Annotated in this window: 55 protein-coding genes and 2 tRNA genes (2 of these 57 cut by a window edge); 27 read left to right on the plus strand and 30 right to left on the minus strand. The window is 71.4% G+C overall.

All coding sequences use genetic code 11. The features are described from left to right. The 6 genes in view from GVL03_RS00250 to idi are tightly spaced (at most 20 nt apart) and all read right to left on the minus strand, a layout consistent with a single transcriptional unit that may run on beyond the window. Positions 1–20, minus strand: the 5' end (the start) of a protein-coding gene (locus GVL03_RS00250; RefSeq protein WP_159498321.1) for a lycopene cyclase domain-containing protein. Its footprint begins 286 nt before the window's first position; only the first 20 of its 306 coding nucleotides appear in the window; its start codon is at positions 18–20; its stop codon lies off the left edge, out of view. Next, positions 17–358 (minus strand): lycopene cyclase domain-containing protein, encoded by a 342-nt coding sequence (locus tag GVL03_RS00255; RefSeq protein WP_159498323.1) that lies wholly within the window; start codon positions 356–358, stop codon positions 17–19. The genes GVL03_RS00250 and GVL03_RS00255 overlap by 4 nt, the downstream gene beginning before the upstream one ends. Further along, positions 358–1929, minus strand: a complete 1572-nt coding sequence (gene crtI, locus GVL03_RS00260) for a phytoene desaturase family protein (RefSeq protein ID WP_159498325.1) — start codon at positions 1927–1929, stop codon at positions 358–360. Before crtI ends, GVL03_RS00255 begins: the two co-directional genes overlap by 1 nt. Beyond that, a complete protein-coding gene (locus GVL03_RS00265; protein WP_159498327.1) occupies positions 1926–2783 on the minus strand; it encodes a squalene/phytoene synthase family protein in 858 nt (285 codons plus the stop codon). The genes crtI and GVL03_RS00265 overlap by 4 nt, the downstream gene beginning before the upstream one ends. Positions 2784–2803: 20 nt before the next feature. Then, positions 2804–3862, minus strand: a complete 1059-nt coding sequence (locus GVL03_RS00270) for a polyprenyl synthetase family protein (protein WP_159498329.1) — start codon at positions 3860–3862, stop codon at positions 2804–2806. Next, positions 3859–4416 carry an isopentenyl-diphosphate Delta-isomerase gene (idi, locus tag GVL03_RS00275; protein WP_159498331.1) on the minus strand — a complete coding sequence of 186 codons (558 nt, stop codon included), beginning with the start codon at positions 4414–4416 and terminating at the stop codon, positions 3859–3861. Before idi ends, GVL03_RS00270 begins: the two co-directional genes overlap by 4 nt. 76 nt (positions 4417–4492) lie before the next feature. On the opposite strand from idi, the gene GVL03_RS00280 reads away from it, so the two are divergent. Further along, positions 4493–4966, plus strand: a complete 474-nt coding sequence (locus GVL03_RS00280; protein ID WP_159498333.1) for a MarR family winged helix-turn-helix transcriptional regulator — start codon at positions 4493–4495, stop codon at positions 4964–4966. A 47-nt stretch (positions 4967–5013) separates the two neighbouring features. Here GVL03_RS00280 and GVL03_RS00285 read toward each other — a convergent pair whose 3' ends face one another. From GVL03_RS00285 to GVL03_RS00320, 8 genes are all read right to left on the minus strand, one after another. After that, positions 5014–5439: a hypothetical protein gene (locus GVL03_RS00285; RefSeq protein ID WP_159498335.1), complete on the minus strand. Its 426-nt coding sequence runs from the start codon at positions 5437–5439 to the stop codon at positions 5014–5016. Next, positions 5436–6467 carry a hypothetical protein gene (locus GVL03_RS00290; protein WP_159498336.1) on the minus strand — a complete coding sequence of 344 codons (1032 nt, stop codon included), beginning with the start codon at positions 6465–6467 and terminating at the stop codon, positions 5436–5438. The genes GVL03_RS00285 and GVL03_RS00290 overlap by 4 nt, the downstream gene beginning before the upstream one ends. Positions 6468–6565: 98 nt before the next feature. After that, the gene (locus GVL03_RS00295) at positions 6566–8443 is read right to left on the minus strand and encodes an alkaline phosphatase (protein ID WP_200847008.1); all 1878 of its coding nucleotides are present in this window, start codon (positions 8441–8443) and stop codon (positions 6566–6568) included. 224 nt (positions 8444–8667) lie between these two features. Continuing rightward, complete coding sequence (locus GVL03_RS00300) at positions 8668–9285, minus strand: TetR/AcrR family transcriptional regulator (protein WP_159498337.1); 618 nt, start codon at positions 9283–9285, stop codon at positions 8668–8670. A 4-nt stretch (positions 9286–9289) separates the two neighbouring features. Then, positions 9290–10867: a PH domain-containing protein gene (locus tag GVL03_RS00305; protein ID WP_159498338.1), complete on the minus strand. Its 1578-nt coding sequence runs from the start codon at positions 10865–10867 to the stop codon at positions 9290–9292. Continuing rightward, entirely contained in the window at positions 10864–11370 is a 507-nt protein-coding gene (locus tag GVL03_RS00310; RefSeq protein WP_235037956.1) for a PH domain-containing protein, read from the minus strand. The genes GVL03_RS00305 and GVL03_RS00310 overlap by 4 nt, the downstream gene beginning before the upstream one ends. Positions 11371–11672: 302 nt before the next feature. After that, positions 11673–12710 carry a methionine synthase gene (locus GVL03_RS00315; protein WP_159498339.1) on the minus strand — a complete coding sequence of 346 codons (1038 nt, stop codon included), beginning with the start codon at positions 12708–12710 and terminating at the stop codon, positions 11673–11675. Between the two features lie 20 nt (positions 12711–12730). Continuing rightward, entirely contained in the window at positions 12731–13723 is a 993-nt protein-coding gene (locus GVL03_RS00320) for a putative oxygenase MesX (protein ID WP_159498340.1), read from the minus strand. 123 nt (positions 13724–13846) lie between these two features. Here GVL03_RS00320 and GVL03_RS00325 point away from each other — a divergent pair, with 123 nt between their 5' ends. Beyond that, positions 13847–14788: a LysR family transcriptional regulator gene (locus GVL03_RS00325; RefSeq protein ID WP_159498341.1), complete on the plus strand. Its 942-nt coding sequence runs from the start codon at positions 13847–13849 to the stop codon at positions 14786–14788. A 150-nt stretch (positions 14789–14938) separates the two neighbouring features. Here the strand turns inward: GVL03_RS00325 and GVL03_RS00330 are convergent, their stop codons facing one another. Beyond that, complete coding sequence (locus GVL03_RS00330) at positions 14939–16333, minus strand: NAD(P)/FAD-dependent oxidoreductase (protein WP_159498342.1); 1395 nt, start codon at positions 16331–16333, stop codon at positions 14939–14941. 34 nt (positions 16334–16367) lie between these two features. After that, positions 16368–17390, minus strand: coding sequence for a zinc-binding dehydrogenase (locus tag GVL03_RS00335; protein ID WP_159498343.1), 1023 nt, complete (start codon positions 17388–17390; stop codon positions 16368–16370). A gap of 287 nt (positions 17391–17677) precedes the next feature. Between GVL03_RS00335 and GVL03_RS00340 the strand changes: the two genes are divergently transcribed. After that, the gene (locus tag GVL03_RS00340; RefSeq protein ID WP_159498344.1) at positions 17678–17992 is read left to right on the plus strand and encodes a DUF4342 domain-containing protein; all 315 of its coding nucleotides are present in this window, start codon (positions 17678–17680) and stop codon (positions 17990–17992) included. 234 nt (positions 17993–18226) lie between these two features. Here the strand turns inward: GVL03_RS00340 and GVL03_RS00345 are convergent. Beyond that, positions 18227–18300 (minus strand) — tRNA-Met (locus GVL03_RS00345). Between the two features lie 106 nt (positions 18301–18406). Here GVL03_RS00345 and GVL03_RS00350 point away from each other — a divergent pair. Continuing rightward, positions 18407–19213 carry a carbon-nitrogen hydrolase family protein gene (locus GVL03_RS00350; RefSeq protein WP_159498345.1) on the plus strand — a complete coding sequence of 269 codons (807 nt, stop codon included), beginning with the start codon at positions 18407–18409 and terminating at the stop codon, positions 19211–19213. 3 nt (positions 19214–19216) lie between these two features. Here GVL03_RS00350 and GVL03_RS00355 read toward each other — a convergent pair whose 3' ends face one another. After that, positions 19217–20419 (minus strand): aminotransferase class I/II-fold pyridoxal phosphate-dependent enzyme, encoded by a 1203-nt coding sequence (locus GVL03_RS00355; RefSeq protein WP_159498346.1) that lies wholly within the window; start codon positions 20417–20419, stop codon positions 19217–19219. Between the two features lie 98 nt (positions 20420–20517). On the opposite strand from GVL03_RS00355, the gene GVL03_RS00360 reads away from it, so the two are divergent. The 3 genes from GVL03_RS00360 to GVL03_RS00370 are packed head-to-tail and all read left to right on the plus strand — an operon-like array spanning position 20518 to position 24874. After that, positions 20518–22110 carry a S1C family serine protease gene (locus GVL03_RS00360; protein WP_159498347.1) on the plus strand — a complete coding sequence of 531 codons (1593 nt, stop codon included), beginning with the start codon at positions 20518–20520 and terminating at the stop codon, positions 22108–22110. Positions 22111–22154: 44 nt separating this feature from the next. Continuing rightward, positions 22155–23426, plus strand: coding sequence for a CDP-glycerol glycerophosphotransferase family protein (locus tag GVL03_RS00365; RefSeq protein ID WP_159498348.1), 1272 nt, complete (start codon positions 22155–22157; stop codon positions 23424–23426). After that, the gene (locus GVL03_RS00370) at positions 23423–24874 is read left to right on the plus strand and encodes a CDP-glycerol glycerophosphotransferase family protein (protein WP_159498349.1); all 1452 of its coding nucleotides are present in this window, start codon (positions 23423–23425) and stop codon (positions 24872–24874) included. Before GVL03_RS00365 ends, GVL03_RS00370 begins: the two co-directional genes overlap by 4 nt. A gap of 65 nt (positions 24875–24939) precedes the next feature. On the opposite strand, the gene GVL03_RS00375 is transcribed toward GVL03_RS00370, so the two are convergent. Next, positions 24940–26034: a glycosyltransferase family 2 protein gene (locus tag GVL03_RS00375; RefSeq protein ID WP_159498350.1), complete on the minus strand. Its 1095-nt coding sequence runs from the start codon at positions 26032–26034 to the stop codon at positions 24940–24942. A gap of 41 nt (positions 26035–26075) precedes the next feature. Here GVL03_RS00375 and GVL03_RS00380 point away from each other — a divergent pair, with 41 nt between their 5' ends. Beyond that, complete coding sequence (locus tag GVL03_RS00380; RefSeq protein ID WP_159498351.1) at positions 26076–27347, plus strand: CDP-glycerol glycerophosphotransferase family protein; 1272 nt, start codon at positions 26076–26078, stop codon at positions 27345–27347. 4 nt (positions 27348–27351) lie between these two features. On the opposite strand, the gene GVL03_RS00385 is transcribed toward GVL03_RS00380, so the two are convergent. Together GVL03_RS00385 and GVL03_RS00390 are read right to left on the minus strand one after the other, a co-directional pair. After that, on the minus strand, positions 27352–28371 hold the full coding sequence (locus tag GVL03_RS00385; RefSeq protein ID WP_159498352.1) for a hypothetical protein: 1020 nt from the start codon (positions 28369–28371) through the stop codon (positions 27352–27354). Between the two features lie 74 nt (positions 28372–28445). Further along, positions 28446–29138, minus strand: a complete 693-nt coding sequence (locus GVL03_RS00390; protein ID WP_159498353.1) for an NTP transferase domain-containing protein — start codon at positions 29136–29138, stop codon at positions 28446–28448. Between the two features lie 211 nt (positions 29139–29349). On the opposite strand from GVL03_RS00390, the gene GVL03_RS22540 reads away from it, so the two are divergent. The 3 genes from GVL03_RS22540 to GVL03_RS00405 all read left to right on the plus strand — a co-directional run bounded on the left by GVL03_RS22540 (position 29350) and on the right by GVL03_RS00405 (position 33252). Further along, positions 29350–31317, plus strand: a complete 1968-nt coding sequence (locus tag GVL03_RS22540) for an ABC transporter ATP-binding protein (RefSeq protein WP_306770298.1) — start codon at positions 29350–29352, stop codon at positions 31315–31317. Continuing rightward, a complete protein-coding gene (locus GVL03_RS00400) occupies positions 31293–32864 on the plus strand; it encodes a hypothetical protein (protein WP_159498354.1) in 1572 nt (523 codons plus the stop codon). Before GVL03_RS22540 ends, GVL03_RS00400 begins: the two co-directional genes overlap by 25 nt. Before the next feature lie 121 nt (positions 32865–32985). Further along, complete coding sequence (locus tag GVL03_RS00405; RefSeq protein WP_159498356.1) at positions 32986–33252, plus strand: DUF3039 domain-containing protein; 267 nt, start codon at positions 32986–32988, stop codon at positions 33250–33252. A 28-nt stretch (positions 33253–33280) separates the two neighbouring features. Here GVL03_RS00405 and GVL03_RS00410 read toward each other — a convergent pair whose 3' ends face one another. After that, positions 33281–34597 carry a nicotinate phosphoribosyltransferase gene (locus GVL03_RS00410; RefSeq protein ID WP_159498358.1) on the minus strand — a complete coding sequence of 439 codons (1317 nt, stop codon included), beginning with the start codon at positions 34595–34597 and terminating at the stop codon, positions 33281–33283. A gap of 38 nt (positions 34598–34635) precedes the next feature. Here GVL03_RS00410 and murI point away from each other — a divergent pair, with 38 nt between their 5' ends. The 4 genes from murI (at position 34636) to GVL03_RS00430 (ending at position 37912) form a co-directional block, all read left to right on the plus strand. Continuing rightward, on the plus strand, positions 34636–35454 hold the full coding sequence (murI, locus tag GVL03_RS00415; protein WP_159498360.1) for a glutamate racemase: 819 nt from the start codon (positions 34636–34638) through the stop codon (positions 35452–35454). 28 nt (positions 35455–35482) lie between these two features. Continuing rightward, positions 35483–36226 carry a ribonuclease PH gene (gene rph / locus GVL03_RS00420; protein WP_159498362.1) on the plus strand — a complete coding sequence of 248 codons (744 nt, stop codon included), beginning with the start codon at positions 35483–35485 and terminating at the stop codon, positions 36224–36226. After that, positions 36223–36822 carry an RdgB/HAM1 family non-canonical purine NTP pyrophosphatase gene (rdgB, locus tag GVL03_RS00425; protein WP_159498364.1) on the plus strand — a complete coding sequence of 200 codons (600 nt, stop codon included), beginning with the start codon at positions 36223–36225 and terminating at the stop codon, positions 36820–36822. The genes rph and rdgB overlap by 4 nt, the downstream gene beginning before the upstream one ends. A gap of 175 nt (positions 36823–36997) precedes the next feature. Next, positions 36998–37912: a cation diffusion facilitator family transporter gene (locus tag GVL03_RS00430; RefSeq protein WP_159498366.1), complete on the plus strand. Its 915-nt coding sequence runs from the start codon at positions 36998–37000 to the stop codon at positions 37910–37912. Between the two features lie 18 nt (positions 37913–37930). Here GVL03_RS00430 and GVL03_RS00435 read toward each other — a convergent pair whose 3' ends face one another. Next, complete coding sequence (locus tag GVL03_RS00435; protein WP_159498368.1) at positions 37931–40402, minus strand: ATP-dependent DNA ligase; 2472 nt, start codon at positions 40400–40402, stop codon at positions 37931–37933. Between the two features lie 68 nt (positions 40403–40470). On the opposite strand from GVL03_RS00435, the gene GVL03_RS00440 reads away from it, so the two are divergent. Continuing rightward, positions 40471–41328 carry a Ku protein gene (locus GVL03_RS00440; protein ID WP_159498370.1) on the plus strand — a complete coding sequence of 286 codons (858 nt, stop codon included), beginning with the start codon at positions 40471–40473 and terminating at the stop codon, positions 41326–41328. A gap of 7 nt (positions 41329–41335) precedes the next feature. Here the strand turns inward: GVL03_RS00440 and GVL03_RS00445 are convergent, their stop codons facing one another. From GVL03_RS00445 to GVL03_RS00465, 5 genes are all read right to left on the minus strand, one after another. Continuing rightward, positions 41336–42031 (minus strand): DedA family protein, encoded by a 696-nt coding sequence (locus GVL03_RS00445; RefSeq protein ID WP_159498372.1) that lies wholly within the window; start codon positions 42029–42031, stop codon positions 41336–41338. Positions 42032–42198: 167 nt separating this feature from the next. Further along, positions 42199–42975: a trehalose-phosphatase gene (otsB, locus tag GVL03_RS00450; RefSeq protein WP_159498374.1), complete on the minus strand. Its 777-nt coding sequence runs from the start codon at positions 42973–42975 to the stop codon at positions 42199–42201. Between the two features lie 9 nt (positions 42976–42984). Next, positions 42985–43209 (minus strand): response regulator, encoded by a 225-nt coding sequence (locus GVL03_RS00455; RefSeq protein ID WP_235037957.1) that lies wholly within the window; start codon positions 43207–43209, stop codon positions 42985–42987. A gap of 128 nt (positions 43210–43337) precedes the next feature. After that, the gene (locus tag GVL03_RS00460; protein WP_159498376.1) at positions 43338–44210 is read right to left on the minus strand and encodes a serine hydrolase; all 873 of its coding nucleotides are present in this window, start codon (positions 44208–44210) and stop codon (positions 43338–43340) included. A 63-nt stretch (positions 44211–44273) separates the two neighbouring features. Next, positions 44274–44355: transfer RNA gene (locus tag GVL03_RS00465), tRNA-Leu, on the minus strand. Between the two features lie 133 nt (positions 44356–44488). Between GVL03_RS00465 and GVL03_RS00470 the strand changes: the two genes are divergently transcribed. The 7 genes from GVL03_RS00470 (at position 44489) to GVL03_RS00500 (ending at position 48995) form a co-directional block, all read left to right on the plus strand. Next, the gene (locus tag GVL03_RS00470) at positions 44489–45655 is read left to right on the plus strand and encodes a CpaF family protein (RefSeq protein WP_159498378.1); all 1167 of its coding nucleotides are present in this window, start codon (positions 44489–44491) and stop codon (positions 45653–45655) included. Further along, positions 45652–46509 (plus strand): type II secretion system F family protein, encoded by an 858-nt coding sequence (locus tag GVL03_RS00475; RefSeq protein ID WP_159498626.1) that lies wholly within the window; start codon positions 45652–45654, stop codon positions 46507–46509. The genes GVL03_RS00470 and GVL03_RS00475 overlap by 4 nt, the downstream gene beginning before the upstream one ends. After that, entirely contained in the window at positions 46506–47426 is a 921-nt protein-coding gene (locus GVL03_RS00480; RefSeq protein ID WP_159498380.1) for a type II secretion system F family protein, read from the plus strand. Before GVL03_RS00475 ends, GVL03_RS00480 begins: the two co-directional genes overlap by 4 nt. A 101-nt stretch (positions 47427–47527) precedes the next feature. Then, complete coding sequence (locus GVL03_RS00485) at positions 47528–47707, plus strand: hypothetical protein (RefSeq protein ID WP_159498382.1); 180 nt, start codon at positions 47528–47530, stop codon at positions 47705–47707. Positions 47708–47714: 7 nt separating this feature from the next. After that, complete coding sequence (locus tag GVL03_RS00490; protein ID WP_200847009.1) at positions 47715–48116, plus strand: TadE/TadG family type IV pilus assembly protein; 402 nt, start codon at positions 47715–47717, stop codon at positions 48114–48116. A 22-nt stretch (positions 48117–48138) separates the two neighbouring features. Beyond that, entirely contained in the window at positions 48139–48573 is a 435-nt protein-coding gene (locus tag GVL03_RS00495; protein WP_306770299.1) for a TadE family protein, read from the plus strand. Continuing rightward, positions 48570–48995, plus strand: a complete 426-nt coding sequence (locus GVL03_RS00500) for a hypothetical protein (protein WP_159498386.1) — start codon at positions 48570–48572, stop codon at positions 48993–48995. Before GVL03_RS00495 ends, GVL03_RS00500 begins: the two co-directional genes overlap by 4 nt. A gap of 382 nt (positions 48996–49377) precedes the next feature. Here GVL03_RS00500 and GVL03_RS00505 read toward each other — a convergent pair whose 3' ends face one another. Then, positions 49378–50622: a D-arabinono-1,4-lactone oxidase gene (locus tag GVL03_RS00505; RefSeq protein WP_159498388.1), complete on the minus strand. Its 1245-nt coding sequence runs from the start codon at positions 50620–50622 to the stop codon at positions 49378–49380. Further along, complete coding sequence (locus GVL03_RS00510) at positions 50619–51917, minus strand: MFS transporter (protein WP_373683821.1); 1299 nt, start codon at positions 51915–51917, stop codon at positions 50619–50621. Before GVL03_RS00510 ends, GVL03_RS00505 begins: the two co-directional genes overlap by 4 nt. Before the next feature lie 21 nt (positions 51918–51938). Here GVL03_RS00510 and prfB point away from each other — a divergent pair, with 21 nt between their 5' ends. The 4 genes from prfB to smpB all read left to right on the plus strand — a co-directional run. Beyond that, complete coding sequence (gene prfB / locus GVL03_RS00515; RefSeq protein WP_159498390.1) at positions 51939–53048, plus strand: peptide chain release factor 2; 1110 nt, start codon at positions 51939–51941, stop codon at positions 53046–53048. Between the two features lie 76 nt (positions 53049–53124). Beyond that, a complete protein-coding gene (gene ftsE / locus GVL03_RS00520; protein WP_159498392.1) occupies positions 53125–54177 on the plus strand; it encodes a cell division ATP-binding protein FtsE in 1053 nt (350 codons plus the stop codon). Then, a complete protein-coding gene (ftsX, locus tag GVL03_RS00525) occupies positions 54174–55088 on the plus strand; it encodes a permease-like cell division protein FtsX (protein ID WP_159498394.1) in 915 nt (304 codons plus the stop codon). The genes ftsE and ftsX overlap by 4 nt, the downstream gene beginning before the upstream one ends. Positions 55089–55186: 98 nt before the next feature. After that, positions 55187–55469 carry the 5' portion of an SsrA-binding protein SmpB gene (gene smpB, locus GVL03_RS00530; protein ID WP_159498396.1) on the plus strand. Its footprint extends 194 nt past the window's final position, so 283 of the gene's 477 nt are visible here — the first part of the coding sequence; its start codon is at positions 55187–55189; the stop codon falls past the right edge of the window.

The following is a 55469-nucleotide window of genomic DNA, read 5'->3' on the forward strand; positions in this document are numbered from 1 at the left end:
ACGATGAGGGGGTAGGTCATCGGCCGGACCCCTGGGCACGCGCGCCGCGGCGCTCTGGCCATCGCTGTGCGGCGGCGTGCACGACGACCGCGAGATAGCAGAGGAACGCGAGGAAGAAGGGCTCCTCGAGCGGGAGCTCGGGAGCGAGATCGACGCCGATCAGCAGCGCGCTGCCGCCCTTCACGAACACCCCGGTCGCGATGCCGACAGCGTCCCAGACCAGGAAGAACGCCGTGCCGACGGCGACCGCGGCGGCCGTGCGCGCGGGATGCGGACCGATCGCGAGCCGGAAGCGCAGGTCGAGCGCCGCGACGCCGGCGACGCTCGCGAGGATGGCGGCGAGGTAGAGCCCGGGCATCAGGCCGTCCTCGCCGCGGGTTCAGGCAGCGGCCCCGCCGACCGGTCGCCGCGCAGCCGTTTGATGACGAGCTCGGCCGAGATGAGACACATCGGCAGCCCGATCCCGGGGAGCACAGAGGATCCCGCGTAGAACAGTCCTCGTACCCGCTTCGAGGCGTTGCGGGGCCGGAAAAGGGCGCTCTGGCGAAGCGGATGCGCAAGGCCGAGCGCATTGCCCCGCCACGCGTGCAGGTCGTGCTCGAAGTCGCCGGGACCGATCGTCCGCCGCACGACGATCCGGTCGCGGAGGTCCCCGATCCCGCACCAGGTCGAGATCTGTCGGATCGCCGCGTCCGCGGCCCGCTCGATGCCCTCGTCTCCCGTCGCGTCGCCGCCGCCGCGGCCGAGCGCCGGGTCCGCGGGGATCGGGACGAGCACGAAGAGGTTCTCGTGTCCCGCGGGAGCGACGGTGTCGTCGGTGGCGCTCGGGCGGCAGACATACAGCGACGCGGGGTCGGGGATGCGGCTGTCCGGGCCGAAGATCTCGGCGAAGTTCGCGCGCCAGTCCTCGGTGAACAGGAGGGTGTGGTGGGCGAGCTGCGGCAGCTCGCCCCGGACGCCCAGCAGAACCAGGAGCACCCCGTAGCTCGGGGCCTTGCGACGCCACCGTCGCTCGGGATACGTGCGGGCCGCGGGCGGCAGCAGCACGGTCTCGGTGTGGTGGAGGTCTGCGGTCGACACGACCACGTCGGCGGCGAACCGGCGCCCGTCGGCGGTCTGCGCCCCGAGGACGCGTCCGCTCTCGACCTCGATGCGCACGACGTCCGCACCGGTCTCGACGTGCACGCCGCGGTCGCGCGCGAGCCGCTCGATCGCGGCGATCAGCCTGGTGAAGCCGCCGCGGGGGTAGCGCACGTGGTCGTCGAGGTCGAGGTGGCTCATGAGGTGGTAGAGGCTCGGCAGATCGTAGGGTGACCCGCCGAGAAAGACGCCGGCGTAGCCGAGGATCTGCCGCAGCCTCGTGTCGGTGAAGCGCTTCTCGATGTGCGTGGCGAGCGGGACCGTGAGCAGCGACGTCAGGTGCCCGAGGCGTCGGAGGACGGTGGGATCGGTCAGGTTCGCCAGCGACTCGTACGTGTCGTAGAGGAACCGGGAGACGGCGAGGTCGTACGCCTCGCCGGCCGAGTCGAGGTAGGCGTCGAGCCGGTCGCCGGCGCCCGGCTCGATGGAGTCGAATAACTCCCGTGCCGCGGCGCGGCCGGAGACCACGTCGAGAGGCGACGAGTCGGAGTCGAGGTGGGATTGCGCGTACACACGGTAAGCGGGCGTCAGCGGGACGAGATCGAGCTCGGTCTCGGAGCTGGTTCCCAGCAGGCGGAAGAAGTGATCGAACACCTCGGGCATGAGATACCAGCTCGGACCGGTGTCGAACCGGAACCCGTCGCGTTCCCAGCTGCCCACGCGTCCGCCGAGCTCCTCGCGGGCCTCGAGCAGGGTCACGCGGTAGCCCTCCTCGGCGAGCAGCGCGGCGGTGGCGAGCCCGGAGACGCCGCCGCCGATGACCAGTGCGTCATTGCCGTGCGCCGTCATGCCCGTGCACCGCGCGGCGGTGCGCCCAACCACGCTCGGGCGGCGACGGCGGCCTTCTGCACGGTGGGCACGCGCACGCGGCGTCGAGCCGGCGCCGCGTCCCGGAGCCGGGCGGAGAGCGCCGCGAACAGGCCGTGGGCGGCCGTCACGGCCCGTCTGCAGTCCGCGGGGAGGGCAGGGATGACGGAGGCCGCCCGCGCGAGGTCGGCATCGACCCGGTCGAGCACGCCCGCGCGGGTGCGCGAGCGGTCGTCGACGGCCAGATAGTCGCGGCCGAGCGCGTGCGCGTCGTGATCGAGGTCACGGAGGAAGTTGACGTCCTGGAACGCCCGCCCCAGCGCACGGGCGCCGGTGACGAGGCGTTCCGGCGGCGGCGTCGGCCGGCCCGCGCCGGCGTTCTGGAAGACCGCGAGGCACATGAGCCCGACGACCTCGGCCGAGCCGTACACGTACGCGTCGTGCGAGGCGTCGTCGTGTATGCGGGTCGAGATGTCGGTGCGCATCGAGGCGAAGAACGGGGCGGTGAGGTCCGCGCCGATGCCGCACTCGCGGGCGGTCCGGGCGAACGCATGCACGACGAGGTTCGCGCTGAATCCGCGGCGCACCGCATCCGTCGTCTCGGTCTCGAGGGCGTCGAGCACCAGGCCCTGCTCGGCGGCATCGAGTCCCGCCTCGCCCGCCGGGCCGTCGACGATCTCGTCCGCGATCCGCACGAGGGCGTAGACGTTCCGGATGTGGGGCCGCGGGCGGGGTCCGAGCAGGAGCGTGGCGAGGGAGAACGACGTCGAATAGGACCGGATGACGGCGGACGCGGCGGACGTCGCGGTGTGGTCGTAGAGCGACAACCCGGTCATGGCGGCAGGAGGTCGCGGGGTCACGGGATCCGTTCTCCGATCCGTTCCGCGATCTCGTCGACGAGCCCGCGCGCCGCGTCGGGGAGGGCTCCCGCGGCGGCGCGCGCGCCGGTCAGGGTGTCGCCGACGAGCCGGCACAGGCGCTCCCGGGCGCCGCTCTCGTCGAGGACGCGCTGAGCCTCGAGCACGGCCACGGGACCGGTGCGTGCGCGTGCCAGGGCGTCGCTGACGGTCGGCCACGACGCGGTCTGCCGGGCGAGGGCGATCAGCGGCGTGCGCTTGGCCTCGCGCAGGTCGCCGCCTGCGTCGCGGCCGGCCTGATCGGGCGTGCCGAACGCGCCGATGAGGTCGTCGACGAGCTGGTAGGCGAGCCCGAGACGGCCGCCGCAGACACGCAGGACGTCGAGGTCGTGGGCCTCGGCCCCGGCGAGGAGCGCGCCCGCGCGCAGGGGAGCGGCGAAGGAGTACACGGCGGTCTTGTCGTGCGCCGCGGCGATCAGCGAGTCGGTCGCGGGGTCGGTGCCGCCGAGTGCGTTCTCCACGTCGGCGAGCTCGCCGGCCGCGGAGACGACGACGGCGTCGTCGAAGAGCGCGAGGAGCTCGCTGCGGTGGTCCGCCGGCACCTCCGCGCGGGCGATGAGCCGGGTCGCCTCGTAGAGCAGCAGATCGCCGCCGAGGATCGCTGCCGCGTCGCCGAGGTCGGCGGCCGCGCTCGCGTCCGCCCCGCGGGCGGCGCCGCGGGCGCGGAACTCCCCGGCGATGTTGAGCGTGCCCCGGCGTTGGAGGTCGTGATCGATGACGTCGTCGTGCACGACGAAGGCGGTGTGCAGCAGCTCGAACGAGGCGGCGACGGCGTAGATGCCCGACAGGTCGGCGGGGCGACCGCCGAAGGCCTCGAAGCTCGCCACCACGAGGGACGGACGGAACCGTTTGCCGCCGCCGGCGGCGCGCGTGACCGCGTCGGCGAGGGCGGCGAACGTCTCGCCGAGCTCGGGGGAGCGTCGGCGGATGCGGGCGACGGCGTCGTCGATCGCGGAGTCGATGCCCGCGCGGGCGGCTGCGTCGAGCCGGTGGATCACGACGCCACCCGGTGCTCGATCCACTGTCGCTCGGCGAACAGGTCGAGCTGCGCCGCCTGCAGCACGAGCCACGGGCTGAAGGCCCATGGAGCGGTGCGCAGCGATGCGGCGAGCTCGACGGGACCCACCCAGCGTGCGTCGACGACCTCGAGGGGGTTCGGCGTCGGGTCGTCGACGGTGCGCGCGATGTAGACGGGGCAGACCTCGTGCTCGACGACGCCGCTCGCGTCGGTCGCGCGGTAGCGGAAGAGGGGCAGGGCGAGCTCGATCCGGGTGAGGGCGAGCCCCAGCTCGAACTCGGCACGGCGGTTCACCGCCTGCAGCAGCGGCTCCGCCGGGTGCGGGTGCCCGCAGAAGCTGTTCGTCCAGACGCCGGGCCACGTCTTCTTGTGCAGCGCACGGCGGGTGACGAGGATCTCGCCCTCGTCGTTGAGCACGTGGCAGGAGAAGGCGAGGTGAAGGGCGGTGTCGGTGCCGTGCACGCTGCTCTTGGGGGCCGTGCCGATCTCGTTCCCGTCGTCGTCCAGCAGAACGACGTACTCGATCTCGTCCATTCGCCCTCCTTGTTTGCTAGCTTAGCTAGCTATCTGAGTCCGATCGATATTACCGACGGTGCGAGGGAGTGTCCACATGCCCCGAGGGCAGGGCGTCGGCACGTCGCACGAGGCCGCGGTGGGGCAGGTGCTGACGGCGGTCCGCGCCTTCAGCGACGCCATGGATCGCCTGCACAGCGGCATGAAGGCGGACATGGCGATGAACGCGACCGATCTCGCCGCGCTCCGGATGCTGGTCATCCGCGAGCAGCGCGGTGACACGGTCAGCCCGCACGACATCTCCCGGCACCTCCGCATCAGCACGGCCGCCACGACGAAGCTGCTCGATCGCCTCGTGGACGCAGGTCTCGTCGTGAGACGGCCGCATCCGCACGATGGACGGGCGCGCGTGATCGGTCTGACCGACAGGTCCCGGGCCGAGTTCCGCGCGCACTTCGGCGCCAGCGTCGCGGCGATGCGCGAGGTCGCGGTCGGATTCTCCGCCGCCGACCTCGCGGTGATCACCGACTTCCTCCTGCGGACCGCCACCGCGATGGATCCCGAACCCTGACGCGCCCCTCCCGCGACCCGTGGTGCGTCGCGCCGCGGGCAGGGGGCCTACGGGTGGCGCCTGCGGAGGAGGACCGTGCCGAGCAGGACGAGTGCGATCGCCGCGAGGGACCACACGGCCACGGTGCCCCCGGTGTCGGCGAGCGACGCGTCTGTGGGCGCCCGGCCGGACGAGGGAGCGGGCGGCGCGGGTGAGTCCGTCGGAGCCGCCGTGGCCGGGGTGGTGGACGTCGGCGCGCTCGGCGTGGCGGTCGGACCGGCGCGCTCGGGCACCACCGCCTCGAGCGGGATGCTCGGGGCGGTCTCGCTCCCGTTCCGATCGGGCTCGCCCCCGGACGCGGCCCACACGGCCGGTGCGCCGAGGCCGCCCGGCGGCGAGTCGGCGGCTCCCACGCCCGCTCCGGCGACGATCGCTGCGACGACCAGCACCACGCGCCTGCGGGTCGCCCGGGCGCGGCGACCTCCGGGCCTCATCCTCGCACCCCCGCCGGCTCCGGGGACCTGCGACGTCGGCGTGCGACGACGACGGCCACGACCCCGCCCGCGACGAGCGCCAGCACGACCAGTCCTGTCCACGAGATCGCGATCTGGCTGAAGGAGGACTCAACCGCGGCGGCGGGGCGCACCGTGTCCTGGCCGACCAGGACGCCCTCGACGACGGCGTCGCCGAAGAGCGCCGCCATCGGCCACGCCGTCATCGACGTCACCACCTCTGCGGTGTCGCCCGGGAGCAGTTCCCCGGCCGTCGTCGTCGCGCTCGACGCGCCGATGCCGAGTGCACCGGCGGCCGTCGTGGTGAGGGCGGCGCCCATCCTGACGTTGCCCTCGTTGGCGACCGTCGCCGACACGTGGAGCGTGCCCGGCGCGAACGGGATCCAGGACGGCACGAACTCCGAGCGCACCTCGCCCAGGGCGAGCCGCGACACGACGTCTCCGGACACCTGGAGGTGCAGCCGCACACCGACGCGATGCGTCACGGTGACCGCCTCGCCCGCGCGGGAGACGGCGACGACGATACCCGCCGGGTGGTCTCCGGGGGTCGCGTCCGCCGGGACGGCGATCCGAACCGGCAGCACCGCCGTCTCGCCGGCGCCGATCGTCACGGCGCTGCCGGTGAGACCCGACACCGCGATCCACGATCCCGAGTCGACCGGCTCGCTTTGACGGATGTCGAACGCACCGCTCGGGCCGACGGCGCCGTCGCCCGCCGTCACCTCGTAGGTGGCGGCCTCCGGCCCGAGGTTGCTCACGGCGATGAAGTCGTCGACGGCTCCTCCCGGCTCGATGACGTGCCGCAGTGACACACGCCCGTCGGGGCCGTCGGCGCCGGCCGGCACCACCGACCACTGCGATCCGGCGGACGGCGCGGCGGTGCTCGTGCGCGCGGGCGCGGATGCCGCGGACGCCGCGGACGGCATCGAGATCGCCGCCGCCGTGAGCAGCACGGCGGCGATCGCCGCGCCGGTCAGGAGGGGTGTCATCCGGTACCTGGCTGTGAACATGGAGAGGTTCCTCTCACCACCGATGACACGGTGGACGTGGGTGCGGGCCCGGGTGCTGTGCCCGGGCCCGCACCCTGGCGCAGTGCGCCATGGATCGATCAGTCCTTCGCGAACAGGGTCAGCGTGATCTCGCTGCCGTACCGGCCGCTCTCGGCGTCCGCCGGGATGGTCAGGCCGAGGTCCGCGCCGACGACCGTTGTCCCGACGCGCGAGGTCCGATCGGAGTCCGCGAGGGTCGCCGGCTCGTCGAGGGTGCCGGCCGAGCCGGCCGCGGCTCCCGAGTCGGAGACGACGATCTTCGGCGTCCACGCGAGGTTCTCCGCGCCGAAGCTGCGGTTGCCGGCGACGAATGCCGAGGCGGCGCCGGACAGCGTCCAGCCCTTGCCCTGGGCCTGGGCCTCGTTGCGGGTGTCGCTGACCGCGATCTCCGGGAGCGCGGCCCGCTGGGCCGTCGCGTCGCCCTCGAAGCGCACCGGCGCCTCGAGCTCCGGCAGGGCGAGGCTCAGCACGCCCGACGACGCGGCGAGCGGCACGGACGCCTCGACCGCGAGGGCGTCGCCCGTCGCCTCGGCGTGGCCGAGGAAGTCGAACACGGCCTCGCCGATGTCGGTGTTGTCGAGGTAGGCGCCGCGCACGACGTCCCACTGGGAGGCACGAGCCGCGAGCACCTCGGAGCCGGCGCCCTTGGCGTACACGGGGACCAGGGCGTTGGTGTGCCCGCCCGAGTGCCAGCTGACGTCGGGGATCTGCCCGGCCTCGCCGGTCGTCTCGGTCCAGCCCGTCTCCGTGCCGGCGCCGGCACCGGCGAGGTAGCCGGTCTCGTGGTCGGCGGTCACGATGACGAGCGTCTCGTCCCAGCTGCTGTTCTCCTCGACCCAGGCGGTCACGGCCTCGACGGAGTCGTTGAACTGGACCTGCTCCTCGACGAGGCGCGTGGTCTGGTTGGCGTGTCCGGCCCAGTCGACCGCGCCGCCCTCGACCATCAGGAAGAAGCCCTCGTCGCTCTTCTCGAGCACGTTCAGCGCTGCCTCCGTCGAGGTCTCGAGGGAGGGGACGTCGGTGTTCAGCGGGTCGGTGAACGGAACGACCTGATTGTTCGTCAGACCCGGACGGTTGTACTGGAACGTCTCTGCAACGCGGGCGAGGCCGAAGAGCTTGTCGGGCACGTCGGCGCCTGCCGCGACCTTCTCGAAGTCGGCTTTGCTCTCGACGTAGGTGAACGGCGTCTGCCCGCTCGAGAGGCGCTCGAAGTCGGCCTGCGAGATCCACGATCCGCTGCCGAAGTGCGAGGAGCGCGAGGTGTTCGCGTCGGTGTAGTTCGGGTGGCCGGCACCGATGATCACGTCGGCGCCGCTGTCGATCATCTCCGTGGCGAGGCCGTGGTAGTCGTTGCGGTTGGCGTTGTGCGCGATGAACCCGGCGGGCGTCGCGTGGTTGAACGTGACCGATGTGACCAGGCCGAGCTTCTTGCCGGTGGCGATGGCCTGCTCGCCGACGGTGAGCAGGCGGTCGCCCGACGGGGTCAGGCCGAGCACGCCGTTGTCGGTCTTGATGCCGGTGCCGAGCGCGGTGCCCGCGGCGGCCGAGTCGGTGGCGCCGGAGGCGACCCACGTGAAGTCGCCCCATGCCTCTTCGGGCGAGTACGTCGCCCGGCCGCTGGCCGAGTAGTGCGACTGCGACACCTGCACCGGGAACGTGTCGTAGACCGCGCTGGGGGTGCCCGCGATGCGTTCGACGGCACCGGTCGCCGGGTCGACCGCAACCTGTTGGTAGCTCTCGCCGGTCTCGTAGAGGCGAGCGGCGTCGAACTGGTTGTACCCGCCTCCGTCGGAGATGAGCACGATGATGTTCTTGGGGCTCTCGGCGCCCTCGTCGACCGCGGCAGCCGTGAGCGCCGGAGTGAGAGCCAGGGCGCATCCCGCCGTGGCGCTCATGGCGATCAGTCGCTTGGCGGAGCCAAACCGTCTGGTTGTCATGATCCTTCTCTTTCTCATCGTCATCGCGTCCGCCCCTGATGGGCGGGCACGGACACAGGCTGATCGAGCGCGATGTCGCGCTCGACAGCGTCGAGAGAAGAGCAGTTGAACGGTGTCTGTACAAAACGGCGTCCGCACAAAGAGGCCGCGGAGGACGAGGGCGTGAACGCCGTTCGTGTGATGGGGCGGGCGGCGGTGGGCGGGCCCGCCGGCCGGTCACGCCCTCAGGAACGGGTCGGCGCGGCAAGGCCGGCCATGAGCACGGCCACGCCCTGGTCGCGGAACGGGGCGAGATCGGCGTGCCGGTCGCGCTGCAGCGTCGTGGCCGAGGCGTCCAGGACGGCTTCGACGATGTCGACGGCGGTGCGCAGCGGCATCCGCCGGAAAAGGCCCTGCTCCATGCCCTCGCCGAGGATGCGGCGCAGCAGCGCGGTGTCCTCCTCGGCGCCGGTCAGGTAGAGGGGCGTGCCGTCGGGCGTGCGATGCGACACCACGATCTCCAGCCCGGCGGTCAGCTCGCTGCGGTGGGTGTCGACGTAGTCGATATAGGTCTCGGCGTAGGTGCGCAGCCGGTCGACGGCGCCGGATGCCGCAGCCACCGCGACGACGAGCCGTTCGTCGAGCGCGGTGAACACGTGCTCGACGACGTGCAGCAGCAGCGCCTCCTTGGAGGGGAAGTAGTAGAGCACGGCGCTCTTGGCGACCTGGGCGCGCCGGGCGATCTCGGCTAGGGAGGCGCGGTGGTATCCGACCTCGTTGACGGTGTCGATGGCGGCTTCGATGAGCTGAGCACGTCGCGCGGTCTCGGTGAAGGTCGGTGCGGGGCGTGAGGCGACGGGCATGCGCCTATCTTCCCCCGCCGGCGGCGGTGAACTCGTCGATCACCCCCGGCGCCGCCCGCGCGGCCAGGGCGACGGAGGTGTCGGCGGCCACATCCGACGCCTCGTAGTCGTACCATCCGGCGGCCGTCATCGCCGAGACGGTGCACAGGCCCAGCCGTCGTTGCAGGATCGACTGGCGTACTGCGATCGTGCTGACCGCGTCGCGCCGGAGCGCCGAGGTGCTGCGCGTCAGAAGCCCCGAGCGCACGACGAGGTAGTCGCCGCTGAGTGCGTGTCCGAGGGCGCGATAGGCGATTCGTCCGCCCAGCAGCGCGATCGGCCACACGGCCGGGGCGATCCAGAGGGTCCACGGTGCCACGGCGCCGGTGGCGGCCGGAACGGCGAGGACGGCGGCGGGGACGGCGGAGATGAGGGTCGCCCACCACAGGCGGCGGCGGAGGGCGGCGGAGGGATGTCGCGCGAGCTCTGCGTCGATCGGGCACGGCTCTCCCAGCACCTCGGCGGAGACGGGGCGGGCGACGCCGATCGGACCGCGCGGGAGGATCGCTGTGGGCTGCGTCGCATCCCACAGCCCGAGACCGGTGGTGATGACGTGGGTGTCGGCCATGCCCATCCACCGCCACAGCAGGGGCTCCATGATCGTCAGTCCCCGCATCCGCGATTCGTCTCGACTGACCTCGTGCGTGCTGAACAGCCCCCGCCGGGTGCGCAGATAGCTCTTGCCGCCCGTGCGCACGCGGGTCAGCTCGAACCGCCAGTGTCCGGCGAGGAAGGCGATGCCCATCCCGACCGCCCCGAAGAGGCCGCCGCCGACCAGCGCGAGCACGGCGATGCCGGCCCAGCCCAGCTCATCCCCGTCGATGACGCTCGATGCGAGCTCGAGCAGGTCGATGCCGAACGTGGACAGCAACCAGGCCAGCCCCCACAGCACACCGGCAGCGAGCAGGTAGGCCCAGACGCTGAACATGTTGTAGACCACCCACCAGGGACGGAAGGTCGCGAGGACCCGGACCTGCTCGGGCGTCTCGAGCGCGGGGTCGACGCCGATCTGGTCGCCGGCGGTCGTCTCCTGCTGCGGACGGTCGGCGAGCAGCTCGCGGCGGAGGTCCGCGGCGTCGGCGACGGACAGGGCGTCGAGGTGCAGCGCGGCCTCGCCGGACCCGGTCTGCTGACCGGCGCCGATCGTGACAACGCGGAGGCCCGCGAGGCGGTGACGAAGTCTGGCGTGGGTGTCGACGCTGCGGATGCGATCGCGCCGCACGCTGCGCCGGCGCCGCACGAGCACGCCGCTGCGCCCCTCGATCTCGGTCGGGGTCACTCGGTAGCGCGTGAAGGCCCACCGCACGATGTCACCGATTCCGCCGACGACGCCGAAAGCGGCGATGCCGATCAGCGGCCACATCATGCCCGCGTCGGGCTCGACGCCGAAGACGAGGATCGCCAGAGCCCCGGGAAGCACCGACAGCGCGCTGACGGCCAGGTCGACCCAGATCACGCGAGAGCTCAGCCGGTGCCAGCCCTCGTCGGCGGGGGACGCCGCATGCCTTCCGGGCGCCCCGTTCTCGCGGAGCGATTCGTTCATGTCGCGTCGCCCTCGGTGAGCTCGGCGATCAGCGCCAGGCGCGTGGCCGCCTCTTCCGCCGCACGCGCGTCGAGACCGACGACGGCGACGGCCCCGTGGGACGAGGCGGTGGTGACCCGCAGGGTAGACAGGCCCAGCAGCTGCTCCAGCGGTCCCCGGGTGGCGTCGACGGTCTGGATGCGCGAGGTCGGCGACACCCGCCACTCCCGCACGAGCCACCCGGTGGTCGCATAGGTGGCGCGATCGGTCACCTCCCAACGATGCACACGGTAGCGCCAGAACGGCTCCACGGCGGCCTTTGCGAGCAGGACGATCGCGACGGCGACGATCGGTGCGATCAGCCAGACACGTGCCGGCTCCCAGATCGCGTACGTGACGATCAGCGCCACCAGCAGCGCCCCGCCCCGCAGCACCCCACGCAGGACGAAGAGCCAGATCGCGCGACGCTCGATGCGCAGTTTCGGCGGACGGAGCTGCATCCGGGACGGCGTCGTGTCGGACACTGCGTCTCCTCTCTATGATTTGACCATTCGGACAAATCATAGATCGTTCGGTCGGCACCGTCCACGGGTCGTCGGGCCGTCCCGCGGGACGCTCCTGCCGATGGGCCTTCCACTCGTCGAGGGTGATGTAGTCGTCCGGGTTCGCATCCGCGTCGGCGACGCGCTGCTCCAGGATCGCCCACTCGCGTTCCTGCCGCCGGCTCCGCGGAGGCCCTACGCGGCCTTCGGCAACAGATCGGCAAGCTGATTTCGCTCTGACAGGCTTCCGGGGAGGTTGCCCCGGTGCAGGCGGCAACGGGCGGTCAGGGCTTCGCGGCTGTGAGCTCCTCGCGAATGATGTCCGTGCCCGCACGAAGCGCGCTCAGCTTCCCGAGCGCAACGCTCCGAGACAACGGCGCCATGCCGCAGTTCGTGCTCGGGACGAGCTTGTCCGCATCGACGAACTGGAGCGCGCGCCGGAGTGTGTCGGCGATCTCCTCCGGGGTCTCGATCGTCTCGCTCGCCACGTCGATGGCCCCGAGCATGACCTTCTTGCCACGGACGAGTTCGATGAGGTCCATCGGGACATGGGAATGGTGGCATTCCAGCGACACGATGTCGATGGTGGACCGCTGCAGGAGCGGGAACGATCGCTCGTACTGCCGCCACTGCGGCCCGAGGGTCGCCTTCCAGTCGGTGTTCGCCTTGATCCCGTAGCCGTAGCAGATGTGCACGGCTGTCTCCGCACGCAGTCCCTCCGCGGCCCTCTCCAGCGTCGCAACTCCCCAGTCCTGTACTTCGTCGTGGAAGACGTTGAACGCGGGCTCGTCGAACTGAATGATGTCGACCCCCGCCGCCTCGAGTTCTCTCGCCTCCTGGTTGAGGATCGTCGCGAATTCCCAGGCCAGCTTCTCGCGGCTCTTGTAGTGGCGGTCGTAGAGCGTGTCGATCATCGTCATCGGGCCAGGGAGCGCCCACTTGATCGGCTGGTCGGTCTGTTGGCGGAGGAAGGCCGCATGGTCGACGAACACGGGTTCATCGCGGCTCACGGTACCGACGACGGTCGGCACGCTCGCGTCATATCGATTGCGGATGCGAACAGTCTCGCGCTGCTCGAAGTCGACCCCGGTGAGATGCTCGATGAACGTCGTGACGAAGTGCTGGCGGGTCTGCTCCCCGTCGCTGACGATGTCGATGCCGCGTCGACGCTGCTCGTGGGCGGCGATGCGCAGCGCATCCTGCTTGCCCTCGACCAACGCATCACCCTCCAGCTTCCACGGGGACCAGAGGGTTTCGGGCTCGGCGAGCCACGAAGGTTTCGGCAGGCTGCCGACGATGGAGGTGGGCAAGAACGTACGCATGATCGAGGATTCTCCGCTGGTCATCCGACGAGAACGGGATAGGTGGCGGCCCACCGTTCCAGGGCCTTCCCGTGCGGCTTCATGAAGTGCTCCTCCGTGTACCTCCCCTGTCTCTTGGCGAGCTGATCGCGCTCGTCACGGTCGTAGGCGATCGGCGCCCGCGAGTAGTCCTGCTGCTCCAGGCTCGGCCGGTAGATGCGCGCGGCGGCCGAGTTCGCGTTGTAGATCTCCGGTCGGTAGATCTTCTGGAAGGTCTCCATCGTGCTGATCGTGCCGACGAGCTGCAGGTCGGAGTAGTCAGCGACCAGATCGCCGCGGAAGTAGAACGCGAGCGGCGCGACGCCGGCGGGCGGCATGAAGTACCGGACCTGCAGTCCCATCCGTCGGAAGTACTCGTCGGTCAGCGAATAATCGTCCTGCCGGTACTCGACGCCGAGGACCGGGTGATGATACTCGGTCCGACGATACGTCTTGCTCGTCGACACGCTGATGCAGATCACGGGCGACATCGGAAAACGTTCCCGGTACGCCTCGGAGTCGAGGAAGTGCCGGAACAGCTTGCCGTGCAGCTCGCCGAAGTCATCGGGGATGGTGAACTCCGCCGCGGTCTTGCCTGCCGCCGGCAGCAGCACGCTGAAGTCGAAGTCGCGGACGTAGGACGAGAAGTTGTTCCCCACGATCCCGTGGCGGCGTTCGCCGGTCCGCAGGTCGACGATCTGGACATCCAGGATCTCGAGCAGCGGGAACTCCTGATCCGCGCCTCGTGCAGTGAACTGCAGCCCCACGGAGACGATCTCGAGCTCGACGGTGTACCGGTCCCGGGTCGGGTTGTCCCCGTGTGCGAGGTCGTTGAACCGGCGGTCGATCATCGCCAGAGCGTTGCGGAGGTTCTCCTGGCGGTGCTCACCTCGGGCCAGATTGGCGAAGTTCGTGGTGATCCGGGAACTGTCCGACGGTGAGTAGTCCTCGTCGAAGCGGGTGGTGGTGATGCTGAACGTGAACTCGTTCGCCATGAGTGGCCAATCCGGTGGCTGACGGCCGGGCTCGGCCGTGCGGAAGTCGGTACAGTCATCGTGCAGTCCCACGGCGACTATCGAGAAACTCACCCTGGCTATACATGCCTATAGGATTCACCTATGGCTCGCGGATCAAATGGTGTCACGCTGCAGCAGCTCCACTACTTCATCGAGGTCGCCGCGGAGGGGTCGATCAGCGCCGCGGCCGACGTGCTCTACGTCTCCCAGCCGACCATGTCCGCGGCGATGAAAGACCTCGAGACCCGGGTGGGCCGCGCTCTCCTCCTCCGTTCCGCGCGCGGAGTGACGCTCACCGCCGATGGTGCGGAGTTTCTCGGATACGCCAGGCAGGTCACCGAGCAGGTGGAGCTCCTCGAGCAGCGCTACCTGGGTCGGCCGCCGTCGCGACGCCTGCTCGGGGTGTCGGCGCAGCATTACTCGTTCGTGGTCGACGCATTCGTCCGGATGGTGAAGGGGAGCGGGGCGGTCGAGTACGAGTTCTCGCTGCGTGAGACGCGCACCTGGGACATCATCGAGGACGTCCGGACGCTCCGCAGCGAGCTCGGCATCCTGTACCGGAACGACTTCAACCGGAACGTCGTCGACAAACTGCTCCGGGACTCCGGGCTCGCGTTCCGCCCGCTCTTCCTCGCCGAGCCGCATATCTTCATCTCCCGGAAGAACCCGCTCGCCTCGCGGGATCGCGTCACCCTCGCAGACCTCGCCGACGTGCCGCGGCTCACCTTCGACCAGGGGGCGAACAACTCCTTTTACTTCGCCGAGGAGATCCTCTCCACCTTGTCGAGCAAGCAGGAGATCCGGGTCTCCGATCGCGCGACCATCTTCAACCTCATGATCGGGCTCGACGGCTACACTATCTCGACGGGCATCATCAGCGACGACCTCGACCCGGAGATCGTCGCCATCCCGCTCGAGGTCGACGAACGCATCGAGATCGGCTGGATCGGCCATTCCGTGATCCCGCTCACCGAGCAGGCGCAGCGCTACCTCGCTGAGCTGCGGGCTGTCGTGGCAGGCTTCGGCGTGGCGCTGCTCGGCTAGCCTCCCGCACCGATCGCCCCGCCGCCGCTGGGGGCTTCCGCTCCGTCGGCCTCCCGCAAGAGCGCAGCAGTACGGGAGATCGCGCGGTCCTCCCCATCCGGATGAACCGCACGGCGCGCTCGGCTCTGCCGCGCACGTCGGCAGCGGCGATCACGGCGAGCCGACGGCGACCGGGCCGTTCTCCTCCGCCGGCGGCAGCGGTGCGGGAACGACGAGGTCCTTCCCCGCCTTCACGCCGCCACCGGTCGCCTCCGACGCATCGCGCTGCGTCCTGTTCCTCGCGAGCGAAGCGGTGCTGCGACCGAGGATGTGCTGCTCGGTCCAGTCGCTGAACACGCGCAGCTTGCGCTCCCACGTCGGCGTGACCAGGCCGTGGCATACGCGATGCGCCAGCCACGCGAGCGGCCCCCTGAGCTCGCGGTCGCGGAACTGGAGCACGCCCTGGCCGTGGCCGAACCCGGCGACCGCGCCGAGGTTCTCGTGCACGTAGGCCTCCGGCTCCCCACCGCGCAGCACGGCGACGAGGTTCCTCGCGAGGAGCTTGCCCTGGCGCACGGCGTGCTGCGCGTTGGGCGCACAGTAGCCGCCGATTCCTCCCCCGGAGAGGTCGGGCACCGCTGCGATGTCGCCGGCCGCCCAGGCACCCTCCACGATGCCGTCCTCGTCGCCGACACGGAGATCGGCGCGTGCGCGGATACGCCCCCGCTCGTCGGCCGGGAGGTCGCTGCCCTTCACCACGACCGGGTTTGCCATGACCCCGGCCGTCCAGACGATCAAGTCGGAGGGGATGACCTCGCCCGTCGACAGCACGACGTCACCGTCGACCATGCTCCTCACCTGGGTGTCGAGGTGCACCGTCCCTCCCCTGCGAGCGAGCTCGGAGAGCACCCACTCACCGCTTTCCTCAGAGACCTCGGGCAGGATGCGACCCGTCGCCTCGATGAGATGGAAGTGCGTGTCCTCGATCGTCAGCTGCGGGGAGATCTCCAGCAACGAGGTGGCGAACGAGCGCAGCTCTCCGAAGACCTCGACCCCGGCGAAGCCGCCCCCGATCACGACGACGGTCAGCAGCCTGTCGCGCGCCGTTCCGGGCGGCAGCTGAGCGGCCGTGTCGACGTTCCCGAGCAGACGATCACGGATCACGACGGCCTCCTCGACAGTCTTCAGGCCGATGGCGTTCTCGGCGATGCCCGGCATCGGGAACATGCGCGTGACTCCGCCGGCGGTCACGACGATCTGGTCGTACTCCAGCTCGTAGGGCTCGTCGCCCTCCGGCGTGATGGTGGCTCGCCGGTGTCCATGGTCGATGCCGGTGACCTTCGCGGTGATCACCCTCGTCGCCTTCAGGTTGCGGCGCAGCGGCACGACGGAATGGCCCGGCTCGATCGATCCGCCGACGACCTCCGGCAGGATCCCCTGGTATGTCATGTAGGGCAGCGGGTCGACGAGGGTGACCTCCGCCTCGCCCTCGTTCAGGAGGCTCTCGAGCCTCCAGGCGGTGTAGAAGCCGGCCCAGCCGGCGCCGACGATCAGGATTCGGGACATGATGGTTGATCTCCTCGCGGATCGGCGGTCGAGCTCAGCGCTCGCCGAAAGTGACCATGACCTTGTCGGCCGCGCCCGGAGTCGCCGCAAGGCTCAGAGCGTCCAGGGTCTGGTCGAAGGGGAGCTCGTCGCTGACGATGACGGCGTACTTCTCCCAGTGCTCGATGATCGCGTCGGTGACCTCGAAGATCTCGGTGGGATAACCCATGGAGGTGCGGATGTCGAGCTCCGCCCCGAGGATCTCGCCGAAGTCGACCTCGACGGGTCGTTTGTGCGTTGCGACGACCGTCAGCACCGAGCCGTGCTTGGCGGCCGACAGCGCGGTCTGCACGACGGCGGCGGCCCCGGCCGCATCGATGTAGACGTCCGTGCCGGCCTTCGGCGGGTGCCCGGGACGGGCGGGGATCTCGCCGTGGATCTCACACAGCCGGGAGACGACATCCTCCTCGCCGCTGTCGATCACCGCGTCAGCGCCGACGCGCAGCGCCTTCTCCAGCCGCGAGGGGATGAGGTCGACGACGACAACGTGCGGGACGCCCTTCGACTTCAGGCTGATGACCGCACCCAGTCCGATCGGGCCTGCGCCGAACACGACCGCGGTGTCGCCCTCCTTCGCCCCCGACCGGTTCACGGCGTGATGGGCGACCGCCATCGGCTCGTTGAGCGCGGCGACCTCCCACGGGACATGATCGGGGATCACGCGCAGCGTCACCCCCGGCTCGGCCTGCTCTATGAGCAGGTACTCCGCCAAGGCGCCGTACGCACCTCCCGAGCCGATGATCCCGCTCGGAGCCATCATGGGGTTCGGCACCACATGATCGCCGACCCTCACGCCGGTCACGTTGGCGCCGACCTCGACGACCTCGCCCGCCGGCTCGTGCCCGAGCGGAGTCGCGCCCTGGCGCGGGGGAATGCCGCCGTACATGGTGTACATCGCGTCGGATCCGCAGATTCCGCATGCCTTGACCTCCAGTAGCACATCGTCCGGTCCCACCTCGGGCGTGGGCACGTCGACCCATCCGTTCGTTCCTCGACCGGTGACATAGACGGCTTTCATCGTCATTCCTCTCTTCGGGGCGCAAGACGCCTGTGAGTGTGAGCTCCAAGGACCTCAGCCTCACGGGAAAGAGCGCTCCGGTCGTCATCCCCCCGTGCCGTCGCTGCTACCGCATCCGCAGTACCGTCCGTCGGACCTGCCGCCTCGCCGTCTACTGCGTCTGCCGTATCCAGAACGCTCCCGCAAGGGAACGCGCGGCGAGCGGAAACAGGGAATCCTGGTTCTCACGGCGCCCCGCGCGGGAACCCCCGAAGGGACGCGACCAGGCCAGGCAAGGAGCAGGCACGATGACTGACGACAAGACCACGTACGAGGAGTTCAAGGTCTCCGGAGAGAATCTCCTCACCAAGGTGCGAGAGCTCATCCGCGAGGGGAACGTTCGGCGGGTGTTCCTGAAGAACGAGGAGGGGGAGACACTCCTCGAGATCCCGTTGACGGCCGGCCTCGCCGTTACGGTCCTCACCGCGGCGTTCGCCCCCGTGCTCGTCGCCGTCGGCGCCGTCGCCGCTCTTCTGACCCAGGTCACAGTGGGCGTCGAGCGACGTGAGCCCGACGCGGATGCCGCCGGGAAGTCCGAGGGCGCGGACGGCGCCGACGCCTGACGCTCACCGAGTCGGCTCGGAGATCCGGCGGATAGGTGCCGAGTCGCGACGGAATCGTCCACGTCGTGTGTGCGCAGCGCGATGGCTTCGCCGAGGTCGTCGGCGCCGGCTCGAGGTCGGGGTGGGGAAAGAAAGAATCCGGCGCCGCGAGACGCTGCGCCGGATTCTTTCCGAGTCGATCATCCTCGCTCCCTGACGGGAATCGAGAGAACCGATCTGACCTGACTTTTTTCGTTGCGGGGACAGGATTTGAACCTGCGACCTCTGGGTTATGAGCCCAGCGAGCTACCGAACTGCTCCACCCCGCGGCACAAGAAGTAAACCTAGCACGCGTCCCGGACGACGTCCAATCGATCCCGGCGCGACGGCGCGCGGCGGTTGCCGGCATCGTGCGCGGCGGGGGAGGATGGGGCCGTGACCACGCCCCTCGCCCTCGCCGTGGCGCAGTTCGCCCCCACCGCCGACCGCGCGCGGAACCTCGAGGCGATCGAGGAGCTGATCGGCGAGGCGGTGGGCCGCGGCGCGCGCGTCGTGGTGTTCCCCGAGTACTCGAGCTATTTCGTCGACCCCTTCGACGAGTCGCTGCGCGAGAACGCCGAGCCCGCCGACGGGCCGTTCGCGACGCGTCTTACGGAGATCGCCGCCGAGAGGGGGGTGACGGTCGTCGCTGGCCTGCTCGAGACGGCGGCGGACGGCCGCCGCGTCCACAACACCGTCGTCGCGGTGGACGGGTCGGGCGTGCGGGCCCGGTACCGCAAGCAGCATCTGTACGACGCGTTCGGGCAGCGCGAGTCCGACTGGGTCGCCCCGGGCGCCCTCGATGCGCCGGAGGTGTTCGAGGTCGGCGGCGTCGTCTTCGGGATCATGACCTGCTACGACCTGCGTTTCCCGGAGGCGGCGCGCCGCCTCGTGGACGCCGGCGCCGAGGCGCTCCTCGTGCCGGCGGAGTGGGTGCGCGGGCCGCTGAAGGAGGCCCAGTGGCAGACCCTCCTGCACGCCCGGGCCATCGAGAACACGGCGTACGTGGCCGCCGCGGACCATCCGCCGCCGCTGGGCGTCGGCCGGTCGGGCGTCATCGACCCGCAGGGCGTCGCGCTCGCGACGATCGGCACGTCCACCGGGATCGCGGTAGCGCTGATCGACCCTGCCGAGCTCGTCCGGGTGCGACAGCTCAACCCGGCCCTGGCGTTGCGGCGTTACGAGGTCCGCGCGAAGGAATGACGCTCAGCGCAGCAGCGCGAGTCGACGCGCCGCCTCGACGAGCACCTCGTCGCGCTTGCACGCCGCGAAGCGGACCAGCGTGGCGTACTCCGCGCGATGCGCCGGCCCGACGAACGCGGTCAGCGGGATGGCGACGACCCCGACCCGCTCGGGGAGCTCGCGGCAGAACGCGTGTGCGTCGACCACGCCGAGGGGCGCCGCCTCCGCCACCGTGAAGTACGAGCCGGCGGCGTGCGCCGTCGCGAATCCGGCCGCCTGCAGCCCTGTGAGCAGGAGGTCGCGTCTGCGCTGCAGATCGGCGGCGATCCCGGCGAAGAACCTGTCGTCGAGGCGGAGTCCTGCCGCGATCGCCGGCTGGAACGGCGACCCGTTCACATAGGTGAGGAACTGCTTGACCGCGAGCACGGCGTCGATGAGGTCGGCGGGACCGGTCACCCAGCCGATCTTCCATCCGGTGGTCGAGAACGTCTTGCCGCCCGACGACACGGTGAGCGTTCGTTCCGCGGCGCCGGGCAGCGTCGCCAGGGGGCGGTGCGCGCGGCCGTCGAAGACGAGGTGCTCGTACACCTCGTCGGTCACGATGATCGCGTCGTGCCGTTCGGCGAGGCGCACGAGCTCCGTCCGCACGTCGTCCGTGAAGACCGCGCCGGTGGGGTTGTGCGGGTCGTTGACGAGGATCAGTCTCGTCCGGTCGGTGACGGCGGCGCGGAGATCGTCGAGATCGGGCTGGAAGTCGGGCCAGCGCAGCGGCACCGTCACCAGGCGTGCGCCGGCCAGGGCCGCCAGAGCGGCGTATGCGTCGTAGTACGGCTCGAACACGACGACCTCGTCCTCGGCGCCGTCGACCAGCGCGAGGATGGCCGCCGCCAGCGCCTCGGTCGCGCCCGCGGTGACCAGGACCTCGCGGTCGGGGTCGACGGACAGCCCGTAGAAGCGGCGCTGGTGCTCGGAGACGGCGGAGCGCAGATCGAGGATGCCGCGTCCGGGCGGGTACTGATTCTCGCCGCGGGCGATCGCCTCGCGCGCCGCGTCGAGGATCACGGCGGGGCCGTCCTCGTCGGGGAACCCCTGGCCGAGGTTCAGAGCGCCCGTGCGTGCGGCGAGGCCGCTCATCTCGGCGAAGATGGTCGGCGCCGTCGTTCCGTCTGCGCCGAGCAGGCCCGCTCCAGCGGCCACACGACGCCACGCTCCGCTCAGGGTTCGCATTCGACACAGGTTAGTCGCATAGGGTCGTCCCATTCTCGGCATAGGCAACGCACAGACACGCCCGTCACAGTGAACATCGCCTGCCAGAAGGAGCAACCATGAGTGACACCGAGGGCGAACGCCCCGATTCCGTCGACACCGCCGCCGACTCGTCCGCCGAGAACCCGGCCGCCTCCGCCTCCGCCGGCGCTCCGGCCGTGCCCGCCCATCCCGGTGCCCCGGGCGCCTCCGCTCCCGGTTCCTCCGTCCCGGCCTCCGTCGAGCCGGCCTCCGTCGAGCCGGCCTCCGCTGAGCCGGCCGCTCCCGCGCAGCCCGCCGCCGCGGTGCCGCCGCGCCCGCCGTATCCGGTCGCCTACCCGGTCGCCGGTCCGGAGAAGCCGCAGCCGTACGCCGGCGCGCGCGCCGGTCAGTCGTTCGGCCCGGCCGCGGAGGCCCTCCCCACTCTTCCGCTGACCGGCGGCACCGCGACGGCCACGGCCGCGCCCCGCAAGAAGTCGACGGCCGGCCGCACCGTGGGACTCCTCGTCGCCGCGGCGATCGTCGGTGGTGCCGCAGGACTCGGCGGCACCTACGCCGGCGTCAGCCTGTGGGGAACGACGAGCGAGGCGACCGCGACCGGTCCGTCGGTCGTGACGGTCAACGACGCCGACAGCGTCAACGCGGTGACCGCGGTCGCGGCCAAGGTCGTGCCGAGCGTGGTCACGATCTCCGCGTCCTCCGGCAGCAGCGGCGGAACCGGCTCGGGAGTCATCATCTCCGACGACGGATATGTGCTCACCAACACGCACGTCGTGACCCTCGACGGGGCGACCGCCTCCCCGACGCTGTCGGTCACGACCTCCGACGGCAAGGTCTACAGCGCCACGATCGTGGGCACCGACCCGACGTACGACCTCGCGGTCATCAAGCTCCAGAACGCCTCGGACCTGGAGCCGATCGAGTTCGCCGACTCCAGCAACCTCAACGTCGGCGACGACGCGATCGCGGTCGGCGCTCCGCTGGGCCTGGACAACACGGTGACCACGGGCATCGTGAGCGCGCTGAACCGTTCGATCGAGATCGCCTCCTCCGCGGCTCCCGACGACTCTGCCGGCGACGACGAGAGCGACGAGGGCGACCAGAGCGAGAGCCCGTTCCAGTTCGACTTCGGTCAGGGCGATTCCAGCCAGCAGAGCACCTCGTCGACGATCAAGATCTCGGTCATCCAGACGGATGCGGCGATCAACCCGGGCAACTCGGGTGGTGCGCTCGTCGACGACCAGGGTCGTCTGATCGGCATCAACGTCGCGATCGCCTCCTCGGGCGGGACCAGCTCCAGCCAGTCGGGCAACATCGGGGTCGGCTTCTCGATCCCCTCCAACGTCGCCGAGCGCGTCGCGGACGAGATCATCGAGACGGGATCGGCGACCCACGGCCTGCTGGGCGCGACGGTGCAGGACGCCGCCTCTCTCGAGAACGCGACGATCCAGGGCGCGGCCATCGCCGAGGTCACCTCCGGAGGCGCGGCGGAGGCGGCCGGCCTGCAGGCGGGCGACATCGTCACCGGATTCGACGGCGTGCCGATCGGCGGCGCGATCGACCTCACCGCACAGGTGCGAGCCGCGGCCGCCGGTGCCGACGCGACGATCACGTACGTCCGAGACGGCGAGACCCGCACGGCGGATGTGACCCTCGGCGCGTTGCAGCCGTAACCCCTGCACCCGGCTCGGACGCCACCTCGCGATAGGCTCGCGAGGTGGCGTCCTTCTCGTTCGGCGACGGGAACGCGAAGAAACTCCTCGCGCTCCCGCTGTATGCCGCGGGGTGGATGCTCACCCGCTTCGTGCCGCGTTCCCGCGACGAATGGGTGTTCGGCTGCGCGGTCGGCATCGCCGACGGAGCGCTCGCGGTCTGGGAGCAGGCGCACGCCGCCGGCACCCGATCTCTCTGGCTCGTCGACGGCCCGGCGCAGGAGCGGGACGCGGCGGCACGCGGCATCCCGGCCGCGCGGAAGGGGTCGCTGCGCGGGCTCTGGCGCACGGCGCGCGCCCGCGTCGTCGTCGTCACGCACGGCTTCGGCGACGTCAACCGGTACACGGTGTCGGGGGCGTTCATCGTGCAGCTGTGGCACGGGATCCCGCTGAAGCGGATCGGGATCGACTCGCCCGAGACCGTGCGCAGCAGCATCCTGCCCTCTTCGGCTCTGGTCCGCCGCGCGGTGGCGGCGATGTACCGGTCGGCGACCCGGCGCATCGGACTGCTTCCGGCCGCCTCGCATCTGGTGCGCGGACGCCTCGAGTCCGCCTTCTCACTGCCGGACGCGCGGGTTCCGGTCGTCGGCGAGCCGCGCGTGGACGTCCTCTCCTGCGGCACCGCTGCCGAGCGACGCCGAGCCGCCCGGCAGGAGCTCGCCCGTCTCGTGGGCGACATCGGCGAGGCGCCGGTGGTGCTGTACGCCCCCACGTGGCGCGACGGCGACCTCGATCCCGCGATCCCGGATGCGGACGACGCCGCGGCGATCGCGACGTTCCTCGAGGAGTCGGGGGCGATCCTGCTCGTCCGGTCGCATCCGCTCGGGGCGGGGGAGTACCGCGTCCCCGCGGCGGAGGGGCGTGTGCGCCTCCTCGGCAGCGACGTGGTCGCGGACGTGACGCCGCTGCTGTCCGGACTCGACGCGCTCGTCACCGACTACTCCTCACTGGCCTTCGACACGTCGCTCGTGCCACTGCCGGTCGTCTTCCTCGCCCCCGACGTCGTGGAGTACGGTCGCCGTCGCGGGTTCTACGGCTCGTTCCGCGAGGTCGCCGGCGACGATGCCGCCGAGACCTGGCCCGAGGCGCTCGGGCAGCTCGGCGCGGTGCTCGCCGACCCCGTCGAACGGAAGCGACGGCTCGACCGCGCGCGCGAGCTGGATGCGCGGGTGCACGCCTTCCGTGACGGCCGCAACGCCGAGCGCGTGTATCGTGCGATCGTCGAGGCCATCGGCGCGAGCACCCGCTCGGACGGGCTCGGAGAGGACACCGAATGACGACGGCGCGATGGGAAGACCGTGACGGACCGGCGCTGATCCTCGGCGGCGACGGACCGCGCCCCGCGCGCGTCGATCTGGTCGGCGCGCGCGCTCGCGTGAGCGCGAAGCTCACCGGCCGCGGCAGGACCTGGACGGCCACCCTGCCGCTCGAGGTCGCGCGCTGGGGCGGCGACACGCTGCCGCTGCCGACCGGTGCCTACACGGTCGAGGTTCATCCGGCCGAGGGCGCATCCGATCCCGAGGCCCCCGAGCCGCTCCCGCTCTCGGTCGGGGTGACGCTCCGGGCGAGTCTCGACGGCTGGCGGCTGCGCATCGGCCCCCCGGTCGATCCCGCCTACGACTCGGGCGAAGGCCAGGACGCGCTCGAGAGGCGCTACGCGTCCGCGCGCGGCGAGCTGGAGAACGCCGTCTTCTTCGAGAGCTTCTACGGCCGGAACGCCAGCTGCAACCCGCTCGCCATCGACCGGGAGCTGAGCCGGCGTGCGCCGGGCATCGTGCGCTACTGGAGCGTCGTCGACCTCTCCGTCGCGGTTCCCGAGGGCGCTGTGCCGGTCGTGGAGGGCAGCCCGGAGTGGTGGCGGGCGCGCGGTGTCGCGCGTCTGCTGGTGGTCAACGACTGGCTGCGGCGCCGGTTCGTGCGGCGCCCCGGCCAGACCGTCCTGCAGACCTGGCACGGCACCCCGTTGAAGCGGCTGGCGCTGCACCGGCCGGGCTTCGACCCCCGCCGCGCCGTCGCGGTCGTGCGCGAGAGCCGGCGGTGGAACGTGCTGCTCGCCCAGAACCCCTATGCGGCGGGCATCCTGAAGAAGGCGTACGCGTTCCTCACCCGGCCGATCTGGGTCGAGGGGTACCCCCGCAACGACGTGTTGACGACGGGCGACGGCACGGCCGTGCGCGGGCGGCTCGGCATCGGCGCCGACGAGCGGGTGCTGCTCTACGCGCCCACCTGGCGCGACGACCGGGAGCAGATCGTCGACTTCCTGGAGGCGGAACGCCTCGCCGCCGACACGGGCGCCGTCGTGCTCGTCCGCGGGCACTCGCGCACCCTGCTGCCGGGCACCGACACGACCGGGGCGCGGGTGATCGACGTGACCGGATTCCCAGACACGTCGCAACTGCTGCTGGCCGCCGACGCGCTCATCACGGACTATTCGTCGATGATGTTCGACTTCACCGTCACCGGAAAGCCGATCTACTTCCTCGTGCCGGATCTCGAGCACTACCGTGGCGAGCTGCGCGGGTTCTACTTCGACCTCGCGGCGCACGCGCCCGGACCGCTGGTCCGCACGCAGGAGGAGCTCACCGCAGCGCTCGCCGCCGATGAGGACCCCGCGCTCGCGGAGCGCTATCGCCGGTGGCGGGCACGGTTCAACGCCCGCGACGACGGTCACGCGGCAGAGCGCGTCGTCGCCCGCATCCTGGATCAGGGATTCGTGGCGGGCTGAGGTGAAGGCCTCCCGTTCGGGTGAGCGCGTGGCCTCGCTCCGCTCGAGCTCGATGCGTCGAGCGGTCAGGGCAGGGGCGTGTTGCGGGTGCCGATCCGCGATGTGTCGACCGTGTCGCGTGCTCCGGAGAGTGCGCCGACCAGGAATCCGGAACCCCAGGCGAGGTGCATGGTCGGCAGGACGGCGAGCGTCCACAGCCTGTCGCGCCATCCGCGGCCCCCGCCCCGGCCGGCGGCGACCGTGACGATGAGGGCGACGTAGGCGAGCACGGGGAGATAGACGACGGATGTCACAAGCCCCGCGATGCCCGAGAGCACACCGGTGGTCTGCAGCACCGCGACGACGACGCTCGCCGCGACCGCGAGCACGAGCGCGGGCGGGGCGAAGAAGCGCAGCGAATTGCGTCGGCCGTAGCGGCGCACCAACTCGCCGCGCCAGGCGCCGGTGGCCCGGAACTGGCGGGCCAGGCGCGACCAGCTCTCGCGCGGCCAGTACGTGACCGCGAGGGCCGGGTCGAACCAGACGCGATAGCCGGCGCGTCGGATGCGGAGATTCAGCTCCCAGTCCTCGCCGCGGCGCAGCGACTCGTCGAACCCGCCGATCTCGTCGAGCACCGCGCGGCGCATCACCCCGAGGTAGGCCGACTCGGCGGCGCCCTCGCGCGTGCCGCCGTGGTAGGCGCCGCCGCCCAGCCCGAAGGGGGAGTTGTAGGCGCGCGCGACGGCGCGCTGGAACGGGGCGCGTCCGTCGGCGTGCATGATGCCGCCCACGTTCGCGGCACGCACCCTGGCGAGGGTCGCGAGCGCTCGCGTCGTGTAGCCCGGTGCCAGCTCCGAGTGCGCGTCGACGCGGACGATCGTCGGCAGGGCGCTGTGCGCGATCGCGAGGTTCAGCCCGGTCGGGATGTCGGCGTCGGGGTTGTCGACGAGCACGATGCGGTCGTCTCCGGCCGCCAGGCGCCGCGCGAGCTCGGTCGTGCCGTCGGAGGAGGGTCCGAGGGCGAGCACGAGCTCCGTCGGCCCCGGCACGTCCTGATCGAGCACGGTGCGCACGGCCCGCTCGAGGTAGTCGATCTCGTTGAGCACGGGCATCACGAACGAGACCCCCGCATCCGGCGCGGGGACGGGCGCGTCCCGTGGGCCACCGGCGTCGACATGCATCCGACGATCATCGCATGCGACCCGGTCGTTAGGCTGGAGGGATGGGATGGGCATCGGACGTTCGTGCAGCCAGAGGACTCCTGCGGCGGGCGCTCGAGAACCGCCGGGCCGTGCGGCAGGTGCGCGCACGGATCGCCGCCGCGCCGCCGCATCCGTCGAATCGCTTCCGCATCGCGGTCTACTTCGCCGACGGCGCGGTGAACATGTACCAGATGCGGCAGTGGTACAAGCCGCTCGCGACGCTGGCCGAGACCTGGCCGGTCGTCGTGCTCAGCCGTGTCGCCACGGGGGCGCGGGCGCTGATCGACGAGAGCGGTCTGCCGGTGGCGTTCGTGCCGACGGTGCGCGCTCTCGAGAAGTACATCGCCGGCCAGGACATCCGCGTCGTGCTGTACGTCAACCAGAACACCCGTAACTTCCAGATGTTCCGCTACGGCCGGCGCTGGCACGTGTTCATCAACCACGGCGAGTCCGACAAGATGTACATGACCACCAACCAGTTCAAGGCGTACGACTACGCACTGGTCGCCGGCGACGCGGCGCGGGAGCGGCTCTCGCGAGTGCTCTGGAACTACGATCTCGACACCCGCACGATCGAGATCGGCCGTCCGCAGGCGGACCACTACTCGGGTGAGCTGCCGTACACGCCCGACGACCGCACCGTCGTGCTCTACGCGCCGACCTGGGAGGGCGACCGCCCGTCGGCCCACTACGGCTCGATCGCCTCGCACGGCGAGGCGATCGCGGGTGCGCTGCTGGCCTCGGGGAGGCACCGGTTGATCTACCGTCCGCATCCGCGCAGCGGCGTGGTGGACCCGCAGTACGGCGCGGCCCACGCCCGCATCGTGGCGGCGATCGCGGCGTCGAACGCGGCGGATCCGACGGCGCAGCACGTGTTCGACGACGGTGCCGACCTCGGCTGGCAGCTCGCCTCGGCCGACGTCGCGATCGTCGACATCTCCGCCATGGTCTACGACCGCCTCGCGGCCGACCGGCCCCTCATCGTCACCCGTCCCGTCGATCCCGAGGCGGTCGTCGACACCCACGGCTACCTGTCGGCCTGCGAATGGCTCGACGCGGTGCGCGCGCCGGAGGTCATCGTCGAGACCGATCGGGTGCTCGGCGATCCCGAAGCGGTGTCGCGTCTCGCGTACTGGGTGCAGCGCTACTTCGGCGACACGGCGCCCGGGGCGCCGACCGCCCGCTTTCACGCCGCGATCGAGCAGCTGATGGACGAATGGGACCTCTGGCACGACCGGTCCCTCACCCAGGGCGAGGACGATCCCGAGGCGGAGGCCGAGCTCGACGCCTGAGCCCTCAGGGGGCGGTGCCCTCCGGCGTCTCGGCGGCGTCGACGCCGGTCGCCGGTCGCTCGTCGCCGGAGTCGGCTCCCGGGTGGTCCTTCCGGGATCGCCCGAGGGCCCGCCGTGAGCTCTCGGTCGTGCGACGGCCGACCGAGCCGACGCCGCGCACGGCGCGGCCCGCCCCGCGGACGGCGGCTCCGGCGGCTCCGGCGACGGCTCCGCCCGCGCGGACGATGCCGTGTCCGGCGAGTCGCTCGAGCGGAGCCTGGCCGGGCCGGGGCTCGAGGTCGGCCGGCAGCAGCACCGGCGGCATCCCGAAAGCGAGCCGGGACGTCGTGATGACGCGGCGGCCGAGGATGTGGTTGCCCGTCCCGCCGACGGCGGCGCCGACGCCGAACGGGAGCGCCTTGCCGAGCCAGGAGGCTCCGCCGCGGGCGGCGAAGCGATGCAGGAACGACGTCTTCAGCCGGTCGACGAGCGGGCCGATCGCGAAGCGGGGGATCGTCTTGGTGACCAGCTCGCCCCAGTACGCGTCGCGCCCGGGACCGCGACCGCTCGCCTGCCGGGCGAGCTGGGTGACCAGGTCGATGCCCTCCTGGCCGAGCAGGAGGGTCAGCACGAGCGCGCGGGCGCGGTCGGGGCTCTCGACCGGAACGCCGTGCACCTCCGCCAGCGACTGGGCGAACAGCGCCGTCGTCTCGAGGAAGCCCAGTGTCTCCACACCGCTGAGGGCGAGGGTGACGCCGGTGCCGATCCCGGGAACGACGGCGGTCGCGCCGACCGCGGCGCCTCCGGTGGTCACCGCCGCGAGATAGCGCCGCTCCAGCATCCGGACGATGTCCACCGTCGCGGCAGCCGGATGACGCAGACGGATGCCGCGCAGATGCGCCAGCACAGCCGGTCGCTGGATCGCGAGCACCCGATCGAGGGCACGGACCGTCAGCGGATGCTCGGTCGACCCCTGCGGGGGGAGTCCGCCGTTCCACGGAGCGTCGTCGGGCAGCGAGTGGATCCGATGCACCTTGTCAGTCACGACGCGATCCTAAGCGCCCGCGCTGGGGGAGCGCTGATGCGGCTGCGCCCCTTGACCGAGCGGGCGGGGCGTGCTCAGACGAACAGGTTCGCGCGCTCGAGGTCTTCGGCGAAGTCGACCTCGACCGCGTAGAGGTCGGAGATGTCGAGCGGCTCGAGCAGCAGGCCGTCATGCAGGATGGCGAGCTCGAGACCGCGCTCGAAGTAGTCCTGGTCGCCGACCCGGGCGAGCTGGTGCATGAAGGCGCGCTTGTCCCGGCGGGAGATGTAGTTGATGCCGACCGCCTCGCCGATGCCGCCGCGCACGGTCTTCGACAGCTCCTTGATGAAGCCTTCGGGCGTGGTCGTGTATTTGACCTCTTCGTCGCTGACCCTGGCGGTGTTGACGGCGACGAACGACTGCTCCCGCTCGATGAGCTCGATGGCGCGGCCGAGCACGCGCGGATCGAACACGACGTCGCCGTTCATCCACAGCACGCCCGCTCGACCGGTCGCGGTGAGCGCCCGGAGAAGGCTCTTGGAGGTGTTGGTCTGGTCGTACCGCTCGTTGTAGACGTAGTCGGCGTCGGGGAAGGCATCGACGACGGTCTCGGCCCGGTAGCCGACGACAGTCGTGATCCTGGCGTCGTCACCGAAGGCGGCGCGGATGTTGTCGTGCTGCTGCCGCATGATGCTGCGGCCGTCGGCGAGCTCGGTGAGGGGCTTCGGCAGGCTGCGTCCGAGACGCGAGCCCATGCCTGCGGCGAGGATGACGGTCTGAAGTCTCATCTGCATGCTCCTGGGATCTGGAAGTTCACGGCCGGTTCACCGGCACGACACCTCCTTGTGCCCGCCCAATGCTAACCAGGACACCTGGGAGAGATCCGGATCGGGAGCGAATCCTGTGGAGAACCGGGTATTCGTTGTCGTTTTGTGACATTCCGACACGGATGCGAGGCGACTCGCGGGTAGCGTCGGAGCGGGTTGATACCGTGGACCGGTGACCGACTCGACGCCTGGCTCCGACGTGCCACCGCCCGATGACGCGGGGGTTGCCGCGAGCGGTCCGGAAGCCGCACCGAGCGTTCCGCCGCGCACCGACGAGGCCGCAGAGTCCGGCGCCGACGCGAAACGACCCGCCTCGCGCACCCCCCGCACGCCGGCGGCGAAGAAGCCCGCGACCATCGGGTCGAAGAAGCCGGCCGCGGCCGGATCGAAGAGGCCCGTCACGGCCTCGAAGAAGCCTGCGACACCGCGGAAGACGGGCTCCTCCGCTGCGGCCGACGCGGCGGAGGGCACGTCGACGCCCCGCGCGCCGCGGACGCCCGCGCGGGCGAAGACGACCGGTGGGGACGGCTCTGCTCCCCGGACACCGCGCAAGCCCGCGACACCGCGCACGCCGCGCACGCCCGCGACGGCCCGCGCGAGCACGTCGCGGACCCCGCCGCCGAAGCCTGCACCCGCATCCGAGCCCGCGGACGCGACGCCGGTGTCGCTCGCCGCCTCGCCGCCGCCCGCGGCGGACCTCGTCATCCCGCCGCGACCGCCGCTGCCGCCGCTTCCGCCGCTTCCGCCCCTTCCGGCGGCCGTGCCGACGCCGGACGCATCCGCGCCACCCGGGCCTGAGCCGTCCGCCGATGCCGATCAGGCCGATGCCGACGACATCGACGACACGGTCGAGATCGCACCGTTCCGAGGACTCGCCGATGCGTCGCTCGGGTCCGTCGAGGACCGCGTGGGAACGACCCTCGCGGAGCCGGAGCCGGAGCCGGAGTCCGAGCGCGGACGCGAGTCGGAGAAGCCCGAGCCCGAGTCATGGACGGAGGCGGAGACGGTCGCCGATCCCGAGGTCGAGGCCGCAGCCGAGGTCGAGCCTGACGCCGTGGCTGAGCCCGCAGCCGAGGTCGAGTCCGTGGCTGAGAGCATCGAGTCTGAGTCTGAGGCTGAGGCTGAGGCTGAGGCTGAGACCGAGACCGAGACCGAGACCGAGACCGCTGAGACCGAGCCGGAGCCTGAGCCCGAGACCGCCGCGCCTGAGGCGGAGCCCGATCGCGTACCGGTCGCCGAGATCGAGCCGGTTACCGAGATCGAGCCGGCCGACGTGGACGAGCCGGCCGACGTGGACGAGCCGTCGCCCGTCCTCGTGGTGGTCGACGACGTCACGGAGGCATCCGGCGGGGCCACGGATCCCGTCGCCGACTCGGGGGCGGAGCCCGCGCTGCGCGTGACGGGGCTCCGCAAGTCGTTCGGGACGACGTCGGCGGTCGGCGGCATCGACCTCGTGGTGCCGGCCGGAACCTTCTACGGCCTCGTCGGGCCGAACGGCGCCGGCAAGACGACGACCCTCTCGATGATCGCGGGCCTCCTGCGTCCGGATGCCGGCAGCATCCGCATCGCCGGTCTCGATGCGCGTGCGAAGTCACGGCAGGCGAAGCGGCTGGTGGGCGTGCTGCCCGACCGGCTGCGCACCTTCGACCGGCTCACCGGGCGGCAGCTGCTCTCGTACAGCGGTCTGCTCCGGGGGCTCAGCCCTTCGACGGTCGAGAGCCGCGTGACGGACCTCGGCCGGGCGTTCGATCTGACACAGGCCCTCGGCCGTCCCGTGTCGGACTACTCGGCGGGCATGACGAAGAAGGTGATGCTGGCAGGCGCCATGATCCACTCGCCGCGCCTGCTCGTCCTCGACGAGCCGTTCGAGGCCGTCGACCCGGTCTCGAGCGGGGTCATCCTCGAGATCCTCTCCACGTACGTGGCGCACGGCGGGACCGTGCTGCTGTCCAGCCACGGCATGGAGCTCGTCGAGCGCGTCTGCACACGGGTGGCCGTGATCGTCGCCGGGCAGGTGCTCGCCGAAGGCACGGTCGACCAGGTGCGCGGGGAGCGCACCCTGGAGCAGCGCTTCCTCGAGCTCACCGGCGGGTCCAACGAGGTGGAGGGCCTCGAATGGTTGCACACGTTCTCCGACTGAGGCTGGCGCTCCTCGTCGGCGCCCTGCGCGGCCAGCCCGGCGAACGCGCACGCACGATCGCCGGCCTCGTTGCGGTGGTCGCGGGCGTCGCGGTCGTGTGCGGGGGGGTCTTCGCCCTGGGCGCCGTGTCGGCCGCCGCCGCTTTCGTGGTCGCTGTGCTCGGCGGCTCCGCCGTCGCCATCGGCTACGCGCTCGCCTCGCCCGTCTCCGGCACGGCCGACCAGCTCGACCCCCGTCGCTTCGCGACCCTGGGCCTGGGCGCCCGCCCGCTCGCCGGCGCCACCCTGCTCGCCAGCCTCGTCAGCGTCCCCATGCTCGCGCTCGCCGCCGTGTCGATTGCGATCGGGCTGATGTGGGCGGAGCGGGGCGCGGGGCCGGCGGCGATCGCCGGGCCGCTGCTCGGGTTCCTCACCTGCCTCGTGCTCGCCCGCGTCGGTGCCGGCGTCTCCGCGGCGATCGGCGGACAACGCCGCTCCCGTGAGCTGACGGGACTGTTCATCCTGGCCCTGCTCGTGGTCGTGGTGCCCGTCGGGGTGTTCTTCGCCTCGCTCGACTGGGGTGACCAGGTTCCGTCGCAGCTCGACGCGGCCGCGCAGATCCTGAGCGTCACCCCCGTCGGTGCGGCATGGGCGCTGCCCGGAGCCGCGGTGGCGGGCGACACGGCCGCGCTCTGGACCGCCCTGGCGATCTCGGTCGCGACGATCGCCGCACTGGTCGTCGCCTGGTACGGGCTCGTGGCGCGGGCCCTGCGCACCATCGACCGCCCGTCGCTCGGCCGAGAGCGCGGAGGCATGGGGTGGTTCTCGGTGACGCCCGGAACACCCGGCGGGGCGATCGCGGCGCGCAGCCTGACGTACTGGCTGCGCGACCGCCGGTACGGCGTGAACATCCTCGTGGTGCCGGTCGCGGCCCTGCTGACCACCATCCCGCTCCTGATCGCCGGGGTGCCGCCCGAGATCGTGGCGCTCGTGCCCGTGCCGATCGTCGCCCTGTTCTTCGGATGGCTGCCGCACAACGACCTCGCCTACGACTCGACCGCGGTGTGGCTGCACATCGCGTCGGGGGTGCGCGGGATCTCCGATCGGATCGGCCGGCTCGTGCCCATCCTCGTGATCGGAGTCCCGACGTTCGCGATCGCCATCCCTCTCGTCATCGCCGTCAACGGGCGGTGGGCGCACCTGCCCGCTCTCGCCGGGGTGACCATCAGCCTGTTCCTGGCGGGGCTCGGCCTGTCGTCGATCTCGTCCGTCGCGACGCCGTATGCAGTGTCCCGCCCGGGCGACAGCCCGTTCCAGCAGCCGCAGCGCACCGGATCCGCGGGCGTCGCCGGCCAGGCGTTCGTCATGATCGGATCGCTCCTGATCAGCGCTCCGACCCTGTGGTGGGCGTGGCTCGCCGTCTCGGGCGATCCGTCGTACGGGCTCGCCGCCCTGGTCGCCGGCATCGCGACGGGACTCCTCGTGCTCGGCATCGGCCTCGCGGTGGGGGCGACGCTGTTCGAGCGGCGCTCGGGCGCGCTGATGGAGTTCGTCGAAGCGGCGTACTGAGGCGAAAGCCTCCCCGGAGGGGGAGATCTCGGGTCTGTCCCGGATGGCCATCGACCATCGGTCGCTGATCCGGAGATCCGGACGGTGCCGGGAACATCCGTCGCGACTACACTGGCAGACCATGAGCACGCCTCTCGACAGCCCCGACCAGGGCGGACTCGCCACCCTCGACCGCGAGCTCGAGGAGCTCATCCGCGAGGAGAACGTCGAGCCCGGCGACCATGAGCGGTTCTCGCACTACGTCAAGAAGGACAAGATCCTCGAGTCCGCGATCACGGGCAAGCCTGTGCGGGCACTGTGCGGCAAGAAGTGGACCCCCGGGCGCGACCCGGAGAAGTTCCCGGTCTGCCCGTCCTGTAAAGAGATCTACGAGTCGCTGCAGTCCTGAGCGCGCCTCCGCCAGGCCTCGGCGCGGGTCACGCGAAGACGGTCGGGATGGCCGGATCCGAGCGGCTGAGCCCGAGGGCTCTCACCGGCAGTTCCGCCCGTGCGGCGGCATGGTGGTCGCGTGCGGCCCGGACGCCGTCGGCGCCGGCGAGCTCCGTCGCGATCTGCCCGTCGCGTACCAGGTCGACCCGCAGCGCACGGGAGCCCGGATCGCCGCCCGCCGCCTCGGACGGATCGGCACCGTCGACCACCGCGACGACCTCGGCGGTCGCGACGCCCGCGGCGACCCTGCGGAACGCCGTCTTGCGGCCTCCCGCCGAGGCCTTCTGCGCCGAGGTCTTCGCGACCGGCACCCAGTCGCCGGCCGCGTCCTGCCGGGCGACGAGCTTGTAGACCATCCCGGCGGTCGGTGATCCCGATCCGGTCACGACCGACGTGCCCACTCCGTATGCGTCGACGGGGGATGCGGCAAGCGCTGCGATCGCGTACTCGTCCAGGTCGCTGGTCACGGTGATGCGCGTGCTCGTCGCCCCGAGCCCGTCGAGGATCTCCCGCACCTCCGCCGCGACCACCGGCAGGTCGCCCGAATCGATGCGGACGCCGCCGAGGCCGGTGCCGGCCACGCGGATCGCGGTCTCGACGCCCCGGCGGATGTCGTAGGTGTCGACCAGCAGCGTCGTACCGAGGCCCTGCGCGGCGATCTGCGCGCGGAAGGCGTCCTCCTCGTTGTCGTGCAGCAGAGTCCAGGCGTGCGCGGCCGTGCCCATGGTCGGCACGTCCCAGACCCGTCCGGCCTCCAGGTTGCTCGTCGCATCGAAGCCGGCGATGTACGCGGCGCGGGCCGCCGCGACGGCCGAGTGCTCCGCGGCGCGGCGCGAGCCCATCTCCGCGAGCGGGCGCCTTCCGGCGGCGATCGCCATCCGCGCCGCCGCCGTCGCCACCGCGGAGTCGTGGTTCAGCACGCTGAGCGCGAGCGTCTCGAGGACGACCGCCTCGACGAACGTGCCCTCGACGGTGAGCACGGGGGAGCCGGGGAAGTACAGCTCGCCCTCGCGATACCCGGCGATCGACCCGCGGAATCGGAAGGTCTCGAGGTACGCCAGGGTGTCCGCATCCACGATCCTGCGGTCGCGGAGGAACCGGAGCTCCTCGTCGCCGAAGCGGAAGTCCGCGAGGAGCGCGAGCAGGCGCCCGGTGCCGGCGACGACGCCGAAGCGGCGCCCGCCGGGCAGGCGCCGCGCGAACAGCTCGAACACGCACCGCCTCGTCGCCGTGCCGTCGCGCAGGGCGGCCTCGATCATGGTCAGCTCGTAGCGGTCGGTCAGCAGGGCCGTGGAGGCGGACATGGCGGTCACTCTACCGAGCGCGGGTAGGGTTGATGCTCGTGGACGACGCGCCGATCGGGATCTTCGACTCCGGGGTCGGAGGGCTCACCGTGGCGCGTGCGATCTCGCAGCTGCTGCCGCGCGAGTCCCTGCTGTACATCGGCGACACCGCGCGCTCGCCCTACGGTCCCCAGCCCATCGCCGATGTGCGCCGCTACTCGCTGGAGATCCTCGACACGCTGGTCGAACAGGGCGTGAAGATGCTGGTGATCGCTTGCAACACCGCGTCGGCCGCGATGCTCCGCGACGCTCGGGAACGCTACGACGTCCCGGTGGTGGAGGTCATCGGGCCGGCGGTGCGGACGGCGATCTCGACGACCCGCAACGGACGCATCGGCGTGATCGGCACCGCGGGCACCGTCGGCTCCGGCGCCTACCAGGACATGCTCGAGGTGAACCCGAACGTGACCGTGTTCGCCGAGGCGTGTCCGCGCTTCGTCGAGTTCGTCGAGGCCGGGATCACCGACACACCCGAGGTGCTGGGTGTCGCCGAGGAGTACCTTGCGCCGCTGCGGCACGCGGGTGTCGACACCCTCGTGCTCGGCTGCACGCACTACCCGTTCCTCGAGGGCGCGATCAGCTACGTGATGGGGCAGGGCGTCAGCCTCGTCTCGAGCGATTCCGAGACCGCGAAGGACGTGTACCGTCAGCTCGTCTCCCGCGACCTGCTCGCGGGCCCGGATGCGGTCGCCCACCACGTCTACGAGGCGACCGGCTCGTCGGCCGACGACTTCATCCAGCTCGCGCACCGGCTGATGGGGCGCGAAGTGCGCTCCGTGCAGCTCGTGCAGACCGGCGCGATCGACCTCCCGCGCTGATCCCGTCCCCCGAACCCCGAGGAGTCCCATGTCCGAGATCACCCGCGCCGACGGCCGTGCTGTCGACCAGCTCCGTCCCGTCACGATCGAACGCGGGTGGAGCGCGCACGCCGAGGGCTCGGCGCTCATCTCGTTCGGCGGCACGAAGGTGCTGTGCACGGCCTCGTTCACGAACGGCGTGCCCCGTTGGCTCGCTGGCAAGGGCAAGGGCTGGGTGACGGCCGAGTATGCGATGCTGCCCCGGGCCACGAACAGCCGCAACGATCGTGAGAGCATCAAGGGAAAGGTCGGCGGCCGCACCCACGAGATCTCGCGCCTCATCGGGCGTGCCCTGCGCGCGGTGGTCGACACCAAGGCGCTGGGGGAGAACACGATCGTCATCGACTGCGACGTGCTGCAGGCCGACGGTGGCACGCGCACGGCCGCGATCACGGGCGCCTACGTGGCGCTCGCCGACGCGATCGAGTGGGGCCGCGGCAAGAAGTTCATCGGCCAGAAGTCCACCGTGCTGATCGACTCGGTGTCGGCGGTGTCGGTCGGCATCATCGACGGCGAGCCCATGCTCGATCTCGCCTACGTCGAGGACGTGCGGGCCGAGACCGACATGAACGTCGTCGTCACCGGCCGCGGCCTGTTCGTCGAGGTGCAGGGCACCGCCGAGGGCGCGCCGTTCGACAAGCGCGAGCTCGACGCCCTGCTCGGCCTCGGCGTCGACGGCTGCGCGAGCCTGCGCGAGGCGCAGCTGGCCGCCCTCGGGAACGGTGACGCGTGACGGCGCGCATCGTCCTGGCGACCCACAACCCGCACAAGGTCGAGGAGTTCCAGGCGATCGTGCGGGACACCCGTCCCGACCTCGAGGTCGTCGGCTACGACGGGCCCGAGCCGGTCGAGGACGGCGTGACGTTCGCGGCCAACGCGCTGATCAAGGCGCGGGCCGCCGCATCCCACACCGGCCTTCCCGCGCTCGCCGACGACTCGGGCATCTGCGTCGATGTGCTCGGGGGATCGCCGGGCGTCTTCTCCGCCTACTGGGCGGGGCATCGCAAGGACGCGCGCGCGAACCTCGAACTGCTGCTCGACCAGCTCTCCGACATCGCTGACCCGCACCGCGGCGCGCAGTTCGTCTCGACGATCGCCCTCGTGATCCCGGATGGCGACGAGCACGTCGTCGAGGGCGTCTGGCCGGGGCGCCTCGCGGTCGCCTCGGCGGGGGCCGGAGGGTTCGGGTACGACCCGATCTTCATCCCCGACGGCCAGGCGCCGGGCACCGAGCGCACGGTGGGCGAGTGGACGGCCGAGGAGAAGAACGCCGCCTCGCACCGCGCCCGCGCCTTCGCCGCGCTGGCCCCTCTGCTCGCGCAGCTGTGAGCGCCTGAACCCCGCGAGAAACCACATCCGACGCGAGACATCGCGCGATGCGGCACGTCTCGTCGCGGATGTGGTTTCTCGCGGGTGGAGGTCGGCAGCGCGGATGAGAATCGGGATCGTTTCCGATTGCGGGGGATCGGGGTGCAAGACGGGGTCTTTCTCGTAGCCTGGGCACATGCACGATCATGCGCCGGCCGGGGGAGTGCGCGGGGCCGCCAACCGTCGTCTGCTCGCGGTCTCGCTCGGGATCACCTCCACGGTGTTCGTCGTGCAGGTGGTCGGGGCGATCCTGTCCGGCTCGCTCGCGCTGCTGGCCGACGCCGTGCACATGCTGACGGATGCGGCGGCCCTCGTGATCGCGCTGATCGCCAGTATCGTGGCGGCCCGGCCCGCCAACGACCGACGCACGTTCGGGTATCAGCGCGCCGAGGTCTTCGGGGCGCTGCTGAACGGCGTGATCCTCATCGCACTGTCGCTCTGGGTCGCGTTCGAGGCCGTGATGCGGCTGATCGATCCGGAGGAGCCGGAGGTCGAGGGCGGGCTGATGCTCGGGGTCGCGGTCGTCGGCCTCGTCGCGAACGCCGTCGCGATGTGGCTGCTGAGCGCCGCGCAGCGCACCAGCATCAACGTGCGCGGCGCCTACCTCGAGGTGCTGGGGGACCTGCTCGGGTCGGTCGCGGTGATCGTCGCGGCGGTCGTCATCCTGACGACCGGCTGGCTGCCCGCCGACGCGATCGCGTCGTTGCTCATCGCCGCGATGATCGTCCCGCGCGCGATCGGGCTGCTCCGCGAGGTCGCCTCGGTGCTGAGCGAGGCGACCCCGAAGGGGATGCAGGTCCGTGAGATCCGCGAGCACATCCTGGGGACGCCGGGGGTGGCCGGAGTGCACGACGTGCATGTGTGGCAGCTCACCCGTGGTGCCCCGGTGTTCTCGGCACACGTGGTCGTCGATGCCGACTGCTACGCGTCCGGGCGGGCGGACGCCATCCTCACGGAGTTGCAGAGCTGCCTCGCCTCGCACTTCGACGTCGAGCACTCGACCTTCCAGCTGGAGCCGTCGGGGCACGTCGAGCACGACGCCCACGCCTGAGCAGGAGCAGAGGGGCACTCAGGACTCGTCGCGGACCTCGGCGGGGGCCTTGTCGGGGCGGAGCCCCCGCCACCGTGCGTGCCGGAGCCGGCCGTCGGGCGTCGCTTCGGCGTACGCCACCTCGGCGACGAGCTCGGGCCGTACCCAGAGTGCGTCGGAGGCGTCGGCATCCGGCACGTCGAGGAACGGCGAGGCGTCGGTGCGCAGCGGCTCCAGCCGCTCGGCGAGCAGCCGCAGCGCCCGCTCCCCGAATCCGGAGCCGACCCGGCCCGCATAGCGCAGCCCGTCGAGCGTCGGGATGCCCATGAGCAGGGACCCTATCGAGCCGCTCCGATTGCCGTGGCCGGGTCTGATCCCGCCGATCACGATCTCCTGCATGCGGACGTGCTTGGCCTTCAGCCAGTCGGCGCTGCGCTCGCCGGGGCGATAGCGGCTCGCCGGGTTCTTCACGACCACGCCCTCGAGGGCGAACGCCGCGCTCGCCGCGAGCGCGGCGTCGACGTCGTCGAAGACGGGCGGGGCGACGATGCTCGGGCCCGCGTCGGCGACCAGGCGCTCCAGCACGTGGCGACGTCGCACGAGGGGCTCTCCGGTGAGATCCGCCCCCGCGGACGAGAGCACGTCGAACACGTGCAAGCGCACCGGCACCCGCCGGGCCTCGGCGAGGATCTCGCCAGCCTGGGTCAGATGCATCCGGTTCTGCAGGCGGGTGAAGCTCGGCCGGCCGTCGGCGCCGAACGCGACGATCTCGCCGTCGAGGACCGCCGGGGACGATCCCAGCGCGACCCCGGTGAGCTCCGGATAGCGTGCCGTGATGTCGGTTCCGCTGCGGGCGCGCAGCAGCATCCGCGTGCCGTCCCAGAAGGCGAGTGCGCGGATGCCGTCCCACTTGATCTCGGCCCACTCCGCCGACCACCGGCGCGCGGTGCTGCGTGCGAGCGCGGGCGAGGCGTTCTCGGCGAGCATGGGCCGCAGGCGACCGGGGGAGAGCGCCCCCGGCCAGGCGGTCGTAGGGGCGGTCGTGCTCTCCGGAGTCGAGGCGGGTGCAGGGGGCGAGGCAGAGACCGGGCTCGAGACGGACTCGGGCGGAGCCGCATCCGTCTTCATGCGGTGCAGCAGCCAGGTCGACTTCTCGCCGCTGCCGTCCGTGCGGATGAGCGCGAGACGCACGCGGCGCAGCGGGCCGTCGGGGCGTCCGACGAGAGTGAAGATGACCTCGTCGTCGCGCCACTTCTCGAGCTCGTACGTCCCCTCGTCCCAGATCGTGACCGTGCCGGCGCCGTATTCCCCTTTCGGGATGCTTCCCTCGAACGAGCCGTAGGAGAGCGGGTGGTCCTCGGTCATGACCGCGAGATGGTTGCGGTCCGCCGTCTCGGGCACGCCTTTCGGCACCGCCCAGCTCACGAACACGCCGTCCCGCTCGAGGCGCAGATCGTAGTGGAGGCGCCGGGCGTGGTGCTCCTGGATGACGAACCGCGGTCCGTCTTCTGAGGCGGAGGGCCCGGCGCGGGGGTGATCGGGCACGGGCTCGGGGGTGCGGTCGGCGGAGCGCTTGGCGAGATAGGTACGCAGCGGCGCGCGGTCGGCGACGCGCTCGCCGAGCCGGAATCCGAGCCCGGCCATCGGGTCGCCCCGTCGGCCGGTGCGCTCGAGCACCGCGGCGATGTCGAGGTGGGCGAGCGCGGGATCGTCGAGCTCCTCCCAGGTGCGGGGGGCCGCGACCGTGGGGCGGCCGCGGCCGCGCAACGAGTAGGGCGCGATCGTCGTCTTCTTGCCGTTGTTCTGGCTCCAGTCGACGAACACCTTGCCGGGCCGCGCCGCTCTCGACATGGTGCTCAGGACGAGATCGGGATGGTCGGCCTCGAGCGAGCGGGCGAGCTCCTTCGCGAGCGCCGACGCCTGCTCGCTCGTCTGCCCCGCCGGCAGCGCGCTGTACAGATGGATGCCCTTGCTGCCGCTGGTCACGGGCAGCGGCGGCATCCCGATGTCCTCCAGGATGTCGCGGGCCAGACGAGCGACCTCGGCGCACTCGGCGAGGCCCACGTCGTCCCCGGGGTCGAGATCGAGCACCAGACGGTCGGGTCGCCCGGGCCGGCCGTCGGAATCGAACCGCCACTGCGGGGTGTGCAGCTCGAGGCTCGCGGTCTGCGCGAGCCAGACGAGGGTCGCCCGGTCCGCCACGAGCGGGTAGAGCTTCGTGCCGGTCGAGTGGACGATGCCCCGGCGCGGAACCCAGTCGGGGGCGCCCCGTTCGAGATCCTTCGCGAAGAACGACGTCCCCGGATGCTCGTCGTCGCCCACGCCGTCCGGCCAGCGCTTGCGGGTGACCGGTCGTCCGTCGAGGTGCGGCAGCATGAGCGGCGCGATGCGCGCGTAGTAGTCGACGACCTCCGCCTTGGTCGTGCCGGTCGCGGGGTAGAGCACCTTGTCGAGACGGCTGAGGCGGACGCGGCGGCCGTCGACCGTCACCGTCTGCTGCGCGTCCGCCATGCCGACCATCATGCCGCGCGGGGTGCAAGCCCTAGCCACGGCGCGGCGATCCGGTGTGTACTACCAGGATGAGGTCGATCTGGAAGGGCGCGCTGACGTTTGGTCTGGTCAACGTGCCGGTCAAGGTGTACTCCGCCACGGAGGACCACGACGTCTCGCTGCACCAGGTGCACGACAGGGACGGCGGGCGCATCCGGTACCAGCGTACGTGTGAGATCTGCGGCGAGGTCGTCGCCTACCGGGACATCGACCGTGCCTACGACGACGGCGAGCGCACGGTGGTGCTGACCAAGGACGACCTGGCGGCGTTGCCGGCGGAGAAGTCGCGCGAGATCGCCGTGGTGGAGTTCGTGCCGAGCGATCAGGTGGATCCGATCACGTTCGACAAGGCGTACTATCTCGAGCCCGACTCCTCGTCGCCGAAGGCCTATGTTCTGCTGCGGCAGACCCTGGAGCAGACCGACCGTACCGCGATCGTGCAGTTCTCGCTTCGGCAGAAGACGCGTCTGGCGGCGCTGCGGGTGCGCGGCGACGTGCTCGTGCTGCAGACGCTGCTCTGGGCCGACGAGGTGCGGGCGGCGCAGTTCCCGTCGCTCGAGGAGCCGGTGAAGATCTCCGACAAGGAGATGACGCTGTCGGGGGCGCTCGTCGACAGCTTCTCGTCGGACTTCGATCCGTCGCAGTTCCGGGACGACTACCAGGAGGAGCTGCGCACGCTCATCGAGGCCAAGCTCGAGAAGGGCGAGAGCCTGGACACGTCGGAGACCTTCGGCGAGAAGGCCGAGGCGGAGCCGGGCGGCGAGGTCATCGACCTGATGGCGGCGTTGCGCGCGAGCGTCGAACGCAGCCGCGCCGCCAAGGGCGACGGCGAGCCGGCGAAGACCGCGCCGAAGAAGTCGAAGAAGGCGGCGGCGAAGGCGTCCTGAGCGCAGATCAGCGGGCGGCGGTGTCGTCCGTCTCCGCGAGCTCCTTCTTCACCTTCGCGCGCTCGCGGAAGTAGTGCCAGACGGTGATGGCCGCGGTGATGAGCACGACGCCGATGAGGATCACGTCGATGTACTCGGTCACGATGTGCGCCACCCACGGGATGAAGCCGATCGCATAGCCGATGAGGGTGAGACCGACGCCCCAGACGACCGCGCCGATCAGGTTGTAGAGCGTGTACTTGCGCCACGGCATGTGGCCCACGCCCGCGGCGACCGGGGCGAAGGTGCGCACGATCGGCACGAAGCGGGCGAGGATGACGGTGAGGCCGCCGAAGCGCTCGAAGAACGCGTTGGTGCGCTCGACGTTCTTGCGGCTGAACAGGCCGGAGTCCTTGCGTTCGAAGATCGCGGGCCCGGCCTTGTGCCCGATGAGGTATCCGACCTCGCCCCCGACGAAGGCGGCGAGGCCGATCGCGAGAGCGACGAACCAGACGTTCACCCCGAACACGCCGTTCGGCGCGACGTCGGACGAGTGCGAGAGGAGCCCCGCGATGACCAGCAGCGTGTCGCCCGGGAGGAGGAAGCCGACCAGCAGACCGGTCTCGGCGAAGACGATGAAGCAGACCACGGCCAGCGCCCAGGGGCCTGCGGCCGTGATGATCTGCTCGGGATCGAGCCAGGGGATGAGGGCGATGGAGTGCACGGCGGTCCCGTCGGTGGGGTGGTGGTCGGTGGGATCGTCGGTCTCGTGGGGATCCTCGGGCGATCGGGTCTTGTCGGATCTCAGTGTATCCGTGCCTCGGAGAGACGTCCGAGGGTCGGCGGCGACGTCGGGGACGCGACGATCCTGCCGATCTCCAAGGGGACTCGCTAGTGCAGGCTCTCGCTCAGCCGTCGCAGCCAGGCCTGGAACTCGGCCGGGCCGTCGAAGTGCGCGCCGGGGACGTCGAGGACCCGCCGATCGGCGTCGGGGCCTTCGACGACGAGCGCGTGTCCGCCGACGGAGATCGCCGCCTCGAATGCGGGAAGGTCGCCGAGGTCGTCGCCCGCGTATGCGATGCTCTGCAGATCCCTGGTTCTGATGATCCTCTCCAGAGCGGTGCCCTTGTCCTGGTCGAGCGGCATCCGAAGCTCCTCGACCAGCTTTCCGGGCTCGCGGCGCAGGCCGAGCCTGTCGACGATCTCCTGGACCAGGGGAGCGATCAGATGCGCGGCGGCGTCCCGGTCGTCCGCGCGTCGCCAGTGGACGGCGACGGCGAGCGATTTGTCCTCCACGGAGATTCCGGCGACGTCGTCCAGCGCGGAATGCAGCTCGTCCGCGGCCTGCCGGACCGCGGGTACCCACTGCCGTGCGTCCGGGACGACGTCGATGCGCCCGTCGGTGTGCTGCTCGAGTCCGTAGGAGCCGTACAGCTCGACGCCGGGGACGGCTGCGCGTTCGGCGAGGAAGGCGGCCGGGCGGCCGGAGAGGAGAGCCACGACGGAGAGCCTGGTCGCCAGGGCCGCAAGGAGATCCGCGGTCCCCGGGAGCAGCTCGCTGCTCTCCGGGCGGTCGGTGATGCGCGAGAGCACGCCGTCGAAGTCCATCACGAGCCCCGCGTTCGGCTCTTCGGTGAGCGCACGCAGCGCCGCGGCAGGAGTGTCCATGTCGTAAGCCTAGGTAACGAGGCAGGCATCGTCGTCCGGTGCGCGGCGCGTGGCCAGTCGTGGCGAAGCGGCTCTTTTCCCGTCGGCGAGCACGACGTCCGGCATGAGCTCCGGGATGAGCGCGAGCGCCCGTTTCCCGTCCTCCGCCTCGGCGACCACCTCGATTCCCCGTTGGGTCTCCAGAATCATCCGCAGGCCGCGCCGCAACAGCTCCTGATCGTCGACGATGAGCACGCGGCCCGCGGGCACATCGTCACGGCCGACGAGACCCTTCGGCGCAGCCTGCGGACCGATGAGGACGGGCGCAGCCCTCGCGCACGTCGCACCTGGTGCGTTCCCGGCTGGGCGGCGCGCCACCCCTGTCAGCCTTCGAGAGCGGCGTGCGCCAGCGCGGCGAGGCGATGGTCGCGTGACTCCTCGTGGGCGGTGATCGTGATCACCGCGTTCCGGTCCCGATCGACGATCACGTACTGGCCGTACCGGCCGTCCAGCCGCCAGCAGCGGCCGGGTCCGTCCCACACGGCGAGCCCGTATCGCTCGAACGGGGCTTCGCCGCCGGCGTCGACCCACGATGCGTGCATGCCGTCGATCCACGTCGGGTCGACGAGCTGCCGGCCCTGCCATCGACCGCGATCGCGCAGCAGCCTGCCGATTCGCGCGAGCTCCTCCGTGCGCAGCTCGAGCCCGCTGCCGGCGACGATCCATCCCCGTGGGCAGCGATGCCACTGCGGGTTGTGGATCCGGAGCGGATCGAACAGACGTGGCAGCAGCCAGTCCCGTACGTCGCCGACGACGGCGCCGAGCATACGCATCGCGACGTATGTGCTCGCATCGGAATACTGGAACACGGCGCCGGGGCCACGCGTGGGCCGCCGCAGCATCTCCTGGGCGAGATCCGGCCACGGAACCGGCTGGTCGCCGAACCAGGGGAAGTCGATCCCGCTGGTCATCGTGAGCAGGTGCCGGACGGTCACGGCCTCGACGCCCGCCCCGAGGTCGACCCTGGGCAGGAGCCGGGAAACGGTGGTGTCGAGAGTGAGGACGCCCTCGCCGATCGCGATCCCGACCGCGAGAGCGCACACGCCCTTCGAGACGGAGTACAGGTTCTCGCGGTCGTCGCTGCGCCACCGATGCTCCACCACGTCCTCGCCGACGAGCATGTGGACGCCGTAGGCGCCCAGGTCCTCCTCGTCGACCGCGGTGACGAACCGATCGAGCACGGACGACGCGTTCATGCGTCCAGTGTCGCAGAGCATCGATCACGTGCGCGGGGAACCGACGTGACGCCGCTCATCGCGTGCGGAAGGTGGGACTTGAACCCACACGCCCGAAGGCACAGGAACCTAAATCCTGCGTGTCTGCCGATTTCACCACTCCCGCCGGTGCGCTCAGTCTAACCAGCGCGTCCGGGGCGGGTGTGGCGCGGGGAGGCTGTGCGGTCCGACGACCGGAGATGCCATCGGTTGTGGATAACTTCGGCCGACGGTGGAGCGATCTTGCGAGGATGCTGCGCATGTCCTCGCCTGCCACGGTGCCCCTCGCGGCCGCCACTCCACCGGCGCTGGTGGCCGAGCGCGTGCGTGAGCGGCTGCGGGCCGACGGCGTCGATCCGACGCGCGATCGCGCGTCGGGGGAGCGCTACGCCCGAGCCGAGGTGCGCCGGCACAACGACGGGGCGCTCGCGCGTGGCCTCGCCGTCATCGACGACGAGGACGCGTGCGTCCGTGAGGTGCTCGCGGCCGTCGCCGGCTACGGTCCGCTGCAGCCGTACCTCGACGACTCCACCGTCGAGGAGGTGTGGCTGAACGCGCCCGACCGGGTGTTCGTCGCGCGAGGCGGACGGTCGGAGCGGGTGCCGCTCGCGCTCACCGAGTCGGCGGTCCACGATCTCGTCGAACGGATGCTGCACGCGACCGGCCGCCGGGTGGACCTGAGTCAGCCGTTCGTCGACGCGTCGCTGCCAGACGGCAGTCGGCTGCACGTGGTGATCGGCGGGATCACGCGGCGGCATTGGGCGGTCAACATCCGCAAGTTCCTGCCGACCTATCGGCGCCTCGCGCAGCTGGTCGACGTCGGGATGCTGCCGCCCGCGCTCGCGCAGAGTCTGAGCGAGGCGATGCGTGCGGGGCGCAGCATCCTCGTGTCCGGGGCGACGCACGCGGGAAAGACGACCATGCTCGCCGCGCTCATCGCGGAATGCGCGAGCAGCCAGCGCATCGTCACCGTCGAGGAGACCTTCGAGCTCGCCGTCGACGCGCCCGACATCGTCGCGCTGCAGGGACGGCAGCCGAGCCTCGAGGGCACCGGCGAGGTGACCCTGCGCAGGCTGGTGAAAGAGGCGCTGCGCATGCGGCCCGACCGCCTCATCGTCGGCGAGGTGCGCGACGCCGAGGCGCTCGATCTGCTGCTCGCGCTCAACACGGGCGTGCCCGGTGCCGCGACGATACACGCGAACTCGGCGCGCGACGCGCTCGTGAAGCTCGCCGCGCTCCCGCTTCTTGCCGGCCGGAACATCGACCGCGGCTTCGTCGTGCCCGCGATCGCGTCGAGCGTGCAGCTGGTCGTACACTGCGCGCAGGACGCCACCGGGCGTCGCCGGGTCGTCGAGGTCGCGCAGACGACCGGGCGCGTCGTCGACGACGCGGTCGAGGCGCGCACGCTGTACCGGTGGGAACGATGACGGTCCTGTGGGGTGCGCTGCTGGGCGCGGGGATCCTGCTGATGCTGGCGCCGCGGCTGTGGCCCGCGCGTCCCGCTCCGGTCGCGAAGCCGGTGGCGAGCGCCGCCACGCAACTGCTCGCCGCCGCCGGGTTCGCGCACATCGGCACCGGCGCGCTCATGATCGCGTGCGTCGCCGCATGCATCCTCGCCGCCGCGATCGCGTGGCTCCCCACCCAGGTGCCGGCCTTCGCCGTGCTGGCGGCCGGGTTCGGCGCGGCGGCCCCGCCGCTCTGGCTGCGTGGGCGCGGGCGACGCCTCCTCAAGGCGCGCCGGGCGCTGTGGCCCGACGTCTGCGATCTCCTCGTCGCGTCGGTGCGGGCGGGACTCTCGTTGCCGGATGCGGTCGGCTCCCTGCAGGCCTCCGCCCCGCTGGCGCTGCGCCCGGCGTTCGCCGCGTATGCCCGCGACCTCGCGGCGTCCGGGCACTTCGACGCGAGCCTCGACCGGCTGAAGGCGACTCTCGCCGATCCGGTCGCCGACCGCATCCTCGAGACGCTCCGGATGGCGCGGCAGGTGGGCGGTACGGAGCTCGTGCCGGTCCTGCGATCGCTGTCGAGCGCGGTGCGCGCGGATGCGGCGCTGCGCGCCGAGGTCGAGGCGCGCCAGTCGTGGGTGCGCGGCGCCGCGGTGCTCGGTGTGATCGCGCCATGGGTGATCCTCGTGCTCCTGTCGCTGCGCCCGGAGGGCTCGCGGGCGTACAGCAGCTCCGAAGGCGTCGTGCTGATCGTGGTCGGCGCCGCCGTGTCCGTCGTGGCGTTCCAGATCATGCTGCGCGTCGGCCGGCTGCCCGAGCCCCGCAGGTGGTTCGGATGACAGCGCCCGCGATCACTCAGCTCGCGCTCGCGGTCGTGCTCGGCGGGGCGCTCGGCAGCGGCGTCGCCCTGATCCTCTGGGCGACGCCCCGATGGAGCGCACCATCTCTCGCCCGCCGCGTCGGGCCTTACCTCCGCGACATCGCAGATCCGCGCGGCATGACGCCGTTGGCCGCGCCCGGCCGCGCGGTCGTGCGCGAGATGCTCGGACGCGTCACCGGTCGCCTCGGAGGAGCGGATGCGGTCACCGCCCGGCTTCGTCGCGCCGGGTGGGAGACGGATGCGGCCGCGTTCCGTGCCCGCCAGCTCGCCTGGGGCGTGGCGGCGCTGCTCGCGGGCGCGCTGCTGGTCGTCGTGCTGGTCGCGAGCGGCCAGGCGACGCCCGCGGTGGCTCTGGTTCCGCCGATAGCCGCGGCGGCCGGGGTCGTCGGATACGACCTGCGGCTGAGCCGCGCCGGCCGGGCGCGCGCGGCGCGCGCGGCGGAGGAGCTTCCGACGATCCTCGAGTTCCTCGCCCTCTGTCTCGCCGCGGGCGAGGGCGTGTTCGACGCCATCCGGCGGGTCGCCGCGATCGGGTCCGGCGAGATCGTCGCCGAGCTCCGCGGCGTCGTCGTCGCGGTGGGCACGGGGGCGTCGCTCACCGACGCGCTCGTGGAGGTGTCGCGGCACCTCGACACCCCCGCGGTCACCCGCAGCGTCGACCAGATCGTCGCCGCGATCGACCGAGGGGCGCCCCTCGCCCAGGTGCTGCAGTCCCAGGCGACCGACGCGCGCGACGACGCGAAGCGTCTGCTGATCGAGAGCGCCGGCCGCAAGGAGATCTACATGTTGATCCCCCTGGTGTTCCTCATCCTTCCGCTCAGCGTTCTGATCGCGGTGTTCCCCGGCGTCGTCATGCTGCGGCTGGGGCTGTCGTGACCGTACCCCCTTGTCGAGAGACAAGTTTCCCGAGAGACAAGGAGATCGATATGCTCGATCGCTTCATCGCCCCACGGGGTGCGAGACGAGCCCCGCGGGGCGTGAGCGGAACCCGCCGCACGGAGTGGGGCGCCCTCCTCGACGACGAGCGCGGTGATGTTCCCGGCTGGGTGCTCATCACGTTGATGACCGCCGGGCTCGTCGTCGTGATCTGGGCCGTCGCGGGACCGGCGCTCGCCGGCCTGTTCGAGCAGGCCATCTCGCGCGTCTCCGGCTTCTGAGGCAGGCATGGCCCGTGGAGTGCGCGATCTGGGCGCGGATGAGCGGGGCTCGGCCCCGGTGGAGTTCGTGCTCGTCGGCGCGCTCCTCACCGTGCTCACGCTCGGCGTGCTCCAGTTCGGTCTCGCGGTGTACGTCCGGAACGTCGTCCACGATGCGGCGGTCGAGGGCGCATATCACGCCGCGCTCGCCGATACGAGCGCGGCCGACGGCGCGGATCGCGTCCGGCAGGTCGTCGAACGCGCGGTGGGCGCCGGATACGGCACCGATGTCGCCGTGTCCGAGGACCATTCGCTCGGCTACCCCGCCGTGCGGGTCACGGTCACGGCGACGCTGCCGCTCGCGGGCCTGCTCGGGGTGCCGCGCGGTCTGGAGGTCGAGGCGCATGCGCCCCTCGAGTCGTTCGACTGATCGGTCACCGCGGCGCCTCCTCGTGGACGACGACGGATCGGCGTCGCTCGAGTTCATCGTCGCGGGCGTCCTGCTGCTCGCGCCGATCCTCTATCTGATGCTCGCGCTCGGTGCGATCCAGGGACAGAGCCTCGGGGCCGAGGCCGCGGCGCGGCATACGGCGCGGGCGATCTCGACGGCGACGGATGCGGAGGACGCCGGCGCCCGTGCCGGGCGGGTGCTGACCGCCGTCGCGACGGAGTACGGCATCGACCCCGCGGCCATCGAGGTGCGCTGGTCGTGCACGGATGCGGCGGGGGAATGCCCAGCCGCCGGCGCGACGCTGGTCGTCGACGTCACGGCCCGGGTCGCGCTCCCGCTCCTGCCGCCGATCCTCGGGCTCGACGAGATGGCGACGGTGCCGGTGCAGGCGTCGGCCGTGCAGAAGGTCTCCCGGTTCTGGGGGACGACACCGTGAGCCGGGTACGGCGGCCCCTCGTCGACGACGAGGGCACGATCCTGCCGCTCGTGGTCGGCTACGTCGTGCTCGCGCTCGCCGCGGTCTTCGTGTGCGTCTGCGCCACGAGTCTGTACCTCGCGCAGAAGCGGCTCGACGGGCTGGCGGATGCGGTCGCGCTCGCCGCCGCGGACGGGTTCACGCTCGTCATCGAGGCGGATGGACCCCGCGCCGAGCTGACCTCGTCCGGTGTGCGGGATCAGGCCGAGGCGCTGTTCGCCGCGGTCGCGCCGGATGCGACGCTCGTCTCCGCCGACACCCCGGACGGCGTCTCGGCGCGGGTGACGCTCGCGGGGGTGTGGCATCCGCCCCTCGTGTCGCTGTTCGTGCCGGACGGCGTGCCCCTCGAGGCGTCGGCGACGAGCCGTACCGCACTGCGCTGACGCTCGCACGGGCGCTTGCGCGGGCAGGCGGGTCAGCCAGTCGTCGGATCCGCGGGACGGATGACGCGTACTGGGGTCGATGGACGGCCCGGTCCGCCGTCCGTCCGACGACTGAGGAGGAACCCGGTCAGCGGCCTGGGTCGCTGACGACCATCGAAGGAGGCGAAATCTCCCCCTCCGGGGAGGCTTTCGCTTCAGCTTCTCAGGGCCCCTGCGGGACCCTCTGTGGGGTGCGAAAGTCCGGTCGCTGAGCGAGCGCAGCGAGACGAAGCGTGAGGACTTTCGGGTCAGCTTCTCCGCGCCCCTGCGGGGCGCTCCGTGGGGTGGGGAAAGTCCAGGCAATGCGCCTGCTCAACAGAACCGGGGCGCGGAGACTTTCGGGTCAGAGACCGAGGTCACGGAGGAACGTGTTGCGGAACACGCCGCGCGGGTCGAGCTCTGCGCGGAGGGCCGCGGCATCCGCCCATCTCGGGTAGCGCTCGCGGATGGCGGCGGCCGGCAGGGTGTACACCTTGCCCCAGTGCGGGCGCGGGTCGAACGGCGAGAGCGCGGCCTCGATCTCCGGCAGCAGCGCCTCGACCGCGGCCTGGTCGCGACGCCACGTGAAGTGCAGGCCGACCGTGTCGCGGCCGTACGCACCGCTCAGCCACAGGTCGTCGGCGGCGATCGTGCGCACCTCGCTCACCAGCAGCAGCGGCGCGATCCTCGCCGCGAGGGGCCGGAGGGCACGGATGGCCGCTGGCGCGTCGTCGCGGGCGACGAAGTACTCGCTCTGCAGCTCCTCGCCCTGCGACGGCGTGAACTCGAGCCGGAAGTGCGCGAGCCGGTCGAGCCACGGGCCGGCGACCCCGCCCTGCTCGGTGCAGCTGTCGGCGGGGACGCCCGGCAGCGGATGGCGGGGAGCGGATGCGGCACCGCCTCCGAGCACGTGCTGGGGGGCGGCGGCGTCGCCGGCCCGCGCCTTCACCCACACCTGGTCGACGACGTCGGGGTCGCGCCAGGTCGTGAACAGGCTCACGCTGTATCCGAGGGAGGTGACGGCGGCGAGGTCGGCCAGCACGTCGTCCCAGCGGACGCGTTCGAACACGGTCTGCGCCACGTCGAAGGCGGGAACGATCTCGAGCTCCACGTCGAGCACGACGCCGAGCGCGCCGAGGGAGACGACAGCGCCCGCGAAGCCCGGGTCGGAGCGGCGCAGCATCCGGATCCCGCCGTCGGCCGTCAGGATCTCGAGACCGGCGACGGCACCGGCGAGGGACCGGTTGCGGTCTCCCGAGCCGTGCGTGCCGGTCGCGATCGCGCCGGCGACCGAGATGTGGGGGAGCGAGGCCAGGTTGCCCAGCGCCCAGCCCTCGGCGTGCAGGGGCCGGGCGACGTCGCCGTATCGCATGCCGCCGGCGACCCGGGCGACGCGACGCTCCGCGTCGATGTCGACGTGTGCGGGCAACGCCGCGGTCGACACCAGCAGCCCGTCGGTGTCGGCGATGCGGTTGAACGAGTGCCGCGAGCCGAGCACGCGGATCGCGGATGCGGCACGCACGAGGCCGGCGAGCTCGTCGCGCGTCGTCGGTTCGGCAACCGATGTCGCCGAATACGTGAGGTTTCCCGCCCAGTTGTGCTCGGTCACGAGCCGTCCCTTCCCTGTCGCGGCACGAACCGGGGCACCCACCGAACGAACGCGGCGGCGCCGACGAGACCGATCAGTCCGATCGCACCGGTGGCCACCGACAGCGAGACCGCGGCCGTCAGCGCCGACACGATCAGTGGGGCGACCGCGCCGCCTGCGTCGGTCAGCGTGCGCCACGAGCCGAGGAACGGAGCGGGTTCGGCGCGCGGTGCGACGTCCGCGCCCAGGGTGAGCAGGATGCCGCTCGAGAGCCCGTTGCCGAGCCCGAGCACTCCGGCGATCGCGGTGAACCACACGATCGCCGACGGGATGTCGTGCGTGAACGACAGCGCGAGGAACCCGCCGCCCATGAGCAGCATCGCCGGGAGCGCCGCCCAGAGGCGCCCGAACCGGTCCATCACCTGCCCGCTCGCGTAGAAGAGCGCGAAGTCGATGGCGCCCGAGACACCGACGACGAGCGCGATCGTCTGCGCGTCGAGGCCGAGCGACAGACCCCACAGCGGCAGTACCGCCTGTCGAGCGGAGCGCACGGCCGAGAGGGACGCGGCGGCCACACCGAGACGCGAGAGCACCCGGCGGTGGCGCCACATCGTGCGGAACACACCGACGCGCTCGGCGGTCGGGATGGAGCCGGTGACCGGCTCGCCGCTGTCGTCCTCGGGGGTCGCGGCGGGCCCCGCATCCGCCTCCCGCCCCGCCCCCGGCACCGGAACCGTGCGCTCCGGGTCGGGACCGAGCAGCACGAGCGTGATCATGGCGACCAGGCACGCGAGGAAGAACCAGACCGCCGAACGCTCGTCGCCGAGCGTCGCCAGCAGAGCCGCCGCGACGAAGGGGCCGATGAACGTGCCGAGCCGGAACGACCCGCCGAGCAGCGACAGCGCCCTGGCCCGGAAGCCCAGGGGCACCCGCGTGGTCATGAACGAGTGTCGCGCGAGGGCGAAGTTCGCCGCGGAGAACCCGATGACGAACACCGACAGGGCGAGCACGGGCGCGGTGGGGGCGAACAGCATGCCTCCGGCGCCCACCATCGCGATGACGCCGCCGAGCGCCATCGTGGTGCGCTCGCCGAAGCGGGCGACCGCCCATCCGGCCGGGATGTTGCCGCAGAGCTGCCCCACGACGAGGAAGGAGGTGATGAGCGCGGCCTGGGCGATGTCGGCGCCGAGCTGGGCGGCGAGGATCGGGATCAGGGGGATGACGGCGCCCTCACCGAGGGCGAAGAGCACGGTCGGGCCGTAGATCATCGGCGCGAACCGCCGGAGGACGGCTGCGGCGCGATCGGACATGTGCATCCACGTTAGTCTGGGAAGGTCATGCTCGAGCTCGATCTGTCCGCCGACATCCAGGCCCTCCGTTCCACCTTCGCCGATATCGAGGCGGTGGTGGACGTGGAGACCCTCCGCGCCGACATCGCCCGCCTGAGCGAGGAGGCCGGAGTCCCCGACCTCTGGGAGGACACGGCGAATGCGCAGAAGGTGACGAGCGCGCTCAGCCACCGTCAGTCCGAGCTCGCCCGGATCACCGCGATCTCGCGGCGACTCGACGATCTCGAGGTGCTCGTCGAGCTCGCGGTCGAGATGGAGGACGAGGACTCCGCCGCCGAGGCCCGCAAGGAGCTCGCCGAGCTCGAGGACGTCATCGGCCAGCTCGAGGTGCAGACGCTCCTCGACGGCGAGTACGATCCCCGCTCGGCCGTCGTGACGATCCGCTCGGGCGCCGGCGGCGACGACGCCACCGACTTCGCCGAGATGCTGCTGCGCATGTACCTGCGCTGGGCGGAGCGCCACAAGTATCCGGTCAAGCTCATGGACACCTCCTACGCGGAGGGCGCGGGCATCAAGTCCGCGACCTTCGAGGTCGACGTGCCGTACGCCTACGGCACGCTGTCGGTCGAGGCCGGCACCCACCGCCTGGCGCGGATCAGCCCCTTCGGCGGCGCCGACAAGCGGCAGACGAGCTTCGCGGCCGTCGAGGTCATCCCCGTGATGGAGGAGGCCGTCGAGGTCGAGGTGCCCGAGGGCGACATCCGCGTCGATGTCTTCCGTTCGTCGGGCCCCGGCGGCCAGTCGGTCAACACGACCGACTCCGCGGTGCGCATCACCCACCTGCCGACCGGCATCGTCGTGTCGATGCAGAACGAGAAGTCGCAGATCCAGAACCGCGCCGCCGCCATGCGCGTGCTGCAGACCCGCCTGCTCCTGCTCAAACGCGAAGAGGAGGCCGCGAAGAAGAAGGAGCTCGCCGGCACCATCACCGCGAGCTGGGGCGACCAGATGCGGTCGTACTTCCTGTACGGCCAGCAGCTGGTCAAGGATCTCCGCACCGGCTACGAGGTCGGCAACCCGGCCTCGGTGTTCGACGGCGATCTCGACGGGCTGATCGCCGCGGGCATCCGCTGGCGCAAGCGCAAAGACGACGACTGATCCCGCGGGTCCGGATGCGGGCCGCCCGGGTGTCGCGAACGGCTACGCCTCCGGCCACGCTTAGGCTGTCACCGCCATGATCCGGTTCGAAAACGTCACCAAGCGGTATCGCGGCACCTCCCGACCCGCTCTTCAGAACGTGTCCTTCGAGGTGCAACGCGGAGAGTTCGTCTTCCTCGTCGGGGCGTCCGGGTCGGGGAAGTCCTCGTGCCTGCGCCTCATCCTGCGCGAGGACGTGCCGAGCGACGGGCGGGTGGTCGTGCTGGGGAGGGACCTTCGCCGCGTCCCGAACCGAAAGGTCCCGTACTTCCGTCGTCACGTCGGCTCGGTGTTCCAGGACTTCCGGCTGCTGCCGACGAAGACCGTCTTCCAGAACGTCGCGTTCACCCTGCAGGTCATCGGGTCCTCCCGGGGGTTCATCCAGCAGGCGGTGCCCGAGGCTCTCGCGCTCGTCGGGCTCGACGGCAAGGAGAGGCGCCTGCCGCACGAGCTGTCCGGCGGAGAGCAGCAGCGCGTCGCGATCGCGCGCGCTCTTGTGAACCGCCCGCAGGTGCTGCTCGCCGACGAGCCCACCGGAAACCTCGACCCGGGGACCTCGGTCGACATCATGCAGCTGCTTGCCCGCATCAACGCCGGCGGCACGACGGTCGTGATGGCGACGCACGAGGCCGGCTTCGTCGACCAGATGCAGCGGCGCGTCATCGAGCTGAAGGACGGCGAGATGGTGCGTGACGAGCGTCACGGCGGATACGGCGACACGTCCGGCATCCCGCGTCTCGCACCCGAGGCGGAGAAGGGCGCGGCCGCCGTGGCCGCCCTCACCGCTGTGCTCGAGGTTCACCGCGAGATCGCCGAGACCGGACAGGTCGAGCCGATCACCCTCGACGCGGCGGTGGCGGCCACCGAACAGGTCGCCGAGCCGCTGCTGCACGAGTCCGCCGCCCGCGCGACCGGCGCCGCCGAGGCCGCTGCCGCCGCATCCCTCGCCGCGAAGCTGCCTGCGGAGCCGGCGCCGAGCACGCGCTCGGCTCCCGTCTCGGACATCCCCGAGGTCGAGGTCGACGAGCTCGGCCTCGCCGACCGTCTCGGGCTCGGCGGATCGGACGATGAAGTGGGGCCGACGCGATGAGGTTCGGACTGATCACGGGGGAGGCCCTGAGCGGCCTCCGACGCAACGCCTCGATGGTGATCTCCGTCGTGCTGGTGACCTTCGTGTCGCTGACCTTCGTCGGTGCTGCGATCCTCATGCAGGCGCAGATCGGCAAGATGAAGGACTTCTGGGTCGACCGCGCCCAGGTCGCCGTCTACATGTGCGCGAGCGTCTCGACCGCCGCGACCTGTGCGGACGGCGTCGCGACCCAGGATCAGATCGACGAGATCACCGCCGAGCTCGATGGACCGACGCTGTCGCCCCTCATCCGGGACTACACGTTCGAGACGAGCGACGAAGCGTACGCGAAGGCGATCGAACAGCTCGGTGCCGAGTACGAGAGCATCATCACGCCCGATCAGATCAACGCGACCTTCTCGATCAACCTCGTCGATCAAGGCCAGTCGGACGTCATCGCCGAGGCGTTCAGCGGAAAGACGGGTGTCGAGGAGGTGCGGGATCAGATGCAGTATCTCGAGCCGCTCTTCTCCGCGCTGACGGTGGCGACGTACATCGCCGTCGGGATCGCCGGTCTCATGCTCATCGCCGCGGTCCTCCTGATCGCCACCACCATCCGCCTCTCGGCCTTCGCCCGGCGCAAGGAGATCGGCATCATGCGCCTGGTCGGCGCGTCGAACCGCTTCATCCAGACGCCGTTCATCCTCGAGGGTGTCTTCGCGGCGCTCATCGGCTCCGCTCTCGCGAGCCTCGGCGTGTGGTCGATCGTGGAGTTCGGGGTCAACGGATACCTGCGGGAGCGGATCACCTTCGTGACGACCTGGGTCGGCTACGCCGATCTCGCGCTCGTGATCCCCGTGATCGTCGTGATCGGCGTGGTGCTCGCGGCGCTGTCGGCGGGCTTCGCCATCCGGCGATGGTTGCGCGCCTGACCGGTCGTCGGGCGGCGGCCGCCGACTCGGCCCCTTCGCAGCCTTGCTAGACTGACGGGCTGTCGTGCGCCCGCGCGGCAGCGGACGAGGAGAAGGCCATGCCCAGGGAACGCGGAGAGAAGGTCATCGCGACCAACCGCCGCGCGCGTCACGACTACACGGTCGAGAAGACGTACGAGGCGGGTCTCGTGCTGACCGGCACCGAGGTGAAGTCGCTGCGACAGGGGCGAGCGAACCTCACCGACGGGTACGCGTACATCGACGGCGGTCAGGCGTTCCTCGACGCCGTGCACATCCCCGAGTACTCCCAGGGGCACTGGACGAACCACTCGGCTAAACGCACGCGCAAGCTGCTGCTGCACAAGGACGAGATCGTGAAGC

The sequence above is a fragment of the Microbacterium sp. 18062 genome (assembly GCF_902706225.1).
Classification (GTDB): domain Bacteria; phylum Actinomycetota; class Actinomycetes; order Actinomycetales; family Microbacteriaceae; genus Microbacterium.

Coding starts and splice junctions, on each gene's coding strand:
- GVL03_RS00255 (WP_159498323.1), bottom strand. CDS start 358: ATGCCCGGGCTCTACCTCGCCGCCATCCTCGCGAGCGTCGCCGGCGTC.
- crtI (WP_159498325.1), bottom strand. CDS start 1,929: ATGACGGCGCACGGCAATGACGCACTGGTCATCGGCGGCGGCGTCTCC.
- GVL03_RS00265 (WP_159498327.1), bottom strand. CDS start 2,783: ATGACCGGGTTGTCGCTCTACGACCACACCGCGACGTCCGCCGCGTCC.
- idi (WP_159498331.1), bottom strand. CDS start 4,416: ATGGACGAGATCGAGTACGTCGTTCTGCTGGACGACGACGGGAACGAG.
- GVL03_RS00280 (WP_159498333.1), top strand. CDS start 4,493: ATGCCCCGAGGGCAGGGCGTCGGCACGTCGCACGAGGCCGCGGTGGGG.
- GVL03_RS00285 (WP_159498335.1), bottom strand. CDS start 5,439: ATGAGGCCCGGAGGTCGCCGCGCCCGGGCGACCCGCAGGCGCGTGGTG.
- GVL03_RS00290 (WP_159498336.1), bottom strand. CDS start 6,467: ATGTTCACAGCCAGGTACCGGATGACACCCCTCCTGACCGGCGCGGCG.
- GVL03_RS00295 (WP_200847008.1), bottom strand. CDS start 8,443: ATGACAACCAGACGGTTTGGCTCCGCCAAGCGACTGATCGCCATGAGC.
- GVL03_RS00300 (WP_159498337.1), bottom strand. CDS start 9,285: ATGCCCGTCGCCTCACGCCCCGCACCGACCTTCACCGAGACCGCGCGA.
- GVL03_RS00305 (WP_159498338.1), bottom strand. CDS start 10,867: ATGAACGAATCGCTCCGCGAGAACGGGGCGCCCGGAAGGCATGCGGCG.
- GVL03_RS00315 (WP_159498339.1), bottom strand. CDS start 12,710: ATGCGTACGTTCTTGCCCACCTCCATCGTCGGCAGCCTGCCGAAACCT.
- GVL03_RS00320 (WP_159498340.1), bottom strand. CDS start 13,723: ATGGCGAACGAGTTCACGTTCAGCATCACCACCACCCGCTTCGACGAG.
- GVL03_RS00325 (WP_159498341.1), top strand. CDS start 13,847: ATGGCTCGCGGATCAAATGGTGTCACGCTGCAGCAGCTCCACTACTTC.
- GVL03_RS00330 (WP_159498342.1), bottom strand. CDS start 16,333: ATGTCCCGAATCCTGATCGTCGGCGCCGGCTGGGCCGGCTTCTACACC.
- GVL03_RS00335 (WP_159498343.1), bottom strand. CDS start 17,390: ATGAAAGCCGTCTATGTCACCGGTCGAGGAACGAACGGATGGGTCGAC.
- GVL03_RS00340 (WP_159498344.1), top strand. CDS start 17,678: ATGACTGACGACAAGACCACGTACGAGGAGTTCAAGGTCTCCGGAGAG.
- GVL03_RS00355 (WP_159498346.1), bottom strand. CDS start 20,419: ATGCGAACCCTGAGCGGAGCGTGGCGTCGTGTGGCCGCTGGAGCGGGC.
- GVL03_RS00360 (WP_159498347.1), top strand. CDS start 20,518: ATGAGTGACACCGAGGGCGAACGCCCCGATTCCGTCGACACCGCCGCC.
- GVL03_RS00370 (WP_159498349.1), top strand. CDS start 23,423: ATGACGACGGCGCGATGGGAAGACCGTGACGGACCGGCGCTGATCCTC.
- GVL03_RS00375 (WP_159498350.1), bottom strand. CDS start 26,034: ATGCATGTCGACGCCGGTGGCCCACGGGACGCGCCCGTCCCCGCGCCG.
- GVL03_RS00380 (WP_159498351.1), top strand. CDS start 26,076: ATGGGATGGGCATCGGACGTTCGTGCAGCCAGAGGACTCCTGCGGCGG.
- GVL03_RS00390 (WP_159498353.1), bottom strand. CDS start 29,138: ATGAGACTTCAGACCGTCATCCTCGCCGCAGGCATGGGCTCGCGTCTC.
- GVL03_RS00400 (WP_159498354.1), top strand. CDS start 31,293: ATGGTTGCACACGTTCTCCGACTGAGGCTGGCGCTCCTCGTCGGCGCC.
- GVL03_RS00405 (WP_159498356.1), top strand. CDS start 32,986: ATGAGCACGCCTCTCGACAGCCCCGACCAGGGCGGACTCGCCACCCTC.
- GVL03_RS00410 (WP_159498358.1), bottom strand. CDS start 34,597: ATGTCCGCCTCCACGGCCCTGCTGACCGACCGCTACGAGCTGACCATG.
- rph (WP_159498362.1), top strand. CDS start 35,483: ATGTCCGAGATCACCCGCGCCGACGGCCGTGCTGTCGACCAGCTCCGT.
- GVL03_RS00430 (WP_159498366.1), top strand. CDS start 36,998: ATGCACGATCATGCGCCGGCCGGGGGAGTGCGCGGGGCCGCCAACCGT.
- GVL03_RS00435 (WP_159498368.1), bottom strand. CDS start 40,402: ATGGCGGACGCGCAGCAGACGGTGACGGTCGACGGCCGCCGCGTCCGC.
- GVL03_RS00440 (WP_159498370.1), top strand. CDS start 40,471: ATGAGGTCGATCTGGAAGGGCGCGCTGACGTTTGGTCTGGTCAACGTG.
- otsB (WP_159498374.1), bottom strand. CDS start 42,975: ATGGACACTCCTGCCGCGGCGCTGCGTGCGCTCACCGAAGAGCCGAAC.
- GVL03_RS00460 (WP_159498376.1), bottom strand. CDS start 44,210: ATGAACGCGTCGTCCGTGCTCGATCGGTTCGTCACCGCGGTCGACGAG.
- GVL03_RS00470 (WP_159498378.1), top strand. CDS start 44,489: ATGTCCTCGCCTGCCACGGTGCCCCTCGCGGCCGCCACTCCACCGGCG.
- GVL03_RS00475 (WP_159498626.1), top strand. CDS start 45,652: ATGACGGTCCTGTGGGGTGCGCTGCTGGGCGCGGGGATCCTGCTGATG.
- GVL03_RS00480 (WP_159498380.1), top strand. CDS start 46,506: ATGACAGCGCCCGCGATCACTCAGCTCGCGCTCGCGGTCGTGCTCGGC.
- GVL03_RS00490 (WP_200847009.1), top strand. CDS start 47,715: ATGGCCCGTGGAGTGCGCGATCTGGGCGCGGATGAGCGGGGCTCGGCC.
- GVL03_RS00510 (WP_373683821.1), bottom strand. CDS start 51,917: ATGCACATGTCCGATCGCGCCGCAGCCGTCCTCCGGCGGTTCGCGCCG.
- prfB (WP_159498390.1), top strand. CDS start 51,939: ATGCTCGAGCTCGATCTGTCCGCCGACATCCAGGCCCTCCGTTCCACC.
- ftsE (WP_159498392.1), top strand. CDS start 53,125: ATGATCCGGTTCGAAAACGTCACCAAGCGGTATCGCGGCACCTCCCGA.
- ftsX (WP_159498394.1), top strand. CDS start 54,174: ATGAGGTTCGGACTGATCACGGGGGAGGCCCTGAGCGGCCTCCGACGC.